Source organism: Kitasatospora sp. NPDC036993 (assembly GCF_055607525.1).
This window is the reverse complement of sequence record NZ_JBVJRP010000033.1, coordinates 1-42832: the sequence shown is the minus strand read 5'-3', so window position 1 is coordinate 42832 and position 42832 is coordinate 1. Positions and strand designations below refer to the sequence as shown.

The 42832-nt window shown below is 74.3% G+C and carries 33 protein-coding genes and 1 pseudogene; 25 read left to right on the top strand and 9 right to left on the bottom strand.

All coding sequences use genetic code 11. The annotated features are described in order from the left end of the window. Window positions 1–363: 363 nt before the first annotated feature. Window positions 364–1185: pseudogene (locus ACZ7C5_RS37270) on the top strand (tetratricopeptide repeat protein); the annotation flags it as partial. A 243-nt stretch (window positions 1186–1428) separates the two neighbouring features. Here ACZ7C5_RS37270 and ACZ7C5_RS37265 read toward each other — a convergent pair. Further along, a complete protein-coding gene (locus tag ACZ7C5_RS37265; protein ID WP_401087243.1) occupies window positions 1429–2799 on the bottom strand; it encodes a DUF1015 family protein in 1371 nt (456 codons plus the stop codon). A gap of 92 nt (window positions 2800–2891) precedes the next feature. Here ACZ7C5_RS37265 and ACZ7C5_RS37260 point away from each other — a divergent pair, with 92 nt between their 5' ends. Then, window positions 2892–3560 (top strand): tetratricopeptide repeat protein, encoded by a 669-nt coding sequence (locus tag ACZ7C5_RS37260; protein WP_470324395.1) that lies wholly within the window; start codon window positions 2892–2894, stop codon window positions 3558–3560. Between the two features lie 153 nt (window positions 3561–3713). After that, window positions 3714–4751 carry an HAD-IIA family hydrolase gene (locus tag ACZ7C5_RS37255; RefSeq protein ID WP_470324394.1) on the top strand — a complete coding sequence of 346 codons (1038 nt, stop codon included), beginning with the start codon at window positions 3714–3716 and terminating at the stop codon, window positions 4749–4751. Window positions 4752–4823: 72 nt separating this feature from the next. Here ACZ7C5_RS37255 and ACZ7C5_RS37250 read toward each other — a convergent pair whose 3' ends face one another. Then, window positions 4824–5171 (bottom strand): SCP2 sterol-binding domain-containing protein, encoded by a 348-nt coding sequence (locus ACZ7C5_RS37250; RefSeq protein WP_401087235.1) that lies wholly within the window; start codon window positions 5169–5171, stop codon window positions 4824–4826. A 177-nt stretch (window positions 5172–5348) separates the two neighbouring features. Between ACZ7C5_RS37250 and ACZ7C5_RS37245 the strand changes: the two genes are divergently transcribed. From ACZ7C5_RS37245 to ACZ7C5_RS37230, 4 genes are all read left to right on the top strand, one after another. After that, a complete protein-coding gene (locus tag ACZ7C5_RS37245) occupies window positions 5349–6209 on the top strand; it encodes a hypothetical protein (RefSeq protein ID WP_470324393.1) in 861 nt (286 codons plus the stop codon). After that, window positions 6193–6435, top strand: a complete 243-nt coding sequence (locus ACZ7C5_RS37240; protein ID WP_470324392.1) for a hypothetical protein — start codon at window positions 6193–6195, stop codon at window positions 6433–6435. The genes ACZ7C5_RS37245 and ACZ7C5_RS37240 overlap by 17 nt, the downstream gene beginning before the upstream one ends. Before the next feature lie 36 nt (window positions 6436–6471). Beyond that, window positions 6472–7278 (top strand): TlyA family RNA methyltransferase, encoded by an 807-nt coding sequence (locus ACZ7C5_RS37235; RefSeq protein ID WP_470324397.1) that lies wholly within the window; start codon window positions 6472–6474, stop codon window positions 7276–7278. Window positions 7279–7371: 93 nt separating this feature from the next. Further along, window positions 7372–8277: an NAD kinase gene (locus tag ACZ7C5_RS37230; RefSeq protein ID WP_401087230.1), complete on the top strand. Its 906-nt coding sequence runs from the start codon at window positions 7372–7374 to the stop codon at window positions 8275–8277. Window positions 8278–8372: 95 nt separating this feature from the next. Here ACZ7C5_RS37230 and yczR read toward each other — a convergent pair whose 3' ends face one another. Next, window positions 8373–9872 carry a MocR-like transcription factor YczR gene (gene yczR, locus ACZ7C5_RS37225; RefSeq protein WP_401087228.1) on the bottom strand — a complete coding sequence of 500 codons (1500 nt, stop codon included), beginning with the start codon at window positions 9870–9872 and terminating at the stop codon, window positions 8373–8375. A gap of 130 nt (window positions 9873–10002) precedes the next feature. Here yczR and yczE point away from each other — a divergent pair, with 130 nt between their 5' ends. From yczE to ACZ7C5_RS37210, 3 genes are all read left to right on the top strand, one after another. Then, window positions 10003–10746, top strand: coding sequence for a membrane protein YczE (yczE, locus tag ACZ7C5_RS37220; protein WP_401087226.1), 744 nt, complete (start codon window positions 10003–10005; stop codon window positions 10744–10746). Window positions 10747–10834: 88 nt separating this feature from the next. Then, window positions 10835–12568: a DNA repair protein RecN gene (recN, locus tag ACZ7C5_RS37215; RefSeq protein WP_470324396.1), complete on the top strand. Its 1734-nt coding sequence runs from the start codon at window positions 10835–10837 to the stop codon at window positions 12566–12568. 167 nt (window positions 12569–12735) lie between these two features. Then, window positions 12736–13914 carry a glycosyltransferase family 4 protein gene (locus tag ACZ7C5_RS37210; RefSeq protein ID WP_401087224.1) on the top strand — a complete coding sequence of 393 codons (1179 nt, stop codon included), beginning with the start codon at window positions 12736–12738 and terminating at the stop codon, window positions 13912–13914. A 96-nt stretch (window positions 13915–14010) separates the two neighbouring features. Here the strand turns inward: ACZ7C5_RS37210 and ACZ7C5_RS37205 are convergent, their stop codons facing one another. Further along, window positions 14011–16011 (bottom strand): glycoside hydrolase family 15 protein, encoded by a 2001-nt coding sequence (locus ACZ7C5_RS37205; protein WP_401087223.1) that lies wholly within the window; start codon window positions 16009–16011, stop codon window positions 14011–14013. Window positions 16012–16770: 759 nt separating this feature from the next. Between ACZ7C5_RS37205 and ACZ7C5_RS37200 the strand changes: the two genes are divergently transcribed. The 10 genes from ACZ7C5_RS37200 to ACZ7C5_RS37155 all read left to right on the top strand — a co-directional run bounded on the left by ACZ7C5_RS37200 (window position 16771) and on the right by ACZ7C5_RS37155 (window position 30124). Next, window positions 16771–18408 (top strand): CTP synthase, encoded by a 1638-nt coding sequence (locus tag ACZ7C5_RS37200; protein ID WP_401087221.1) that lies wholly within the window; start codon window positions 16771–16773, stop codon window positions 18406–18408. A 107-nt stretch (window positions 18409–18515) separates the two neighbouring features. Then, window positions 18516–19163 carry an NUDIX domain-containing protein gene (locus ACZ7C5_RS37195; protein WP_401087219.1) on the top strand — a complete coding sequence of 216 codons (648 nt, stop codon included), beginning with the start codon at window positions 18516–18518 and terminating at the stop codon, window positions 19161–19163. A gap of 310 nt (window positions 19164–19473) precedes the next feature. Further along, a complete protein-coding gene (locus ACZ7C5_RS37190; RefSeq protein WP_470324391.1) occupies window positions 19474–21672 on the top strand; it encodes an AAA family ATPase in 2199 nt (732 codons plus the stop codon). A 260-nt stretch (window positions 21673–21932) separates the two neighbouring features. Continuing rightward, window positions 21933–23048: an alanine dehydrogenase gene (gene ald / locus ACZ7C5_RS37185; RefSeq protein ID WP_401087215.1), complete on the top strand. Its 1116-nt coding sequence runs from the start codon at window positions 21933–21935 to the stop codon at window positions 23046–23048. A 425-nt stretch (window positions 23049–23473) separates the two neighbouring features. Further along, complete coding sequence (locus ACZ7C5_RS37180) at window positions 23474–24541, top strand: ParA family protein (protein ID WP_030245868.1); 1068 nt, start codon at window positions 23474–23476, stop codon at window positions 24539–24541. A gap of 41 nt (window positions 24542–24582) precedes the next feature. Continuing rightward, a complete protein-coding gene (locus ACZ7C5_RS37175; protein WP_470324390.1) occupies window positions 24583–25143 on the top strand; it encodes a hypothetical protein in 561 nt (186 codons plus the stop codon). 466 nt (window positions 25144–25609) lie between these two features. Next, window positions 25610–26503 (top strand): segregation and condensation protein A, encoded by an 894-nt coding sequence (locus ACZ7C5_RS37170; RefSeq protein ID WP_470324389.1) that lies wholly within the window; start codon window positions 25610–25612, stop codon window positions 26501–26503. A 295-nt stretch (window positions 26504–26798) separates the two neighbouring features. Continuing rightward, entirely contained in the window at window positions 26799–27392 is a 594-nt protein-coding gene (scpB, locus tag ACZ7C5_RS37165; RefSeq protein WP_401087261.1) for an SMC-Scp complex subunit ScpB, read from the top strand. 62 nt (window positions 27393–27454) lie between these two features. Continuing rightward, window positions 27455–28792: a pseudouridine synthase gene (locus ACZ7C5_RS37160; protein ID WP_401087209.1), complete on the top strand. Its 1338-nt coding sequence runs from the start codon at window positions 27455–27457 to the stop codon at window positions 28790–28792. 324 nt (window positions 28793–29116) lie between these two features. Next, entirely contained in the window at window positions 29117–30124 is a 1008-nt protein-coding gene (locus ACZ7C5_RS37155; RefSeq protein ID WP_401087208.1) for a helix-turn-helix domain-containing protein, read from the top strand. A gap of 187 nt (window positions 30125–30311) precedes the next feature. Here ACZ7C5_RS37155 and ACZ7C5_RS37150 read toward each other — a convergent pair whose 3' ends face one another. The 3 genes from ACZ7C5_RS37150 to ACZ7C5_RS37140 form a co-directional block, all read right to left on the bottom strand. Continuing rightward, the gene (locus tag ACZ7C5_RS37150; RefSeq protein WP_401087206.1) at window positions 30312–30674 is read right to left on the bottom strand and encodes a DUF952 domain-containing protein; all 363 of its coding nucleotides are present in this window, start codon (window positions 30672–30674) and stop codon (window positions 30312–30314) included. 86 nt (window positions 30675–30760) lie between these two features. Further along, on the bottom strand, window positions 30761–32308 hold the full coding sequence (locus ACZ7C5_RS37145) for a mucoidy inhibitor MuiA family protein (protein WP_401087205.1): 1548 nt from the start codon (window positions 32306–32308) through the stop codon (window positions 30761–30763). Between the two features lie 3 nt (window positions 32309–32311). Then, window positions 32312–34585 carry a DUF4139 domain-containing protein gene (locus ACZ7C5_RS37140; protein WP_470324388.1) on the bottom strand — a complete coding sequence of 758 codons (2274 nt, stop codon included), beginning with the start codon at window positions 34583–34585 and terminating at the stop codon, window positions 32312–32314. A 440-nt stretch (window positions 34586–35025) separates the two neighbouring features. On the opposite strand from ACZ7C5_RS37140, the gene ACZ7C5_RS37135 reads away from it, so the two are divergent. The 4 genes from ACZ7C5_RS37135 to der all read left to right on the top strand — a co-directional run bounded on the left by ACZ7C5_RS37135 (window position 35026) and on the right by der (window position 39999). Continuing rightward, a complete protein-coding gene (locus tag ACZ7C5_RS37135; protein WP_401087202.1) occupies window positions 35026–36111 on the top strand; it encodes a prephenate dehydrogenase in 1086 nt (361 codons plus the stop codon). A 69-nt stretch (window positions 36112–36180) separates the two neighbouring features. Continuing rightward, the gene (locus ACZ7C5_RS37130) at window positions 36181–37326 is read left to right on the top strand and encodes a DUF4419 domain-containing protein (protein ID WP_401087200.1); all 1146 of its coding nucleotides are present in this window, start codon (window positions 36181–36183) and stop codon (window positions 37324–37326) included. A 246-nt stretch (window positions 37327–37572) separates the two neighbouring features. Further along, complete coding sequence (cmk, locus tag ACZ7C5_RS37125; protein ID WP_188301881.1) at window positions 37573–38286, top strand: (d)CMP kinase; 714 nt, start codon at window positions 37573–37575, stop codon at window positions 38284–38286. 258 nt (window positions 38287–38544) lie between these two features. Beyond that, window positions 38545–39999, top strand: a complete 1455-nt coding sequence (gene der, locus ACZ7C5_RS37120) for a ribosome biogenesis GTPase Der (protein ID WP_188301880.1) — start codon at window positions 38545–38547, stop codon at window positions 39997–39999. A gap of 98 nt (window positions 40000–40097) precedes the next feature. On the opposite strand, the gene ACZ7C5_RS37115 is transcribed toward der, so the two are convergent. Continuing rightward, window positions 40098–40874, bottom strand: coding sequence for a hypothetical protein (locus ACZ7C5_RS37115; RefSeq protein ID WP_470324387.1), 777 nt, complete (start codon window positions 40872–40874; stop codon window positions 40098–40100). Window positions 40875–41159: 285 nt separating this feature from the next. Then, entirely contained in the window at window positions 41160–42014 is an 855-nt protein-coding gene (locus ACZ7C5_RS37110) for a hypothetical protein (RefSeq protein WP_470324386.1), read from the bottom strand. 591 nt (window positions 42015–42605) lie between these two features. Here ACZ7C5_RS37110 and ACZ7C5_RS37105 point away from each other — a divergent pair. Beyond that, a partial coding sequence (locus ACZ7C5_RS37105; protein ID WP_470324385.1) for a transglycosylase family protein occupies window positions 42606–42832 on the top strand: 227 nt, incomplete at its 3' end.

Below are 42832 nucleotides of genomic sequence, written 5' to 3'. Positions count from 1 at the left end.
CGTCCCTCCGGTGGTGGCTTCAATCGCGACCGTGGTGGCGACCGTCCCTCCGGCGGCGGTTTCAACCGCGACCGTGACGACCGCGGCGGCTTCCGCCGCGATGACCGCCCGAGCGGTTTCCGTCGTGACGATCGTGGCGACCGCCCCTCCGGCGGTGGCTTCCGTCGCGACGACCGCCCCTCCGGTGGCTACGGCCGTGACCGTGACGACCGCGGCGGCGACCGTGGCGGCTTCCGCCGCGACGACCGTCCCTCCGGTGGTGGCTTCAACCGCGACCGCGGCGACCGCCGGGATGACCGCCGCGACGACCGCGGCCAGCGGGACTACGACGACCGCCGGGGCAACTACGAGCCCGTCAAGCGCCTGCCGATCCCGGAGGACGTCACCGGCTTCGAGCTGGACGCGGACGTGCGCCAGGAGCTCAAGAGCCTGCCCAAGACCCTCGCGGACGATGTCGCCCGCAATCTGGTGATGGTGGCCCGCCTGCTCGACGGCGAGCCGGAGGAGGCCTACCAGTACTCGCGCGTCGCGCTCCGCTTGGCCTCCCGCGTCCCCGCCGTCCGTGAGGCGGCCGGTTTCGCCTCGTACATGACGCAGCGTTACTCCGAGGCGCTGACCGAGTTCCGCGCCGCCCGTCGGATGACCGGTCGGGCGGACTTGTGGCCGGTGATGGCCGACTGCGAGCGCGGTCTGGGCCGTCCGGAGCGGGCGCTGGCGATGGCCGGTGAGCCCGAGGTGAAGCAGCTGGACAAGGCCGGCCAGGTCGAGATGCGCCTGGTGGCGGCCGGTGCCCGCAGCGACATGGAGCAGTTCGAAGCCGCCGTGGTGACGCTGCAGAGCCCGGAGCTGGCCTCCAGCGCCGTGCACCCGTGGACCGCCCGTCTGCGGTACGCCTACGCCGAGGCCCTGATCGCGGCCGGCCGGGGCGACGAGGCCCGTGACTGGTTCGCCAAGGCGGCCGAGGCCGACACCGACGGCACCACCAACGCCTCGGAGCGGCTGGCCGAGATCGACGGCGTCGAGTTCACCGACGCGCTCGACCCGGAGCTGGCCGAGGACGAGACCGAGTCGGACGAGGCCCCGGCGAAGAAGCGTGGTGGCGACAACGCCGAGGACCGCGTGATCTTCGAGGACGACGAGGACGTCGAGGAGTACTACGACGAGGACGACCTCGAGATCGACGACGATTTCGACGGTGTGGTCCCCGAGCGTTCCCAGAAGGCCGTGGACAAGGCCCGGGACGCCGAGGCTGAGGGCACCGAGGCCGAGGACGCCGAGGAGACCAAGGCGGTCAAGGCGGTCGACGCCGACGCCGACAAGGGCTGAGCAGCCCGCTGGTAGAACCCCCTGCAACACCGTGAGGCCCTGCCGTTCCCCGGAAAATCGGGGAACGGCAGGGCCTCGCGGCGTCCGGGGCCTGGGGCGTTGTCAGCCCAGCGTGAGGTTGCGCAGCACCAGTCCGGTGGCCGGCTTCGGCCCGAACGAGGTGGACTTGCGCGGCATGGTGACGCCCTGCTCGGCCAGCCGCCGCACCACGGACTCCCGGACCGGGTGCAACAGGACGGCGGTGCCACCGGTGCGGGCGGCCTCCCGCTCGGCGGCCGCGGCGGTGTGCAGGTAGCCGATGTCGTCCGGGCCGTCGGGGACGTGCCAGGTGTGGTCGAGCAGGGTGGCATGCAGGACGGTGGCGTCCAGGTGGCGCCACTCCTCCGGCCGGTCGTGCGGCACGGTGGCGTCGAGCAGGGACTCCTCGGGTTCGCCGACCAGCCAGTAGACGCCGTCGCCGCCGGTCAGCACGTAGCCGTTGCCGCCGTGCCGCTTCTGTTCGGCGAGCGCCTGGAGTGCCGCGGCCAGTGGGCCGGGGACCTCCTTGACCTTCCACTGGTCGCCGAGCCGCTCCAGCGCCTCCCCGACCGGCAGCCGGTACAGCACCCGGTGGATGGCACGCACCCGCAGCGGGTAGCGGGCGGTGTCCACCAGGAGCACCAGGCCGCGGTCCCAGGGGCTGCGCGGCAGGTGGCGGTGTTCGCGCTGGAGGCGCAGGTACATCTCCCAGCGGTGGTGGCCGTCGGCGATCAGGGCCCGGCAGGTGGCGAGGTCGCGGCCGATCTCGGCGATCTCGGCCGGGTCGGTCACCGCCCACAGGCGGTGATGGGTGCCGTCGCTGGTCGCGGTGGAGAGCAGCGGTTCGGCCTCGACCGTCCGCTCGATCACGCCGGAGGCGCCGCCGTCGCCCCGGTAGGTGAGCAGCAGCGGTTCCAGGTTGGCCCGGGTGGTGCGCATCAGGCCGACCCGGTCGGCGACCGGCCGCGGCATCACGTCCTCGTGCGGGAGCACCACGCCGCCCTCGCGTCCGCTTACCGCGAGGGCGCCGATCAGGCCGCGCTGGAGCAGCTCGGGGGAGTCGTCGGTGGCCGGCACCCGCTGCTCGTAGACGTAGAGCGCGGGCTCCGGATCGGCGGCGAGGACGCCGTCGCGCTGCCAGGAGGCCAGCAGCCGGGCGGCGTGCCGGTAGCGGGTGTCGCGGTCGGGACGGTCGCCGGCGTCCTCGGGCTCGGGCCTGGGCAGGATCAGCCGGACCACGTTGTGCGGGTCCGCGGTCTCCAGGTCGAGCCGGCGGCCAGGGTCGACGACGTCGTACGGCGGGGACATCACCGCGGCCAGCGCGCCGACCCGGTCGGGGACGTAGCGCAGTCCGCGGAAAGGGGACAGGGACAGGCCGGCGGTGGCGACGTGCCCGGGATCGCCGGGGCCGCCCACGGGAGTCTCGACTCCGTCATCTGCACTGGGTGTGCTCATTCTGGGCATCGTAACCGGGTACGCGTTGTTGAGAGATCGGAACGCCCGTGCCGAGCGGTGGGACGGGTGTGTGACCGAGGGCGAGGTACGGCATGGACGACGGGCAGGAACGGGTGGGCGGCGTCCCGGTCGAGTCGGGCGGGCCGGTCGGTGCCACCGGCGGGGGCGCCCCGGCCGGCGACGTGCCGGGTGACGCACCCGGCGACGTACTGAGCGCCGCACCGGGCGGCGGCGCGGCGAACGGCGGGGTACCGCGGCAGAGCCGCGCCGGGGAGCCCGTCGGGGACGTGTACGACTGGTTCCGCCGGGGCGCGCGGCTGCTGGCGCAGGGGCATCCGGCGGCCGCCGAGCAGCTGCTGGCCCGGGCGGCGGCGGCCGAACCGCACTCGCGCAGCATCCGGGAGGCGCTGGCGCGCGCCCAGTTCGACGCGGGTTCGTACGCGGCGGCGCTGGAGAACTTCAGGGCCGTGGTGCTGGCCGACCCGGCGGACGACTACGCTCAGTTCGGGTGGGGGGTCGCGGCGGCCCGGCTGGGCGACTTCGAGACCTCCGCCGAGCACCTGGCGCTGGCCGTGGCGATGCGGCCGGAGGCCGACCACTACCGGAAGGCCCTGCGGCAGACCCGGGCGACCCTGGCGGCCCGTGCCGGGGCGTACGGCCCGCTGCTGCCGGGCGCACCCGGGTACCTGGCGCCCCCGGCGGGAGCCGGGGAGCAGGCTCGGGAAGCGGCGGACGGCGCGGGGGGCGACGGCGGCGCCTGACCGGACGGCGTGACGACCGGTCGGTCGCCGAGAAGGACGACGCGACGGCACCGGCGCAGTGAACGACGACGCAGCGAACGACGACGCAGCGAACGACGACGCAGCGAACGACGACGTAGTGAATGACGACGTAGTGAATGAGGTAGCGCGACCATGACCGAGACGGCCACCACCGGGCGACGGACCACCCCCGAGAGCAGCGAGCGGCCGCTGACCGAGGCGTACGACACCGCGCTGCTGGACCTGGACGGTGTGGTCTACGCGGGCGCGCACGCGATCGAACACGCGGTGGAAGCGCTGGACGCCGCCCGGACGGCCGGGATGCGGCTCGCCTACGTGACCAACAACGCCTCCCGTCCGCCGCGGGTGGTGGCCGAGCACCTCACCGAGCTGGGCGTCCCGGCCGAGCCGGCCGACGTGATCAACTCGGCCCAGGCCGCCGCCCGGCTGGTCGCGGAGAAGGTGCCGGCCGGATCGAAGGTGCTGGTCGTGGGCGGTCTCGGACTGGAGGAGGCGCTGGCCGAGCGGGGGCTGGTCGCGGTCCGTTCACTGGCCGACGGTCCGCTCGCCGTGGTCCAGGGCTTCGACCCCTCGGTGGGGTGGACGGACCTGGCGGAGGCCTCGTACGCGGTGCAGAGCGGCCTGCCGTGGGTGGCGTCCAACCTGGACCTGACGGTGCCGAGGGCACGCGGCATCGCGCCCGGCAACGGCACCCTGGTGGCGGCGGTGCGGGCGGCGACCGGGGTGGAGCCGGAGGTGGCGGGCAAGCCGCTGCCGCCGATGCACCGGGAGACCGTCCTGCGCACCGGCGCGGAGCGGCCGCTGGTGGTCGGGGACCGGCTGGACACCGACATCGAGGGCGCGTTCAACGGCGGGGTGGACAGCCTGCTGGTGTTCACCGGGGTGACCACCCCCGAGCTGCTGCTGGCGGCCCCGGTCGAGCACCGGCCGACCTACCTGGCGGCGGACCTGCGCGGACTGCTCGTCCCGCACCCGGCGGTTTCGGCCACCGGTGACGGCTTCGCGTGCGGCGGCTGGGTCGCGGGCGTCGAGGCCGGCGTGCTGCGGCTGTCCGGGTCGGGGGACCGCTGGGACGGCCTGCGGGCGCTGTGCGCGGCGGCGTGGACCGTGCTGGACGCGGGCGGCGCGCCGGTGGACGGCCGGAAGGCGCTCGCCGACCTGGGGTTCTGAGGACGGGCGGCGCACGGCCGGCGGCCCACCGTCGGCGGCCGGGCTCGGAGCATCAGGCCCGGAGCACCGGGATCAGAGCAGGGTGCGCAGCCGCAGCAGGTCGCGGAAGCCCGCCTCCAGCCTGACCCGGCCGCTCGCCCACGCGGAGGCGAAGTTGAGCCGGCCGCCGACCAGGGCGAGCAGGTCGTCGCTGCTCATGGTGAGCCGGATCTCCGCCTTCTCGGCCGGGGCGCCGGGGGCGGTCACCACGCCCTGGATCCGGCCGTCGCGCAGTTGCCCGGTGAAGGTCAGGTCGAGGTCGGTGATCCGGCAGCTGACCGAGCGGTCGAGGGTCGTGGCCTTGCGGACGTCGCCGGTGGACTTCGCCATGTTCCGGCTGAGCTGCTCCAGTGCCTCCCGGCACTCCTCGGTGTTCGCCACGGGGCGGCTCCCTCCCCCGGTCGCTGCGGTGCTGACTGCGGGCCACGGTACCTCAGGAGGGTTTTGGCGGTAGCGTCGTCGGTGGGGTGCTCGGCACGGCCAGGGCACCGAGGGCGACGGAGCGACGCGCGTAGGCGATTGGGAGGCACCCGGATGCTGCCGAGGACGGTTCGGGGAGTGGTGGAGACCGCGGCCGGGGTGGCCGAGGAGGTCGGCAGGCTCGTCGTCGGGACGGCGGCCTCGATCCTGGAGAAGGCCGGGGTCGACGTCGCCGAGGTCGAGCGCCGGCTGGGCGGTCGGTTCCCGCCGTCGGCGGAGACCTTGCAGACCCTGGCCGGGGAAGCGGTCACCGCCGGGCGGGCCGGGGTGGACCTGGCGGTCGGCGTGGCACGCGACGAGGCGGAGAAGGTCTTCGAGAGGGTCGGCGACCAGGTGACCAAGGTCGGTGTGGTGCTGGCGTACCTGGAGACCAAGCTGCGCGAGGTCGAGGAGGAGCCTGCGGCGGCGAAGGCCGGGCCGGGGGAGTCCGAGGACGAGGAGCCGGTCCCGGCGCCGCGGGCCGGGGACCTGTTCGGGCGTGGCTGGGAGTTCGAGGACGAGCGGTCGGCGGTACGGCCCTCGGGTGAGCCGATAGTCGCGGAGCGGGTGGAGGTGGACGAGCCGGTCGAGGTCGATCCGCCCGTTCCGCCGGTGTCCGTGGTCTCTCCGGCACCGCCGGAGGAGCCCGCCGTCGAGAGCGGGACGGTGCCGGCCGGGAAGCCGGCGGCGAAGAAGAGCGCCGCCAAGAAGGCGGCGGCGAAGAAGACCGCGGCGAAGAAGGCGGCGGCGGGGAAGACCGCGGCCGGGAAGGCCACCGCGAAGAAGACGACCGCCGTCAGGAAGACGACCGTCAAGAAGACCGCCACCGCCCGGCCGGCCGAGGGCCAGCCCAAGGCCGACGGGCGGAGCGGGACTCCCGCGAAGCGTGCGGCGGCGACCAGGAAGACCACCGTCCGCAAGGCCACCAGTACGAAGAAGCCCGATGCCCGAGACGAGTGAACCGACCGAGTCCCGCCCACCGGCCGAGCCCTGTCCACCGGCCGAACGCCCTTCGCCGGCCGGGCCGCCAGGCGTCGAACCGGTGCTCACCGGACACCTCGGGGTGGACGCCGGGCTGGCCCTGCTGGAGGCCCTGGACGGGGTCCCGGCCGAGGCCCACGTCGCCGTGTACGAAGATGTTCACCAGCGGCTCGTCGACACGCTGGCCGCGCTCGACCGGGAATGACCCGCAGGATCCGTAGGAGCTGAAACACCAGTGGCAGTGGCACGACGCCGACTCGACGCGGAGCTGGTCCGCCGCAAGCTGGCCCGGTCGCGTGAGCACGCGTCCGAGCTGATCGCAGCCGGTCGGGTGACCGTCGGCGGCGCCACCGCGACCAAGCCGGCCACCCAGGTGGAGACCTCGGCGGCGGTCGTGGTGGCCAGGGACGAGAACGACCCCGACTACGTCTCGCGCGGCGGCCACAAGCTCGCCGGCGCGTTCGCGGCGTTCGTGCCGCAGGGCCTGGTGGTCGAGGGCCGCCGGGCGCTGGACGCGGGTGCCTCCACCGGCGGGTTCACCGACGTGCTGTTGCGGTCCGGGGCCGCGCACGTGCTGGCGGTGGACGTCGGCTACGGGCAGCTCGCCTGGTCGTTGCAGAGCGACGAGCGGGTCACCGTGATGGACCGCACCAACGTGCGCGAGCTGACCCCGGACCTGATCGGCGACACCCCGGTCGACCTGGTGGTGGGCGACCTGTCGTTCATCTCACTGGGCCTGGTGCTCCCGGCCCTCGCCTCCTGCGCGGCCGAGGACGCGGACCTGGTGCTGATGGTCAAGCCGCAGTTCGAGATCGGCAAGGAGCGCCTGGGCAGCGGCGGGGTGGTGCGCAGCCCGGAACTGCGCGCCGAGATGGTGCGCCAGGTCGCCGGGCAGGCGTGGGAGCTCGGGTTGGGCGTGCGCGCGGTCACCGCGAGCCCCCTGCCGGGGCCGTCCGGCAACGTCGAGTACTTCCTCTGGTTGCGCCGGGACGCCGAGCGGCTGGACCCCGCGGAGGCGGACCGGGCCGTGGCGGAGGGGCCCCGGTAGGGTGCCTTGCGAGCGTCCGGCCCGTCGTGTTGTATGGCGCGGCCGCACCGGGGCCGAGGGCGACCCGGCAGGCGTTAGGGAGAGGGCAGCGGCATGAGCGATGAAGCACGTACGGTCTTCCTGATCGCGCACACCGGCCGGGAGGCGGCGCTGCGCAGCGTCGAGGGGCTGGTGCACGGGCTGCTGAAGGCGGGGCTCCGGATCAGACTGCTGGAGACCGAGGCGGTGGACCTGGACCTGCCGGAAGGCGTCGAGAAGGTGGCCGAGGGCCCCGGGGCGGCGGACGGCTGCGAGCTGATCCTGGTGGCCGGCGGGGACGGGACGCTGCTGCGCGGTGCGGAGCTGGCGCGCTCGCACGGGCTGCCGATGCTCGGGATCAACCTGGGCCGGGTGGGCTTCCTCGCCGAGGCCGAGCGGGACGACCTGGCCGTCGTGGTCGACCGGGTGGTGGACGCCGACTACGAGGTCGAGGAGCGGATGACGATCGACGTCATCGTCCGCACCAACGGCGATGTGGTGCACGAGGACTGGGCGTTGAACGAGGCCTCGATCGAGAAGGCGTCCCGGGAGCGGATGCTGGAGGTGGTGACCGAGGTGGACGGCCGTCCGGTCTCCAACTTCGGCTGTGACGGCGTGGTGTGCGCGACGCCGACCGGTTCCACCGCGTACGCGTTCTCCGGTGGCGGGCCGGTGGTGTGGCCGGAGGTGGAGGCGCTGCTGATGGTGCCGATCTCCGCGCACGCGCTGTTCGCCCGTCCGCTGGTGACCTCGCCGGAGTCGGTGCTGGCGGTCGAGGTGCAGCCCAAGACCCCGCACGGCGTGCTCTGGTGCGACGGGCGGCGTTCGGTCGAACTGCCCGCCGGGGCCCGGGTGGAGGTCCGCCGGGGCCGGACGCCGGTGCGGCTGGCCAGGTTGCACCGGGCGCCCTTCACCGATCGGCTGGTGGCCAAGTTCGCGCTGCCGGTGACGGGTTGGCGCGGCCGGGCCGACCACCACTAGGCGGCCGGCTGTCCGGCGGTCGCGCGCGGGTGCGAAAGCCCGTACGGGGCAAGGGCCTTCCGCGGCACAGGTGCGCACCTCTCGTTGACGCTCCGTCAGACTGCCAGCGGCTGGGCCTCCTCGGCCGGTTCGAGCCGTCCGCCGGCCGCCGCCTGGGCGGCCACGGCGGCGAGGCGTTCGACGGCGGCGGGGACGGCCGCGGCGGGCACGGTGAGCGGGATGCGGATGTGGTGCTCGAAGGCGCCGTCCGAGCCGAAGCGGTTGCCCGAGGCGATCCTGACCCCGCCGCGCTCCCCGGCCCGGGCCAGTGCCGCGCCGGACAGGCCGTCGGTGGAGACCCACAGCGCGAGCCCGCCGGGCGGCATCGTGAAGCTCCAGCCGGGCAGCCGTTCGGGCAGGGCGGCGGCGAAGGCCTGCGCGCCGGCCCGCAGCCTGGCCAGTTGGTGCTCCCGTACGGCGGGCAGCGGGTCGCCCAGCAGTTCGGCGGCGATCAGTTGCTCCAGCACCGGGGTGCCGACGTCGCTGTGGACCCGCTCGTTGGCCAGCCGGCGCACCAGCGCGGGCGCGGCCCTGACCCAGCCGATCCGCAGGCCGCCCCAGAGCAGCTTGCCGGCCGAGCCGACGGTGACCACCTGGGCGGAGCGGTCCAGGGCCGCCATCGGGCGCGGCAGCGGTGTGGACGCCGGTACGCCCCAGCCGAGTTCGGCGGTGGTCTCGTCGGTCAGCACGATGCTCCCGGCGGCCCGGGCGGCGGCCAGCAGCTCGCGGCGCTGTTCCTCGTCGACCAGCGCGCCGGTCGGGTTGTGGAAGTCCGGGATCACGTAGGCGACCCGGGGCCCGGCGCCGCGCAGCACCCGCCGCCACTCGTCGAGGTCCCAGGCGGGCCGCGGTGTCCAGGCGTACGGCACCGGCACCAGGCGCGCGCCGTTCAGCCGGAGTGCCGACAGGGTGTGGGCGTAGCTGGGCGCCTCCACGGCGACCCGGTCGCCGCGGCCGATCAGCGCTCGCTGGACGAGGTGCAGGCCGCCCATCGCGCCGGTGGTGATCAGGATCTGGTCGGGTGTGGTGGGCAGTCCGCGGTCGGTGAAGCGGCGGGCGACGGCCTCGCGCAGCACCGGGACGCCGGTGGGGTAGTGGCCGTGCCCGGCGGCGTAGTACGGCAGCTGCTCGACGGCCCGGGCGGCGGCCTGGCCGACCCAGGGCTGGGGGGCGGGCGGGGCGGCGACGCCGAGGTCCAGGGTGCGGCCCTGTTCGTCCGGCGGGACGGGGTGCAGGGCCTCGCCGGGCGGCGGGGCGCCCTCGGGCAGGGCGGTCCAGCTGCCCGCTCCGCGCCGGCTGTGCAGGTAGCCGTCGCCGCGCAGCGTCTCGTACGCGGTGGCGACGGTGGTGCGGCTCATCGCGAGGGCGGTGGCCAGTTCGCGTTCGGCGGGCAGCCGGGCGCCGACCGGCAGCCGGCCCTCGGTGACCAGCAGCCGGATCTGTCCGGCCAGGGTGCGGTAGGCGGGGCGGCGGGTGGCGGCCGGCTCGGGGAGCCGGGCGGTGGCGAGCAGCCGGGCCAGTGCGGGCGGGGTGACGGTGGTGTGCCAGTCGGCCAAGGCAATCAGTCCACTTGCTCGGAATTGGCCCTGGAGCGGGCCGTTTTGGCCTGGCCATCATGGCAGGGTGGCCATACCGGCCGCCACCGCTGGGCCTGCCCCGCGGTGCAGCACCACCGCAGGAGCACCATTGGCCACCACGGCCCCGTCCACCACGCCCTCGTCCACCCCCTCCATGCCGTCCGGTACGACCCCGGCACCGGCCGCCGCCGGGCCCGTCCCGGCCGCCGGGCGCGCCGGCCTCGCCGTCCGCGTCCTCGGCGACACCCACGCCCTGGGCCGTCGGATCCCGCAACTGTTCGTCGGCCTCGCCCTGTACGGCGCGAGCGCGGCGCTGATGCTCCGCTCCGGCCTCGGCCTCGATCCCTGGGACGTCCTGCACCAGGGCCTGCAACGCACCGTCGGACTCTCGGTCGGCGCCTGGTCGATCATCTGCGGTGCCCTCGTACTGCTGTTGTGGATACCGATGCGCCAGCGTCCGGGCCTGGGCACCGTCGCCAACGTGGTGGTGATCGGCGTGGCCATGGACCTCACCCTGCGGGTGACCGACGGCCCCGGCACCCTGCCGGCCCGGATCGCGCTGTCGGTCGCGGCGATCGTGCTCAACGGGCTGGCCGGCGGCCTCTACATCGGTGCCCGGCTCGGCCCCGGCCCGCGCGACGGCCTGATGACCGGCCTGCACCGGCGCACCGGCCGTTCGCTGCGGCTGATCAGAACCGGCATCGAGGTGACGGTACTCGCCACCGGTCTGCTGCTCGGCGGCACCGCAGGGGTCGGCACCGTCGTGTACGCGCTGGCCATCGGCCCGCTGGTGCAGTTCTTCCTGCCCCGCTGCACGGCGCCGGCACCGGCGCAGGACTCCCGGAAGGGATGAACTTCGGGGCACGGAGTTGCCGCGCGCCGTTGCCGCTCGTCGCGCGCCGGGGGCGGAACCTCGTAAGGTCGTCTCCGTGTTGGACGAGATGCGGATACGGGATCTTGGGGTCATCGACGACGCGGTGGTCGAACTCGCCCCCGGCTTCACCGCCGTGACCGGTGAGACCGGCGCCGGAAAGACCATGGTCGTGACCAGCCTGGGCCTGCTGCTCGGCGGCCGCGCCGACCCGGGCCTGGTGCGCAACGGCACCGGACGCGCCGTCGTGGAGGGCCGGCTGCAACTGCCCGCCGACTCCCCGGCGGCGGCCCGCGCGATCGAGGCCGGGGCCGAACTGGACGACGGAGCGCTGCTGATCAGCCGGACGGTCTCGGCCGAGGGCCGCTCCCGGGCGCACGTCGGCGGCCGGTCGGTGCCGGTCGGGCTGCTCGCCGAACTCGGCGAGGACCTGATCGCCGTGCACGGCCAGACCGACCAGCAGCGCCTGCTGCGCCCGGCCCGCCAGCGCGGCGCGCTGGACCGGTTCGCGGGCGCCTCGGTGGCCGAGCCGCTGGCCCGCTACCGGGAGACCTACCGCATCCTGCGCGAGGTCTCCGCGACCCTGGAGGAGCTGACCACCCGGGCCCGTGAGCGCGCCCAGGAGGCCGACCTGCTGCGCTTCGGCCTGGACGAGATCGCCGCCGCCGAGCCGGTGGCCGACGAGGACGTGGACCTGGCCGCCGAGGCCGAGCGCCTCGGCCACGCCGACGCGCTGTCCTCCGCCGCGACCCTCGCCCACGCCGCCCTGGCCGGCGACCCGGCCGACCCCGAGGCGCTGGACGCGGGCACCCTGCTCGCCCAGTCCCGCCGCGCCCTGGACGCGGTGCGCCAGCACGACGAGCGGCTGGCCGCCCTGGCCGACCGCCTCAACGAGGTCGGCTACCTGCTCGCCGACGTGGCCGGCGACCTGGCCGGCTACGCGGACGACCTGGACGCCGACCCGGTGCGCCTGGCCGCCGTCGAGGACCGCAGGGCCGTGCTGGCCCAGCTGCTGCGCAAGTACGGCGGCGAGGACAACTCGCTCGCCGAGGTGATCGCCTGGGCCGAGGCCGGGTCGGCGCGCCTGACCGAGCTGGACGGCGACGACGACCGGATCGACGAGCTCGGCGCCAGGGAGACCGAGCTGCGGGCCGAGCTGGCCGAGCTGGCCGCCGAGGTGTCGCGGGTCCGGCACGCCGCGGCCGGGCGGTTCGCCGAGGCGGTCTCCGCCGAACTCGCCGAACTGGCCATGCCGCACGCCCGGGTCACCTTCTCGCTGGCCCAGGTCGACGACCTGTCCGGGATCGAGGTCGGCGGGCGCACCGTCGCGTACGGTCCGCACGGCGTGGACGAGGTCGAGGTGCTGCTCGCCCCGCACCCGGGCGCCCAGCCCCGGCCGATCGCCAAGGGCGCCTCCGGCGGTGAGCTGTCCCGGGTGATGCTCGCCGTCGAGGTGGTCTTCGCGGGTGCCGATCCCGTCCCCACCTACCTGTTCGACGAGGTGGACGCGGGCGTCGGCGGCAAGGCCGCGGTGGAGATCGGCCGCCGGCTGGCGAAGCTGGCCGAGTCCGCCCAGGTCGTGGTGGTCACCCATCTCCCGCAGGTCGCCGCGTTCGCCGACCGGCACCTGGTGGTGGAGAAGACCAACGACGGCACCGTCACCCGCAGTGGTGTCAAGGTGCTGAACGACGAGGAGCGGGTGCGCGAACTCTCCCGGATGCTGGCCGGCCTGGAGGACTCCGAGCTGGGCCGTGCCCACGCCGAGGAACTGCTGGCCGCGGCCCGGGCCCCGCGCCACCGCTAGCCGGCGCCGGTGGCCCCCTCGGACCTCGGCGACGCGCCCCCGGTGGCGCCGACTGTCCAAGAGGGCCGCCGACCTGGCATGGTGGCGGCTGGACACTGGCTTCCCAGCCCCGAGCGCCGCCCGGCGGGCAATCCTCGCGAAGCGGCGCGCGAAACTGATCGAGTCGGATGCGAGACGACGTGGACCATTCCGCCGCCCGTGCCACCGCGGCCGCCCCGGAACCGGGGCAGCTGCACGCGGTACTCGTCCTGGCCGCCAGTACCGGCGGCATCGGTGCGCACGTGCGCTCCCTGGCCCAGGGCCTGGTCGCGCACGGGGTGATCGTCACGGTCTGCGCGCCGGCCGCCGCGGACGCGCTGTTCGGCTTCTCCCGTACGGGCGCCGGGTTCCACACCGTCGACATCACCCCCACCGCGGGAGCCCGCAGCGACGCCACCGCGATCGGCGAGCTGCGCCGGGCCTTCACCGGCGCCGACGTGGTGCACGCCCACGGTCTGCGCGCCGGGCTGCTGTCCGACCTCGCGCTGCGCACCGCGGGCCGTTTCCCCGGACTGCGCCCGGAGACCCCGTTGGTGGTCACCTCGCACCACGCACTGCTGGCCACCGGTATGGAGCGCCGGCTGCAACGGCTGATGGAACGCCGGGTGGCGCGGGCGGCCGACCTGGTCCTCGGGGCCTCCTCCGACCTGGTCGCCCGGGCCCGTGAGCTGGGCGCCACCGACGCCCGGCTGGGCCCGGTGGCCGCCCCGCCGATGCCCGAGGGCCGGCTCGGCCGGGCCGAGGCGCGCGCCTCGCTGCTCGGCGACGGCCCCGACCGCCCGCTGGTGCTGGCGGTCGGCCGGCTCGTCCCGCAGAAGGCCTTCGGGCTGCTGCTGGACGCCACCGGGGAGCTGTCCGAACTCGACCCCGAACCGCTGGTGCTGCTCGCCGGGGACGGCCCGGAGGCGGGCGCGCTGCGTGAGCGGGCGGCCGCCGAGAAGCTGCCGGTGCGGCTGCTCGGCTACCGCACCGACGTGCCCGACCTGCTGGCCGCCGCCGACCTCGTGGTGCTCTCCAGCCGCTGGGAGGCCCGCTCGCTGGTGGTGCAGGAGGCGATGCGGGCCGGTGTGCCGGTGGTCGCCACCGCCGTCGGCGGCATCCCCGAACTGGTCGGCGACGCCGCCGTGCTGGTGCCCCCGGGGGACCCGGTCGCGATCGGCCGCGCGGTGCGCGCCCTGCTGGCGGAACCGGCCCGCCGTGAGCAGCTGGCGGCGGCCGGCCGGCAGCAGGCCGAGACCTGGCCGGACGAGGCCGCCACCGTCGCCCAGGTGCTCAGCACCTACGACGAGCTGGTGCAGCGCGGCTGACGCGGGCCTTCGCCGGTCTCCGCGGATCTCTCAAGGTCTCTCCGGGCCGCCGCGGATCCCCGTCGGATCCGCGGCGACCCGCGGGACCGGCCCCGGTCAGACGGTGGCCTGCTCGACCCGGTCGGCGGCCAGGCCGTCCGGCTGGGCGGACAGGTACGCGGCGCCGCAGGCGGTGAGCCGCAGCGCGGTGTCGATCAGCGGGACGTGACTGAACGCCTGGGGGAAGTTGCCGACCTGGCGCTTGAGCCGCGGGTCCCACTCCTCGGCGAGCAGGCCGAGGTCGTTGCGCAGCGCGAGCAGCCGGTCGAACAGCTCGCGGGCCTCCTGCACCCGGCCGATCATGGCGAGGTCGTCGGCCAGCCAGAACGAGCAGGCCAGGAAGGCACCCTCGTGGCCGGAGAGGCCGTCGACGTTGTTGCCGGACTCGTCGTGGGTCGGGTAGCGCAGCACGAACCCGTCCTCGGTGGACAGTTCGCGCTGGATCGCCTCGATGGTGCCGATGACGCGCTTGTCGTCCGGCGGCAGGAAGCCGACCTGGGGGATCAGCAGCAGCGAGGCGTCCAGTTCCCTGCCGCCGTAGTACTGGGTGAAGGTGTTGCGCTCCGGGTCGTAGCCCCGCTCGCAGACGTCCCGGTGGATGGTGTCGCGCAGCTCGCGCCAGCGCTCCAGGTGGCCGCCGGTGGGCTCGTCCTCGGGGGTCTGCTCCAGCAGCTTGATGGTGCGGTCGACGGCGACCCAGGCCATCACCTTGGAGTGGACGAAGTGCCGGCGCGGGCCGCGCACCTCCCAGATGCCCTCGTCCGGCTCCTGCCAGTGGTCCTCCAGGTACTCGATCAGGCGCAGCTGGAGGTGGTGGGCGTGGTCGTTGCGGACCAGGCCGGTCATGTGGGCCAGGTGCAGGGCCTCGACGACCTCGCCGTAGACGTCGAGCTGGAGCTGCCCGGCGGCGCCGTTGCCGACCCGGACCGGCTGCGAGCCCTCGTAGCCGGGCAGCCAGTCCAGCGAGGACTCGGTGAGCTCGCGCTCGCCCGCGATGCCGTACATGATCTGGAGGTTCTCCGGGTCGCCGGCGACGGCCCGCAGCAGCCACTCGCGCCAGGCGCGGGCCTCGTCGCGGTAGCCGGTGCGCAGTAGCGAGGAGAGGGTGATCGCGGCGTCGCGCAGCCAGGTGTAGCGGTAGTCCCAGTTGCGCTCGCCGCCGATGTCCTCGGGCAGGGAGGTGGTGGGGGCGGCGACGATCCCGCCGGTGGGGGCGTAGGTGAGGCCCTTGAGGGTGATCAGGGAGCGGACCACGGCCTCGCGGTAGGGGCCCTGGTAGGTGCACTGGTCGGCCCACTCGTGCCAGAAGTCGGCGGTGGCGTCGAGCATCTCCTCGGCGTCCGGGGCCCTGGGCGGGTCGAGGTGGGAGGCCTGCCAGGTGAGGGCGAAGGCGATCCGCTCGCCGGCGCCGACGGTGAAGTCGGCGTAGGTGGTGAGGTCGCGCCCGTAGGTCTCGGCCTCGCCGTCCAGCCAGACCGAGTCGGGCCCGGCGACGGCGACGGTGCGGTGGCCGCCGTCGGGCTGCTCGACGCGGTGCACCCAGGGCACCACCCGGCCGTAGGAGAAGCGCATCCGGACCGCGGAGCGCATCCGTACGGTGCCGGAGACGCCCTCGACGATCCGGATCACCTGGGGGACGGCGTCCTTGCCGGCCAGCGGGCGCGGCGGCATGAAGTCGATCACCCGGACGGTGCCGCCCTGGGCGTCCCACTCCTGCTCCAGGATCAGCGAGTCGCCCCGGTAGCGGCGGCGGTCGGCGGGCACCGCGGGGGCGGCGGCGCTGGGCGGGGGCACCCGCTGGCCGGTGGTGTCGGCGATGCGGGCCCGGTCGGCCGTGGTGGGGGGCGTGGCGGCGGCCGATGCGGGGATTCCGGCCGGGACGGCCTCGGCCGGTCCGATCCGCCAGAAGCCGTGTTCATCGGTGCCGAGCAGGCCGGCGAACACGGCCGGCGAGTCGAAGCGGGGCAGACAGAGCCAGTCCACCGCCCCGTCCCTGCTGACCAGGGCGGCGGTCTGCATGTCTCCGATGAGTGCGTAGTCCTCGATACGGCCGGCCACGTGGATCTCCAGTTCGCAATGTGGTCAGGGCATCGGCGAGCGGAGGGAGCGAGCGGTCTGCGGGGCCGGAGGCCCACCCCGGGACGTCCGGCCTGCCGGGGGTGGTGGCAGGCCCTGCTGGAGTGTCCGCGGGGCTCGGTCGAGCCCCTGGAGTGGGTGGGGATGGGCTGGAATACGGGGAGGTCCGGTCGCGCATCGGGGACCGGGAGTGTCCTGACCCTCCCACGCCCTCCGCGTGCTCGTGCTGTCGGCGATGCGTCCGAGCAGCTTACGACGGACGAAAGGGGCGAAGCACGCGGGCGCAGCCCGGTGTGGCGCCGCAATTCGGCGGAAATGCCGTGCATCGCGAGGGCGCGGCGCAGGATGGTCCGGAAGGATCACCTCCGGCTGGTCCGGCCGGAGGATCCGGCATGGTCCGGCCGGACGGCCCGCTCTGGCCCGGTCCGGCCGGTGGTGCGACCGGTGTGACGAATGCGGCGCATGATGCGCCGGTTGTGCGCCCCGGCGTGCGCTCCCGGCGCGGCGCGCGCGGCCGGACCGGCGTCCGGGCCGGGTCACTGTTACCCTGGTATCCCGTGGACCGGCGGGATAAAACGCCCCGGACCAGCCGAACCGACGACCCTACGAGCGCCGCGCACCGAGCCGGCCTCCGTCGCCCGGCGAACCCCGAGCTCCCGCCCACGTCACCTTCGACACGCGACCCACGGGAGCCCCCTCTTGGCACAGCCCCATTCCGGCAAGGCAGCGAACAGCCGAGCCGTGACGACCAAGCACCTCTTCGTCACCGGGGGTGTCGCCTCCTCGCTCGGCAAGGGGCTCACCGCCTCCAGCCTGGGCGCGCTGCTCAAGGCCCGCGGCCTGCGCGTGACGATGCAGAAGCTCGACCCGTACCTCAACGTGGACCCGGGCACCATGAACCCGTTCCAGCACGGTGAGGTGTTCGTCACCGACGACGGCGCCGAGACCGACCTGGACATCGGCCACTACGAGCGGTTCCTGGACACCAACCTGCACGGCTCGGCGAACGTCACCACCGGCCAGGTGTACTCGACCGTCATCGCCAAGGAGCGCCGCGGCGAGTACCTGGGCGACACCGTCCAGGTCATCCCGCACATCACCAACGAGATCAAGTCCCGGATCCGCCGGATGGCGACCGAGGACGTCGACGTGGTGATCACCGAGGTCGGCGGGACCGTCGGCGACATCGAGTCGCTGCCGTTCCTGGAGGCCGTCCGCCAGGTCCGCCACGAGGTCGGCCGGGACAACGTGTTCTTCGTGCACGTCTCCCTGCTGCCCTACATCGGCCCCTCGGGCGAGCTGAAGACCAAGCCCACCCAGCACTCCGTCGCCGCCCTGCGCAACATCGGCATCCAGCCCGACGCGATCGTGCTGCGCGCCGACCGCGAGGTCCCGCAGGCGATCAAGCGCAAGATCTCCCTGATGTGCGACGTGGACGAGGAGGCCGTGGTCGCGGCCATCGACGCCAAGTCGATCTACGACATCCCCAAGGTGCTGCACGGCGAGGGCCTGGACGCCTACGTGGTGCGCCGCCTGGACCTGCCGTTCCGCGACGTCGACTGGACGACCTGGGACGACCTGCTGCGCCGCGTCCACGAGCCGCAGCACATCGTCAAGGTCGCCCTGGTCGGCAAGTACATCGACCTCCCGGACGCCTACCTGTCGGTGACCGAGGCGCTGCGCGCCGGCGGCTTCGCCAACAACGCCCGGGTCGAGATCAAGTGGGTCACCTCGGACGACTGCGAGACCCCCGAGGGCGCCCGGGAGCAGCTCGGCGACGTCGACGCGATCTGCATCCCCGGCGGCTTCGGCGACCGCGGCGTCAACGGCAAGGTGGGCGCCATCACCTACGCCCGCGAGAACAAGGTCCCGCTGCTGGGCCTGTGCCTGGGCCTCCAGTGCGTCGTCATCGAGGCGGCCCGCAACCTGGCCGGCCTGCCGGAGGCCAACTCCACCGAGTTCGACTCCGCCGCCAAGCACCCGGTCGTCTCCACCATGGCCGAGCAGCTGGCCATCGTCGACGGCAAGGGCGACCTGGGCGGCACCATGCGCCTGGGCCTGTACCCGGCCAAGCTCGCCGAGGGCTCGATCGTCCGTGAGGTCTACGGCGGCGAGCAGTACGTCGAGGAGCGCCACCGCCACCGCTACGAGGTCAACAACGCCTACCGCGCGGACCTGGAGAAGACCGGTCTGGAGTTCTCCGGCCTCTCGCCCAAGGGCGACCTGGTCGAGTACGTCGAGTACCCGCGCGAGGTGCACCCCTACCTGGTGGCCACCCAGGCCCACCCGGAGCTGAAGTCCCGCCCGACCCGCCCGCACCCGCTGTTCGCGGGCCTGGTCAAGGCGGCCATCGAGATCAAGACCGCGGCCTCGGAGTAGTCCCGGTCGTCGTAGTCAGCGGTCGTTCACCGGACGGCGGTCCCGCGATTCCCGCGGGGCCGCCGTCCGGCGTTAGATTGTGTCGTACTGACGAAAAGGGGAGAGCGATGGACGAGCAGAGCGGCCGGGGGATCTTCGACGTGGCCGAGGAGTGGGAGGTCAGGGAGAGCGGTACGCCGTTCCAGGGCAAGGTCACCGGGGTGCGCAGCGAGGAGGTCCGGATGCCCGACGGCAGCTGGGCCCGCCGCGACTACCAGACCCACCCGGGATCGGTCTCGGTGCTCGCCCTGGACGACGAGCAACGGGTGCTGGTCCTGCGCCAGTACCGCCACCCGGTGCGCCAGCGGCTGTGGGAGCTGCCGGCAGGCCTGCTCGACGTGCCCGGCGAGAACCCGTGGCGCGCCGCGCAGCGCGAGCTGTACGAAGAGGCCCACTGCAAGGCCGGTACCTGGCGGATCCTCGCCGACTACTACACCTCCCCGGGCGGCACCGACGAGGCGCTGCGGATGTTCCTGGCCACCGACCTGGCGCCGGCCGAGGGCGACCGCTACGCGGCCGAGGGCGAGGAGCAGGAGATCGAGGTGGCCTGGGTACCGGTGCCGGAGCTGATCGGGCTGATCCAGGCGGGGAAGCTGCACAACCCGACCCTGGTCACCGGCACGCTCGCCGTGCACGCCGCACTCACCGGCCCGGACGGGCTGGACGCGCTGCGCCCGGCGGACGCGCCCTGGCCCGCCCGGCCCTTCGAGGGCTGAGCCGGGCCCGCCGGGCGTGTGCGGTCCTCGTCGGCGTGTGCGCCCCTGCCGGGGTGTGTGATCCGCGCAGACGGTGCGTGGCGCCCCGTGCGTTGAGTCGTTGGGGTGATTTGCCGATTCGTACGACCGGATGTCACCTCGGCTGAGCCGGACGGTCGAACTACGCTTCGCAGACAGGGCGCCCGTCCCGGGCCGCCTCCGCTGAGCTCCGGAGGCCGAGTTCCGGAGGTCGGGCACCGGATGCCGAGCGCCGGATGCCGAGCGCGGGACGACGTCGGGAGTGGCACGGGTGGCGAGGAAGACGGCGACGATGGAACCCGGCCCCGGCGCGCCCGCCGGGGCCGTCCCCGGCCTGGAGCGGCTGCCGGCCGGGCCCACGCTCTTCGTCGGGCGGCGCGCCGAACTGGCGGCGCTGCGGGCGGCCGCCGCCCGTCCGGCGAGCGGGCGGTGCCCGGTGCTGGTGCTGGCCGGGCGCCCCGGCTCGGGACGGACCGTGCTGGCCGCCCGCTTCGCCCGTACCGTCGCCGCCGACTATCCGGACGGGGTGCTGTTCGTACGGCTGTCCGCCCCGGACGGCGGCCGGGTGCCGCCCGCCCGGGCCGCCCGGCTGCTGCTGGAGCAGCTCGACCCGCAGAGCGCGGTGCCGCTGCCGGGGGCGGGTGGGGACGGCCGGGACGAGCCGGGCTGCGTGGCGCTGCGCGAGGCGCTCGCGGGCCTGCGGGTGCTGCTCGTGCTGGACGACGTCAGGGATGCCGGGCAGGTGTGGCCGCTGCTCGCCGATGAGCCCGGCTGCCTGGTGCTCGCCACCACGGCCGGGCCGCTCACCGGGATCGAGGACATCGACCCGGTGATCCTCGGGGGGCTGGACCGGCAGGCCTCCGGTGAGCTGCTGGCCGATCTGGTCGGCGGCACCCGGATCTCCTGCGACCCGGTCGGCGGGGCCGACCTGGCCGAGGCCTGCGCCGCCCGGCCCGCCGCGCTGCGGCTGATGGCGGGATGGCTGCGCGCGAACCCGAAGATCGCGGTCACGGACGCGGCGCGGGAGCTCAACCGGGTGGTGGGGGAGGAGACGGGGGCCACGGGGGCTGCCGCGGAGACGGCCGCGGGGGCGGCCACGGGCGGCGTGGCTGCTGAGGGGAAGACGGCTCCGGGGAAGACGGCCGCGGGAAAGGCCGCTGCGGAGAAGGCCGCTGTCGGGAAGGCCGCTGTCGGGAAGGCCGCTGTCGGGAAGGAGAAGGAGCAGGACAGGGCGGCGAAGAAGAAAGGAGAGGAGCGCGGGGTGAAGTCCCCCGGCGTTCCCTCGGCGGGGGCTGCTGGGGCTGCTGGGGCTGCCGGGGCTGCCGGAGCCGCCGAGGCCGCCGGTGTCGGCGCGGCGAGCGGGTCGGCGGGCGATCCGGCGGCCTGGGTGAAGCCGGGACCGGAGCCGGCCGAGCCGGTGCCGGTACCCGACAACGACCCGCTGCTCGGCGCGTTCACCCTGCTGTACCGCGGGCTGCCGGCCGCCCAGGCTCGGATGCTGCGCACTCTCACCCTGGCCCCGGCGCAGACCGCGGACCCGCGCACCGCCTCCGCCCTGGTCGGCTGCCCGGTGCCGGACGCGGCCGTGACGCTGGCCGCGCTCGCCGAGCGGGAGCTGCTCGGCGAGGAGGCCCCGGCCGCCGACGGCAGCCCGCGCTACCGGGTGCCGGGGCGGCTCTACCCCCGGCTGGTCCGGCTGCGTGAGCACGATGACCGGCCCGCCGAGACCGAGCTCGCCCGGGCCCGGCTGCTGGAGCGGCTGGTCCGGCTCACCGAGTCGGCCCGCGCGCTGCTCGACCCGGCGGCCGCCCCCGGCCCCGATCCGCTGCCGGCCCCGCTGCGGCTGCGCTCGGCCGCGCACGCCCGCGAATGGCTGCTCGGCGAGCGGGAGCTGCTGCTCGGGGCGGTGGCCGACGCGATCGGCCAGGGCGACCTGGACGGGTCGGCCGGGCGGTTGGTCACCTCGCTGCTGCGGACGCTGCCGCTGACCGGCGTCGCCGCCCCCACCGACCTCTACCGGCTGCACGAGCTGGTGCTGACCGTCGCCGAGCGCAGCCGCCGGCCCCGCCGGGCCTCGGCCGCGCTGCTCAACCTGGGCGACCTCCAGGCCTCGGCGGGCCGCTGGGAGCCGGCCGCCGCCCACTACCGCTCGGCCCTGGAACACGCCCGCGCGGCCGACGACGAACCGCTCTGCGCCCGGGCCCTGGAGAGTGCGGCCAACTGCCACCGGGCGCTCGGCGACCCGGTGCGGGCCGCCGACTGGTACGGGCGGGCGCTCGGCCTGCGGCAGGCGCTCGGCGACCACGCGGCCGAGGCCCGGCTGCTGGCACGAGTGGCCGAGGCCCACACCGCCCAGCGCCGTTTCGACGAGGCCGACCGGGAGTACCGGGCCTCGCTCGCCGTGCTGCGCCGGCTGGGCGACGAACGCGGCAGGGAGGCCGTCGGAGCCGCCCTCACGGACCTGCGGGAACGGGCCGACGCCGAGTGGTGACGGACGGTTCGGGAGTATTGTCGAAGATGCCTGGTTGCGACGTCTTTGGTAGGTAAGTCGCTGGGGAAGCCTACGAACCTGCCAATGCGCGCGGGAAATTTATTCACTTTGGAAGGCTGACACGCCGACTGGGCTTCATTACACTCGGACTAAGTCGCGCAGCGATCCCCGCCCCGGGCTGCCCGGAGGCTTCCCCACGTGCGCGTCGCCCACCGGTCTTCTCCGGTCGGGACCCCCATGGCAAGAGGACGTGTTCACCCGTGAAGGTCGGCATCCCCCGCGAGGTCAAGAACCACGAGTACCGCGTGGCCATCACGCCCGCCGGCGTGCATGAGCTGGTCCGCAACGGACACGAGGTCTACATCGAGGACAACGCCGGTGCCGGCTCCTCGATCCCCAACGAGGAGTACGTGGCCGCCGGCGCCGCGATCCTCCCCACCGCCGACGAGGTGTGGGCCACCGCCGACCTGCTGCTGAAGGTCAAGGAGCCCATCGCTTCCGAGTACCACCGGCTGCGCAAGGGGCAGACCCTCTTCACGTACCTGCACCTGGCGGCCGACCGGCCCGGTACCGACGCGCTGATCGCCTCGGGCACCACCGCCATCGCGTACGAGACCGTGCAGCAGTCGAACGGCGCGCTGCCGCTGCTCGCCCCGATGTCCGAGGTCGCGGGCCGGCTGGCCCCGCAGGTCGGCTCGTACCACCTGATGCGTCCGGCCGGCGGCCGTGGCACCCTGCCCGGCGGCGTGCCCGGCACCCACCCGGCCAAGGCCGTCGTCATCGGTGGCGGCGTCTCCGGCTGGCACGCGGCCACCATCGCCGTCGGCATGGGTTACGAGGTGACCCTGCTGGACCGCGACATCAACAAGCTGCGCGAGGCCGACCGCATCTTCGGCACCAAGGTCAAGACCATCGTGTCGAACTCCTTCGAGCTGGAGAAGGCCGTCCTGGAGGCCGACCTGGTCGTCGGTGCCGTGCTGATCCCGGGCGCCAAGGCCCCGAAGCTGGTCACCAACGAGCTGGTCTCCCGGATGAAGCCGGGCTCCGTGCTGGTCGACATCGCCATCGACCAGGGCGGCTGCTTCGAGGACTCGCACGCCACCACGCACGACGACCCGACCTTCAAGGTCCACAACTCGGTCTTCTACTGCGTGGCCAACATGCCGGGCGCCGTCCCGAACACCTCCACCTACGCGCTGACCAACGCCACCCTGCCGTACGTGCTGGAGCTGGCCAACCGTGGGTGGAAGGAGGCGCTGCGCCGCGACGCCGCGCTCGCCAAGGGCCTGAACGTGCACGAGGGCCAGATCACCTTCCCGGCCGTGGCCGAGGCCTTCGGCCTGGAGTCGGTCTCCCTGGAGAGCGTGCTCGCCTGAACCCCCTGACCGCACGGCGGTCGTTCGCCCCCGACCCGATCCCTTCGGGCCGGGGGCTTCGCCGTGCCCGTGAACGGTGGGTGGACCGGGCGGGTCGCTCTGTCGTCAATATCCGTCGGTCACGTCACCCGCCCGCAGAAACGTCGGGGCCGGTGACCCTCTCATCCCTTGACAGCAGCCCGCTCGATAGTCGACACATCCTGCCCACTACCGTGGATTGTGTTGCTGCGAACGCCTTGAACGGCCTAGAGTCGCAAACCGTCGGCATGCTGCCACGCTGACGAATCGACATAGAGTCCTGGATGCCCAAGGAGGTAAGACGACTTGTGAATGAGTCGACAATTGCTCCCGGGGGTGGTCAGCCAGGACTGGCGGAACTCACCGCCGGCCAGCCGAGTGAGGAGCCCGGGGCCCGGCAGCCCTCCGTGGGCTCGGCCGAGGTCGGCTCGGTCGCACTCCGCACTTTCGAAGCACGCCAGAACACAGCACAGGTGACCACGGTGACCGATCACGACGCCGACTTGGCGGCCTACGGCCTGGCCTACGGCGAGTTCGCCTACGGCGCCTACGACGACCCGGACGCCGAGTACGAGCCGGACCCGGAGTACGCCGCCACGCTGGCCCCCGACGCCGCGCGCCAGCGGCGCGAGCGGGTCGGCCCGACCGGCCGTCCGCTGCCGTACTTCCCGATCCCCGCGCCGGTCGCCGAGCACGGCCCCGCCCAGATCATCGCCATGTGCAACCAGAAGGGCGGCGTCGGCAAGACCACGTCGACCATCAACCTGGGCGCGGCGCTGGCCGAGTACGGCCGCCGGGTGCTGCTCGTCGACTTCGACCCGCAGGGAGCCCTCTCGGTCGGCCTCGGCGTCAACCCGATGGAGCTCGACGTCACCGTCTACAACCTGCTCATGGAGCGGGGACTGACGGCCGATGAGGTGCTGCTGAAGACGGCGGTCCCGGGGATGGACCTGCTGCCGTCCAACATCGACCTCTCCGCGGCCGAGGTGCAGCTGGTCAGCGAGGTGGCCCGGGAGTCCGCGCTGGCACGCGCCCTGAAGCCGCTGCTGCCCGACTACGACTACGTCATCATCGACTGCCAGCCCTCGCTGGGCCTGCTGACGGTCAATGCGCTGACCGCGGCTCACAGCGTGATCGTCCCGCTGGAGTGCGAGTTCTTCGCGCTGCGCGGCGTCGCACTGCTGACCGAGACCATCGAGAAGGTGTGCGAGCGGCTCAACCCCGAGCTGCGCCTGGACGGCATCCTGGCCACCATGTACGACTCGCGCACGGTGCACAGCCGTGAGGTGCTGGCCCGCGTCGTCGAGGCGTTCGGCGAGCACGTCTTCCACACCGTCATCGGGCGGACCGTGCGCTTCCCGGAGACCACCGTCGCCGGCGAGCCCATCACGACGTACGCGACCAACTCGGTCGGCGCCGCCGCCTACCGCCAGCTCGCCAGGGAGGTGCTCGACCGGTGCCGCCCCGCCGAGTGAGTCTCCCGGGTGCCGACGAGCTGTTCCGGACCACCGGAGGGATGGCGCTGTCGCCCTCCCTCGCGCCGCGTCCGGCCGCCGAGGCATCCAGACCGGAGACCGCGCGGACCGTCAACGGCCAACCGGACGGCGCCGAGGGCGGCGAGTCCGCCCAGGGCGCCCAGGACGACCGGCAGGTGACGCCGGAGCACCAGGCGGGCGCCACGGTGCCGGCGCCCGCCCAGCGGCCCGGCACGGCCGTCGGGCCCGCCGCCGCGGCAGGGAAGGCCGTCCAGGGCGGCCGCGGAGCCGGTTCCGCCCCGGCACCCCGGACCCACCAGAGCGTCGCTGAGGAACAGCCCGGCGCCGCCGGGCGCGCCCGGCCGCGCGGCCGGGCGCCGCGCCGGCCCAGCGGGCGCGAGCGGCACGACGAGAAGATCACGGTGTACGTGTCCGCCGAGGAGCTCATGGACCTGGAGCACGCCCGGCTGGTGCTGCGCGGTGAGCACGGCCTCGCCGTGGACCGCGGGCGGATCGTCCGGGAGGCCATCGCGGTCGTCCTGGCGGACCTGGAGCAGCGTGGCGAGGCCTCGATCCTGGTCCGGCGGCTGCGCGGCCGGTAGACGGCGCGGCAGGGCGGCCGGCTGTTCGAGCCGGGCGTCGTGGGGGGCCGTGGGCCCGGAGCGGGGCCGGCGTGGGGAGACCGCCGGCCGGTGACAGGCCTCGAAGGGGCTCGGAGGGGCTAACACAGGGCGTCGAGGGGCTCTGGCCGGGGTCGGGCGGCGTCCCGGGGTTCCTGGTCGTGGCGGGCGTCGGAGGGCCGTTCCCTGGGTGTTGTGGGCTCTGTCGGCATGGCCGTGGCCGGTTCGGCAGGACGGGCCGGGGCCGTCGGGCGGGCGCGCGGGTCTCGTGCGGGTCCGGGGCTCTGGTGGGACGCGGAGGGCGCGCGGAGGGCGCCGTACGGGCTCACGGGGCGCTCCTGGGGACGCCGGGAGGGCGTCCAGGGCGTCGGTCGAGGGCAACGGTGGGCGGCGTGTCGGGTGGCCCGGGGGCCGGGCCGAGGGCGGGGACGGGTGAAGATGGACCGTCATGCCCAGTACCGCCGAACCAGCCGCCACCGCCGAGAGCGCGACCGAGAACGAGTCGCGGGGCGGCTTCCGGGTACGGCTGGACAACTTCGAAGGCCCCTTCGACCTGCTGCTCAGCCTGATCGCCAAGCACAAGCTGGACGTCACCGAGGTGGCGCTGGCCACCGTCACGGACGAGTTCATGGCACACATCCGGGCGATGGGCCCGGACTGGGACCTGGACGCGGCGACGGAGTTCCTGGTGGTCGCCGCCACCCTGCTCGATCTCAAGGCCGCCAGGCTGCTGCCCGCGGCGGAGGTCGAGGACGAGGCGGACCTGGCCCTGCTGGAGGCCCGTGACCTGCTGTTCGCACGACTGCTCCAGTACCGGGCGTACAAGCGGGCGGCGGCGCTGTTCGGCGAACGCTGGGCGGCCGAGCTGCTGCGCCGGCCCCGGACCGCCGCCCTGGAGCCCCGGCACGCGGAACTGCTGCCGGAGGTGGTCCTCGGCGTCGGAACGGAGCGGTTCGCCGAGCTGGCGGCCAGGGCGATGGAACCCAGGCCTGCGCCGGTCGTGTACGTGGACCACATCCACACCCCACCGGTGAGCGTGCGCGAGCAGGCCGGACTGGTGGTCGGGCTGCTCACCGAACTCGGCGAGGCCTCGTTCCGGCGGCTGGTCGAGGACGCACCCGACGACCTGGTGGTGGTCGCCCGCTTCCTGGCGCTGCTGGAGCTGTACCGGGAGCGGGTGCTCGCCTTCGAGCAGCCGGAGGCGCTCGGCGAGCTGCTGGTGCGCTGGGTGGCCGAGGAGGGCCGGGACGCGGTCGAGGTGACGGACGAGTTCGACCGGCCGGCGGGCGAGGCCGGGAAAGAACCGGCGGGCGAGCTCAGGGAAGAAGGCGAGCGGCGATGAGTGGCGGGAACGAGGGCGGGCGGCGGTGAACGACGGGAACGAGGCGGCACCGCCGGTGCGGCGCCCGCTGGGGCTGCCGGGGCGGACGCGGGCCGAGGAGTGGCTGGAACCGGTCTTCGAGCTGCTCCCGGACCCGGTGGAGCCCGCCGGAGGGGGCGAGCCGGCCGGGGGCGGGGAGGCGGTGGAGGCGCGTGTCGCGCACCGGAAGCTCGTGCACCAGAAGTCGGCCCCGTCGACTTCCGGTGCCGAGGAGGCCGCCGACGCCGGGCTGCGGGCCGAGCTGGAGGCCGTCCTGATGGTCGTCGACGAGCCGGTGGCGGAGGAACGGCTGGCGGGGGTGCTGGAGCGGCCCCGGGCCGAGGTCGCGGCGGCGCTGCGCGAGCTGTCCGCCGAGTACACGGCCCAGGGCCGGGGTTTCGACCTGCGGCCGGTCGCGGGCGGCTGGCGGTTCTACAGCCGGGAGACCTGCTCCGAGGCCGTCGACCGCTTCCTCCTGGACGGCCGCCAGGCCCGGCTCACCCAGGCCGCGCTGGAGACCCTGGCGGTGGTCGCCTACCGGCAACCGGTGTCCAGATCGCGGGTTTCCGCCGTCCGCGGTGTGAACTGTGACGGCGTGATGCGTACCCTGGTACAGCGAGGACTGGTGGAAGAGGCCGGATCCGAGCCCGAAACAGGTGCGATCCTGTATCGGACGACGAACTACTTCCTGGAACGGATGGGGCTCCGCGGCCTGGACGAGCTGCCGGAGCTTGCTCCCTTCCTGCCCGAGGTCGACGACGTGGAAGCGGAGTCCCTGGAGGGCACGATGATCGCGGAGGCGGTCGCCGCCGCTGCCGCGCAGGCCGCGGACGGCAGTGGCGAGGCCGGTCGGGCCGGGCCCGATCGGTAGGGGGCGGTGAGGTCGGCCGAAACGACCGCACATCCCAGACGGAACGACGTACGGACACTTTGATGCGTAGCAGTGGCAACGGCAGGAACAGCAGCGGCGGCGGGAGCAGTCGCGGCGGACAGGGCGGGGGCCGGGGCGGCGGCTCCTACGGCGGCGGCAGCGGCCGCGGCGGCTCGGGTGCGGGCTCGGGTTCGGGCTCGCGCGGGGGTTCGTACGGCGGTGGCAGTGGCCGTGGCGGACAGGGCGGCGGCTCCTACGGTGGCGGCAGCGGCCGTGGCGGCTCGGGTTCGGGCGGGGGTTCGTACGGCGGTGGGAGTGGCCGCGGCGGCTCGGGTTCGGGCTCGCGCGGCGGTTCCTACGGCCGTGACGACCGACGCGACGACCGCCGGGACGACCGGCGCGATGACCGCCGCTACCCGGACCGCCCGCTGCGGCCCGAGGAGCGCCGGTACGACCGCCCCGAGTACGGCGGCGGCCCCAACGCCACCCCGGCCCGCGGTGGCTACAGCGGCCGGCGCCCCGGCCCGGCCCCGCGCCCGCGCCGTGAGGGCCAGGGTGCCCCGGGCGATCCGCGCCGCCAGCCGCAGCGCTCCCGCGAGCTCCAGGCCAAGATCGAGGACGCCGTCCTCGCCCGGCACGACAAGCCGGCCGTGAAGCTGCCCAAGACCTTCGGCGAGCCCGAGGGCGAGCGCCTCCAGAAGGTGCTGGCCCGGGCCGGCATCGGCAGCCGCCGCGCCTGCGAGGAGCTGATCGAGCAGGGCCGGGTCGAGGTCAACGGGAAGCGCGTCACCGAGCAGGGCAAGCGGGTCGACCCGCAGAAGGACGAGATCAAGGTGGACGGCCTGACCGTCGCCACCCAGTCCTACCTGTTCTTCGCGCTGAACAAGCCGGCCGGCGTGGTCTCCACGATGGAGGACCCGGACGGCCGCCAGTGCCTGGGCGACTACGTGACCAACCGGGAGACCCGGCTGTTCCACGTCGGCCGCCTGGACACCGAGACCGAGGGCATCATCCTGCTCACCAACCACGGCGAGCTGGCCCACCGCCTCACCCACCCGCGGTACGGCGTCACCAAGACCTACCTGGCCGCGATCCAGGGCCCGATCCCGCGGGACCTGGGCAAGCAGCTGGCCCAGGGCGTGGAGCTGGAGGACGGCTACGCCCGCGCCGACAGCTTCAAGGTGATCTCCAACGTCGGCAAGAACTACCTGGTCGAGGTGACCCTGCACGAGGGTCGCAAGCACATCGTCCGCCGGATGCTGTCCGAGGCCGGCTTCCCGGTCGAGAAGCTGGTGCGCACCCACTTCGGCCCGATCGCCCTGGGTGACCAGAAGTCGGGCTGGCTGCGTCGCCTGACCAACCCCGAGGTCGGTCAGCTGATGCGCGAGGTCGGCCTGTAGGCCCGCCCGCTTCCGATCCACCGGAGCCCCCTGCCGCAGCACGTGCCGCGGCAGGGGGCTCCGGCGTTCCGGTGCCCGGCGTACTGGTGTCCGGTGTTTCGGCGTCCGGCGATTCCGGGGGACGGGGAGGGGGTGTGGTGGAGCGGATGTCCACGTTTCGGACGGGTCGTGTGAGCCGGGACGCAACCGCTGGTCACGGCCTTGTCAGCGTCATGAGCCGTGGCCGAGGATGGCCACCGGACGGCCACCCGGCCGGGTGGCGGGACTGCGCCGGCACGGGCGCGCGGGTCGGGCGGAATCGGGCGAACAGGGGGAGTGGGCGTCGTGTCCGATGCAGCACTGGGGCGGGCCGGCGGACAGGCCCTCGGCGCGCTGGGACTGGCGGAGCCGGACGGGCAGGTCTACGCGGCGCTGGTGGCCAACCCGCAGTCCACGGCGGAGGAGCTGGCGGAGAGCTGCGGACTGACGTTCCAGCAGAGCGTGCGCGCGCTGGACCGGTTGGCGCAGCAGGGCATGGCGACCCGGGCGCCGGTGGACCGGCACCGCTACCTGCCGGTGCCGCCGGACGTCGCCATCGGCACCCTGATCGGCCACCGGGAGTCGGAGCTGCGCTACGCCAGGGCCGAGATGCACCGGCTGATGGACGCCTTCCGGGAGGCATCGCGGTACACCGATCCGGCGCACTCGGTGGAGGTGCTGACCGGCGGCGAGGCGATCGCCCAGCGGCTGGAGCACATCACCGAGACCAGCCAGTACCAGGTGCGCGGCTTCGACCGCCCGCCGTACATCCAGGACCCGGTGGCGCCGATGCCCCTGCAACGGCGACGGCTGCGCGAGGGCGTGAAGTTCCGGACGGTCTACGACCGGGAGGCGGTGGCCTGGCCGGGGCGGCTGGAGAAGAACATCCTGGTCGGCGTCGCGGACGGTGAGGAGGCGCGGGTCCGGCCAACGCTGCCGATGAAGATGATCATCTCGGACGACCGGATGGCGATCATTCCGATCAGCGTCGGCGACAGCGTGCTGGACGCCGCGTACGTGATCCACCCCTCGGCGCTGCTCCAGGCCCTGGACATGCTGTTCGAGGCGGAGTGGGAGCGGGCCGTCCGGTTGCAGGCGGCGGTCGACAGCGGGGACGCGGGGCCGGGGCCGGACGCGGACCACCGCAAGCTGCTGGGGTTGCTGGCGGCGGGGCTGACCGACGAGTCGATCGCCCGTTCGCTGGGCTGGAGCGCCCGGACCACTCAGCGCAGGCTCCAGAGCCTGATGCGTTCGCTGGGCGCCACCACCCGCTTCCAGGCCGGCATGGCGGCCCGGGAGCGGGGGTGGCTGTAGGGAATGTTGTGACAATTCACGGGGGTGTGACGAGTCGCGTACCCGGTGGGGGCGGCGGCTTCGGGGACTTCTGGGACTTCGGGGACTTCGGGAGCAGCGGGTGCCACGGAGGTTGCGGGAACTGCGAGAGCTACGAGAGCCATGAGAACCACGGGAATTGTCATAAAACTCCGCGGTCGCGCCCTCGTCAGCTCCAGGGGCTGAGTGAGGCCCAGCGGCCGTCCGGGCCGCGCTCGACCTTCTGTAGACCGACCACGGCGGTACGGTTCAGCCGTCCGTAGATGTGCGGGAACAGCACGCCGGGAGTGGCCCCGGGCGGCGGGGCGCCGTGCGGGTCCTCCCACTTGACCATCGGCTCCACCAGGGACTCCTCGATCAGCAGCACCATCAGTGGGTCGGGGGTGTCGGAGAAGAAGGCGTTGGCCACCGCGAGCGCCGTCTGCTCGTCCGCCGAGCAGTGGATGAACCCGTCGGTGAGCAGCGACGTGGTGGCGTACGGGCGGCCGGGGTCGGCCAGCCAGTCGTCCAGGGGGGCGAGGTGGAGGATCATGGTTCCTTTTCTACCCGTTGTCTCCGGTTTGGGCCTGAGCGGTCGTCATCGGCACGGTGGTGTCCGCGCCGGCCGCCGGCAGGCGGTCAGAGCCCGGCCACCTTCGCGGAGGCGGACACCTCGTACACCAGCGTGAGGGTGCGGCGGGCGCCCGGGGCGAGCGGGACGTCCCAGCGGACGATGCCCTCGGCGTCGAAGGAGTCCGGCGCCGGGTCGCACTCCTCCTTGCGCAGCCGCACCTCGACCGCGGACACCTCGGAGACCGGCACCCGCTCGCGCACCGTGACGATCCGCTCGTCGCGCTCCTGCGGGCCGGAGAAGCGGGACAGGTGCAGCCGGACCGTCCGGGTGGTGGTCTGGCGGCCGGTGAGGCCCGCGGTGGCCTGGCGTTCCTCGGTTTCGCGGACCACCCGGTACCCGTCCGAGCTGCCGAAGGACAGCTCGGCCTCGGCGCCGGCAGCGGTGAAGCGCAGCTCGCCGCGGCCCGTGAAGCCGCTGCCGCGGACCAGCTCGACCGGGCCGGACAGCAGTGGGTGCCCGGCCGTGTTGCGGAACCGGACCACCTCGGTGACCAGCGGCGACAGCTCCGGTGCGCTGGCGTACTCGCTGCTCGCCGGGCCGCTGAAGAAACCCAGCGGCACCCGGTGCGCGCGGCCGTCGGAGGGCACGTTCGCGGGGGCGGGTGCCGGCAGCACCCGGACCTCGCCGCCGTCGTCCACCCCCGGTACCAGGGAGGCCGGCCCGAGGGCGGCGACCGCCTCCTCACGCAGTTCGACCTCGACCGTGCGACGCTCCTCGTCGGTGCGCTCGCGCAGCACCAGGACGTCCTCGGCGACCGCGGGCGGGGCGGTGGCGAGTGTGGAGCGGGCGGTGGAGAAGGTGAGCCGGGCGTCCGTCCAGTCCTCACCGGTGCGCTGCCACACCACCGCCTCCGATTCCAGGCGCAGGCCGGCACCGTCCAGGGTCGCCCGGTAGGAGGGGCGCCACAGCGCGCAGGGCACCAGGTGGGAGACGGTCAGTTCGGCCGGGCCCGGCCGCGCGGCCTCGACGGTCAGCTCCAGGTGGGCGGTCAGTTCGGCCGGGTCCTCCTCGGCCTCGTCCAGGGCGGTCAGCGCCTGCGAGCGCTCCTGCTCCAGGCGGCGCAGCCTGGAGTGGGTGGTGCGCAGCTCCTCGCCGTGGCGTTCGCGCTCGGCGTCCACCCGGCCGAGTTCCCGGGCCCAGCGGGTGGGTTCGAGCTCGCCGATACCGGCGCCCTCGCCGATCTCGCGCAGCAGGTCGGCGGCGAGCTGGGCGAGCAGGGCCAGCCGGGCCTCCAGCCGGGCCCGGGTCTGCTCGGCCAGCCGGGTCTCGGCGTCCAGCCGGTGCAGCCGGTGGCGCAGCTCGGAGTCCTCAGGGCCGGGGGGCAGCGGGGCGCGCGGCGCCCAGCCGCGTACCAGCCGGGCGTCCAGCACACGGACGCCGCCGGTGGCCGACTCGGCGCGCAGGGTGCGGTCGACGGCGAGGGCGGTGAGCGGGCCGAGGCGCAGTCGTTGCACGCCCGCGGCGAGTGGGACGGTGGTGGTGCGCTCGACCTGGCTGCGGTCCTCCAGACAGGTCACGGCGGTGACGGGGAGGGGAAGGGTTTCGACGGTCATCGCTCAGTTCCTCCGGTTTCCGCCGACGATGGCCTTTCCGGCCGGGATCTTGATCAGGTAGCCGCCGTCCAGCTCGGTGCGTCCGCCCAGCGGCAGGTCGACCCGCCAGAGCCGGGTACTGGGCGGGCAGTCCGGGGTGGGGACGGTCGGGGCCTGCCAGCCGGCCCGCTCCTCGATCCGGATCTCGGCGTCGGAGGCGACCGGCACCCGTTCGCGGACCTCCACCGTGACGGCGCGTCCGAGCCGGTTCACCAACTGGACGTGCACCCGGTGGTCGAGGACGGTGCTGTTGCCCTTCAGCTTGCCGGTGGTGGACTCGTGCAGCTCGGTGCGGCGCGCCACCTCGATGCTCTCGGCGACGCCGATGCCCAGCCGCCGGGTGCCGCCGGGCGCGAGGGTGGGCAGGGCGGCGGTGAGCAGGAACTCGTCGTCCACGGTGACCTCGACCGGGCCGGCCAGGACGGCCTGGTCGGTGCGGTTGGCGAGCACCAGCGTCGCGTACACCTTCTCCTCGACGGCGGGGACGGTGACGTACTCGGGGCGGACGGCGAGCGGGATCTCGCCGACGGTGACGGTGTGCCAGGTGCCGTCGGACGGGATGTCGGCGGGGGCGGCGGCGTCGAACCGGTGGTCGAAGGAGCCGGCCGATTCGCGGGGCGGTACGGCGTGGCGGGGCAGGGCGAGGGCGCCCACCCGGGGGTCGCCGCTGCCGCCGGGCAGCGTCCAGGCCCGTTCCTCGCGCTCGATCCGTTCGGGGCGCGGGTGCAGGGTGCCGCGCCGGGCGGCGGGTTCGTCGGGACCGGCCAGGACGAGGTCGGGGTAGTCGAGGAGGGTGGCGTCCGGAGTGAAACCGGCAGGCGGGGGCGGTGCGGCGAGGCCGACGCGGCGGCGGGCTTCCGTGGGTGGGAGGCCGCCCGGGTCCGGTGGCAGCGACGCCGCGGCGACGACGGGGGCCGGGACCGGGGTGGGAGCCGGCGGTGGGGCGCCGTAGCCGGCGAAGGCGGCCGGGGCGACCGGGCCTCCCGGGGACGTGGGCATCGGGTAGTCGGCGTTGAGCAGGCCGCCGCCGTACGGGCCGGGGGCGGCGAGGGCGATCGGCTCCTCGGCGGCGAAGGCCTCGGCCCGGGGGCCGCCCGGACGGACGCCGCCGAGGTGTGCGGCATAGGGCGGGGCGGGGGCGGTGGCTCGGTGACGTGCGTCGAGGTGGGGGCCGCGGTGTGCGGCGGGGCGGTCGGCGCCGGCCGCGTCGTAGCCGGTGAAGAGGTCGGTCAGGCCGGCCGGGGGCTCGCGCCAGCCGGACGGGGCCGGGGCGGGCTGGCTGCGGCCGATCCGCAGCGAGGCGAGCCGGGGCAGGTCGGTGTGGCGGTCGAGGTCCGCGGTGGACAGGGCGAGGCGCACGCCCGTCCAGTCCTCGCCGGTGCGCTGGGCGACGGCGGCGCGCAGGACCAGGTGGGCGGTGTCGGCGCCGGTCCGGTAGGACAGGCGGTAGGCGGGCACCCAGCGGGCGGTGGGGACGCCGTACTCCAGTTCCAGTTCCAGGTCGGGGTGGGTGCCGCCGGAGGCGTTCTCGGGGCTGTCCCCGGCGTTGTCCCCGGCGTTGTCCTCGATGTTGTCTTCGAGGCTGCGTTCCGGGGTGCTTCCGGTGGTGAGGGTGAGCAGGACGGTGGTGCTGGTCCCGATCGGCTCGGCCAGGTCGGCGGTGGACGCCCGCTCCAGTCGGTCGGCGGCCAAGTCTCGTTCGTGGTCTGCCAGTTCGAGCTGCTGGGTGAGCTCTTCGGCGCGCTCCTGGAGCCGGGTCAGCCGCTCGTCGACGAAGTCGGCGAGCTCCAGCCAGGCGTCGGCGGGCGTGCGGCGCAGCGGCTCCTCGCGGCGGCGCTGCGGCGGGACGGCGCGCAGCGCGGTGGTCTCGGCGATCGCGGCCAGGACCAGCCGGTGGCGCTCGGCGAGCGTGCTGCGGTGCTCGGTGGTCTCGTCCAGCGCCCGCTTCAGGTCGTGGAGTTCCTCCGGCTCACGGAGTTCGGCGAGCAGCTCCAGCCGGGCCTCGGTGACCGCGGTTCCGGCCGGTCCGGTGAGCACTCGGGCACGCAGCGAGTGGCCGTCCACGGCGGCGGGCAGACCGGTCAGCCGGAGTCGTCCCCCGGGCGGGACCGGGACGGTGGCCCGTCGTCGGCACACCGCGCCTTCGGCGTACACCACGACGGACTCCAGGACCGACGGGTGGGCCGGTACGGCCGGTGGTTTCGACTGCCCGTTCCGGCCGCTGTGCTGTTCGTCCATGCGCAACCCCTTCGTTCGTGTGGCGCCCGCTGTGCGGTGCGTGCCGCGTCCCACCCGCTGTACGGCGCTGGTGGTGCCGGTACTTCGTGGGCTTCCGGTGCGCCCGCGCGTCTCTGCTCCGTTGGCCCGACTGTCGGGTCCGCTCGCCTGCCGTGTGCCGCTTGTCGTGTGTCGCGCTGCCGCGCCTTCCCCGTTCCCGGGCGGCCAGTCTGCCCGGATTCGGGGCGGGCGTCCCCGGATTCGCGGGTGCGGCGTGTGCACTGTGTGGGACGGGGGCGGGCCCGGCGCGGTTGCCGGCGCCGGAATCTGCCGGAGGTGTCGTTCCGGTTGCCGGGTGAGAGGTGGGGACTTGGGCCGGGCGGATGAGGGAGGATGGGGCGCGGGTGCTCCCGGACGGTCCCGGCACCTGTCGAGAATCGTGATGAGGAGAGCGACCCGCCATGCGCACTGCCGTCGTCGTCGGCACCGGACTGATCGGCACCTCCGCCGCGCTCGCGTTGACCGCCCGCGGGCTGACCGTCCACCTGGAGGACGCGGACCCGGACGCCGCCCGCACCGCCGAGTCGCTCGGCGCGGGTATCACCGACCCGGTCGACGGCCAGGTGGATCTGGCGATCATCGCCGTCCCGCCCGCTCTGGTCGGCAAGGTGCTGGCCGACTGCCAGCGCCGCAACCTGGCGCACTGGTACACCGACGTCGCCAGCGTGAAGGCCGGCCCCGGCAGCGAGATCGCCGAACTCGGCTGCGACACCGTCCACTACATCGGTAGTCACCCGATGGCCGGCCGCGAGCGCTCCGGCCCGCTGGCCGCCCGAGCCGACATCTTCGAGGGCCGACCCTGGGTGCTCACCCCGACCGCGGACACCGACACCGAGACGCTCAACGCGGCGCTGGAGCTGGTCGCGCTCTGCGGCGCGGTCCCGATCGTGATGAACGCCGCCGAACACGACCGGGCCGTCGCCCTGGTCTCGCACGCCCCCCAGCTGGTGTCCTCGCTGGTCGCGGCCCGACTGGAGAACGCCGACGAGACCGCCATAAGGCTCTCCGGCCAGGGCGTGCGCGACGTCACCAGGATCGCCGCCTCCAATCCCGGCATGTGGGTCGACATCCTCTCCGCCAACGCCGGTGCGGTCGCCGACGTCCTGGAGGCGGTCGCCCGCGACCTCGGCGAGACCGTCACCGCGCTGCGCGCCATGGAGGCCGTGGAGGAGGACGAGCGCCGGGTGGGCGCGGCCGGGATCGAGGCGGTCATGCGGCGCGGCAACACCGGCCAGTCCCGCATCCCCGGCAAGCACGGCGCGCCGCCCACCCGGTACGAGACCGTGGCGGTCGTGCTGGGCGACCAGCCGGGCGAGCTGGGCCGGCTGTTCGGGGAGGTCGGCGAGGCCGGGGTCAACATCGAGGACGTCGTCATCGAGCACTCGACCGGGCAGCAGGTCGGCTTCGTCCAGCTGTCGGTGGCGCCGACGGCGGTGAAGCGACTGACCAAGGCGCTGCGGGCGAGCGGCTGGAGCGTCCGGGACTGAGGTCCGAGGGGGGCCTGGGCCGAGGCCCCGGGCGGCGGTCCGGGCGGGCGGCCAGGGGAGGGGGCGGGTGTGATCATCGACTTGCCGCTGGGGGAGACCCGGCACGGGTTCGCTGGTGATCCGGTGGACTTCGGGAACGAGCGGTTCCTGCGGGCGGTGCTGGGCGAGCGCTTCCTGCTCCGCCACCGCAGCGTCGAGGCGATGTACGAGCGGCCCAGGCCCGTACCGCTGTACCCGGAGTTCGCCGAGCCCGAGCCGACCGTCAGCCTGCTGCTGCGGGCGGCCCGTGCCGCCTTCGCCGAGCACCTGCCGTTGAGCCTGTCCCCGGACGTGCTCTGGTACGCGGTGGTGCACGAGGTCGCGGTGCACGTCCGGATGTACCCGCCGCGGTACCGGGCGCTGTTCCGCGCGGTCGGCGGGCGCCGGGCGCCGATCGTGGTGCGGGACGACGGCCTGGCGGGGCCGGCGGCGGTCTGGTCGGGACCGGTCGGGGCGGGGCCGGACTGGTCGGGGCCGGCGGCCGGGGCGGGGCCGGACTGGTCGCGCTCGGTCCGGCTGGTGCGGGAGCCGCTCGTGGCGGCCGTCGGCGCGGAACTGGTCGACCTCTTCCGGCCGGACTTCTCCACCACGACGCCGGACGACGTCTCCTCGGCGCTGGTGGCGCTGATGGACGTGGTCAGCCCGTACTACGACTTCCGCTGGGAGACCCGCTGCGGCATCCCGAGAGTCCGGCTGGAGGGCACGGCCGGGGACTGGGCGCGGCTGGCGGCCGGGGTGGGTGCACTGGCACAGCGGTTCGGCTGGTTGGCGCCGTGGTTCGCGCAGCTGCGGCCGGTGGTGGACGAGATCGCCGCGACGGCGGCCGGCGGGCCGGTGGACGAGGACTTCTGGCGCTCGCTGTTCAAGTGGCGCTCGATGTCCGGCGGGCCCCGGGTGACCGGCTGGCTCACCGCCTTCCTCGCCCACACCCAGACGCCGGACGGTCCCAGGCTGCGGCGCTCCTTCGACTGGCGGGAGGCGGCGGGCCGCGAGTACCACCAGGAGGCGTTCGAGGTGAACGACTTCCCCTCGCACGTGTCCAAGGTGCCGTTCGTGTGGGAGGTACTCGGACGGGAGGTGCCGATGGTGCTGGTCGGCGGGGTGCTCGGGATCGAGCGGGACGGGGAGTATCTGAGGCCGCGGCTGGGGACCGCGGTGCTGGAGATGGTGGAGTAGCGGCGGGGCGGGGCGGGGCGGAAGAGGCGCCGCGCCGGGCGGATGGTCAGTGGCAATTGGTCGATGTCGACTAGTCGGAATCAACCAGTCGAGACTGACTGTTCGGGACCGACTGATCAGGATCGACTGGTCGGGCCGGACGGCGCGGAATGTGTCACGTCGGCGGTCCATTAACCTTGAGGGAGACACTCCCCGGCCGCTCGCCTGCCCAGGCTCCGGCTTCCATGCTCAGAGAGAGGTTCGCCCGTGGACACTGCCGACCGAGCGCACGCCCCGGTCGTCGTCGCCATCGACGGACCCTCCGGCTCCGGCAAGTCGACCGTCTCGCGGGCGGTCGCCGCCCGGCTGGGCCTGAGCTTCCTGGACACCGGCGCCATGTACCGGGCGATGACCTGGTGGATGCTGGCCAACGAGGTCGACATCGACGACGCGGAGGCGGTGGCCGTCGCGTGCGGCAAGCCGGTGATCGTCTCGGGCACCGACGCCGACGGCCCCACCATCACGGTGGACGGCCAGGACGTGTCCGGCCCGATCCGCGGCCCCGAGGTGACCTCGCAGGTCAGCGCCGTGGCCGCGGTGCCGGCCGTACGGTCCCGGCTGGTGGAGCTGCAGCGCGGCTGCGCCGAGGTCGCCGAGCGCGGCATCGTCGCCGAGGGCCGGGACATGGGGACCGTGGTGTTCCCGGACGCCACCGTCAAGGTCTTCCTGACCGCCTCCGAGGAAGCCAGGGCCGCGCGCCGGGCGACCGAGTTGCGCGCCAAGGGCGTGGACGAGGCGACCATCACCGCGATGGCCGCCGACCTCGCCCGCCGCGACGCCGCCGACTCCTCCCGGAAGACGGCCCCGCTGACCCAGGCCGCGGACGCGGTCCTGGTGGACACCAGTGCCCTTACCCTGGAGCAGGTGATCGACCGGATCGCCGGCCTGGTGGAGGAGCGGGCCGGGCTGTCCTCGGTCTGACCGCCGTGGATCAGGCCGGAGCCGGTGCGACCGGCGTCGGGCCGTCCGGGCGGGTTCGACCGCAGCCGGACGGGCCACAGCCGGGCCGGCCGTAGCCGAATCGGCAGAACACAGGTCCGACCGCCGGTCGGGCCGACCATCGAGTGAACCGCGGGCCGTCGAGGTGCCGCGGAGACAACCATCGCGCTGCCCCGAGCGGGGCAGGTACGCACGGCACGCCCCTGGGAAGGGCCGGGCCGGGAAACGGAACAGACGAACATGACCGCAGAGCACTCCGCCGCCGACCACGGTGAGCTGGACGCCGCCGACTACGCCGAGTTCATGGCGCTCGCCGCCGAAGAGGGCTTCGACCTCGACGGCATCGACGGCGCGGACGGCGCCGAGCACGTCCGGCTGCCGGTGCTGGCCGTCGTCGGCCGCCCGAACGTCGGCAAGTCGACCCTGGTGAACCGCATCATCGGCCGTCGCGAGGCCGTCGTCGAGGACAAGCCGGGCGTCACCCGCGACCGGGTCACCTACGAGGCCACCTGGAACGGCCGCCGCTTCAAGGTGGTCGACACCGGCGGCTGGGAGATCGACGTCCTCGGCATCGACGCCATGGTCGCCGCCCAGGCCGAGCTGGGCATCGAGCAGGCCGACGCGGTGATGTTCGTGGTGGACGCCACGGTCGGCGCCACCGACACCGACGAAGCCCTGATCAAGATCATCCGCCGGGCGGGCAAGCCGACCGTCCTGTGCGCCAACAAGGTCGACGGCCCGTCCACCGAGGCCGAGGCCGCCTACCTGTGGTCGCTCGGCCTCGGCGAGCCGTTCCCGGTCTCCGCCCTGCACGGCCGCGGCTCGGGTGACCTGCTGGACGCCGTCATGGACGCGCTGCCCGAGGCCCCGCCGCAGACCTTCGGCGACGCCGCCCCCGGCGGCCCGCGCCGCGTCGCGCTGATCGGCCGGCCGAACGTCGGCAAGTCCAGCCTGCTGAACAAGGTCGCCGGCGAGGAGCGCGTCGTCGTCAACGAGCTGGCCGGCACCACCCGCGACCCGGTCGACGAGATGATCGAACTCGGCGGCAAGACCTGGAAGTTCGTGGACACCGCCGGTATCCGCCGCCGGGTCCACCTGACCGCCGGCGCGGACTACTACGCCTCGCTGCGCACCTCGGCCGCGCTGGACAAGGCGGAGATCGCGGTCGTCCTGATCGACGCCAGCGAGACCCTCGCCGAGCAGGACACCCGGATCATCTCGATGGCCGTCGAGGCCGGGCGCGCCGTCGTCATCGCCTACAACAAGTGGGACCAGATGGACGAGGAGCGCCGCTACTACCTGGAGCGCGAGATCGAGCGCGACCTCGTCCAGGTGCAGTGGGCCCCGCGGGTCAACGTCTCGGCCATGACCGGCCGGCACATGGAGAAGCTCGTCCCGGCGATCGAGACCGCGCTGGAGGGCTGGGAGACCCGTATCCCGACCGCGCGCCTGAACGCCTTCCTCGGCGAGCTGGTCGCCGCCCACCCGCACCCGATCCGGGGCGGCAAGCAGCCGCGCATCCTGTTCGGCACCCAGGCGGGCATCCGTCCGCCGCGCTTCGTGCTGTTCGCCTCGGGCTTCCTGGAGGCCGGCTACCGGCGCTTCGTCGAGCGCCGGCTGCGTGAGGAGTTCGGCTTCGTGGGGACGCCGATCTCGATCTCGGTGCGGGTCCGGGAGAAGCGCAAGAAGAAGTAGACAGGAGCGGCCGGTTCTCTGACCGGCGACCGGAGGGCCTCGCCACCATGGCGGGGCCCTCCCTGCGTTCGGCGGGGCGCCGGTGGTCGCCCGAGGGGTCAGCGGTGGTCGCCGGTCGGGCCCGGAGGCAGGGAGAGCATCTGGCGGTGGCGGCCGCCGGTGGACCGGGTGGTGGTGAGACCGGTGACCGTACCCATCACCGGGGAGGGCGCGGGTGGCGCGGGCGGTGCGGGCGCGGGTACCGGCATCGGGTGCGGGGCGGCGCCGAGGTAGCCGGCCGCCACCCAGCCGTGGCCGTTGGTGAACTGGGCGGCTGGGACCGCGGGCTGGGCCGGGGAAGGGGCCGCGGTGCCGTGGCCGAGGGCGTCGCCGGTGGAGGCGACGGGCTCGGCGTGGCCGGCGGTGTGACCGCGGTGGTGACCGGCTCCGTGCGAACCGGCGCTGTGCGTTCCTCCGCCGTGCGGCCCTCCGGTGTGCGCCCCTCCGCCGTGGGCCCCGGCGGCGTGACTGCCGGTGTGGGCGCCGGCATGGGCCCCGAGGTGGCTGCCGGCATGGGCCCCGAGGTGGCTGCCGGAATGGCCGTGCTGTTGGACGCCGGTGGGGCCGGTGCCATGGTGCTGGGAGCCAGGCATGAACTGGGGGAGCCCCGGCACCTGGCCCGCGAGGGTGTGGAACGCCTGCTGCTGGGGCGGGTACGGGCGCTGCTCGCCGGGCAGCGGGTAGCCGTCGCGGACCGCGAAGCCCGTGAACTTCAGGTCCTCCTCACCCGAGCGGTCGCCGGGCAGGGCGCGGAAGAGGCGCCGGTACTCCGAGTACAGCTCGTCGTAGATCGGCGTGGCCGAGTGCGGGTGTTCGGCGTCGTACGACGGACGCATGCCCGGGATCGAGCGGGAAGCGGTGGCGGACCGGCCGGGGGACGCGGAGACGTCGTAGCTGTACACGTAGGGGCCAACGAGCGAGAGGGGCGGGGGATGCGGGGCGTGGGGGCGCGGGCGCGTCGACGCGCCGGAGCGCGAGGCGGGCGGGCGCGCCTGGCGGAGGCGCCGGCACGCCGGGGTGTGGTCGATGTGTGACGCCGGGGCAGGGGCCGACGCGGGACGCCGGAAGGCGGCCGTGGGGTGGGCGGCCGCCTTCCGGCGCGTCGTGGGCACGGAGGCGGATCAGGTGCCGGCGAGCGGCAGGGACGCGGCGACCACCTGGCCCAGTGCCACCGCCCGCTCCAGGGCCTGGCGCAGCAGGTCCTCGCGCGGTTGGCGTCCGACCAGCCCGGCCGGCACGGCGTACATCGTCACCTCGGAGAGCTGGCTCGCCGCCATTCGCCAGGCGTCCGTGACCTGGAGCGGCTGGTGTGCCTGCCACCAGCCGGTGCTGCCGCCGGTCGCGGAGGGCTGGAGGACCGCGTGCAGCTTGCCCATCGCGACCAGGACCGACCAGCCGGGCAGCTGCTCCGGGGTCTCGTCCAGGTCGGTGACGGGCTGGAAGCCGGCGTCCTGGAGCAGGTCGAGGAACTCGTCCTCACCCGAGGTGCTGCCGGGACGGCCGACCGGTCCGGTGGGCTCGACCACCAGCGAGGCGTGCCCGGCCTTGCCGTGCAGGACCAGCCCGCAGGTGATGCCGAGGATGGCGGCCTGGCCGGGGGCGGTCGGCTGGGTGGGGGCGGGGCCGGCGGGGGTGGCGGGCGATGGAGCCGGGGCCGCCGGCGAGGCGGCGGGGACGGCGAGGTCCGGGGCGCCGGACTGGGACTGGCTGATGCTTCGGACGGCGCCGACCAGTTGCTCCTCGGAGACCGGTACGACCTGGGAGGGGATGCAGCGGGCGTGGGCGAAGGCGAGGACGGCGGTCTCCTCGCCGACGAACAGCACGGTGCTGGTGGGCTCCACGTGCGTGTCGCCGGGAGTCCGGCAGGAGGTGCACTCGTAGCTGTCGGGGGCGCGGTCACCGCCGAGCAGGCGGTCGGCCTCGTCGTCGCCGATCTCGGACCGGACCTCGTCGCTGACGTCGAGCATGCGCGGCACAGGGGTCTCCTCGGATGGGTGCGGATGGGGTTCGGGGGCGGACGCGGGAGGTCGCCATGCCCAACGGGCACCTGTGTCAGGCGTCACGGGTGCCCGTCGATGCTGACGGTAATTGCCCCGGATCCGACCGCGAGGCGTGTTCTCGTGGTCGCAATCTGTCGATGTTCGTGCCGGGACTGCCGGATTGGAACGGTGAGGTGAGTCACGTGAACTGGATGTTTGATCTAGGAATCGATGTCTAAGTCCGACATTTCGGACATGATTATGTGGGTCTTACCGCCGGTAACCCTTGGCTGAGCTGGGCGGACCGCCGGAGTTTTGGCTTCGCCGCCGAACGGCTCGTAGCTTCTTGGTCGGCGCAACGAGCGCCACCCGGGCTCACCCCCGACGCACCACCCCCCGGCCCGCCGGGTGTGGCAGGTGCCCGCCGACGCGATCGCTCGAACAGGTCGTCGGCGAGCGGCTGGGTGGCCAGGGGCGGCAGCGGCACGTCCGACACGTGCACGGCCGCCCGACGGACGCGGCAAGCGATCGCGGTCCTTTCCAGGGCCTGGTTCCGCATGTCCGCCCGGGGCTGTCGAGAGGAACCTCATGACCTTCCGTAACGAGAACGCCGCTGCCACCACCTCCACCGCCACCAAGCGCAACCGCGTCCGGATGGCTGTCGTGGCGGGCGCCGCTGTCGCGGCCCTGCCGGTGGCCGGCCTCGTCACGGCCACCTCGGCCTCCGCCGCGTCCGTCTCCACCTGGGACGCCGTCGCCCAGTGCGAGAGCGGCGGCAACTGGGCCATCAACACCGGCAACGGTTTCTACGGCGG

Bases quoted from the DNA above. Each gene is read 5' to 3' on its own strand.
- ACZ7C5_RS37265 (WP_401087243.1), bottom strand. From the start codon at position 2,799: ATGAGCACACCCAGTGCAGATGACGGAGTCGAGACTCCCGTGGGCGGC.
- ACZ7C5_RS37260 (WP_470324395.1), top strand. From the start codon at position 2,892: ATGGACGACGGGCAGGAACGGGTGGGCGGCGTCCCGGTCGAGTCGGGC.
- ACZ7C5_RS37255 (WP_470324394.1), top strand. From the start codon at position 3,714: ATGACCGAGACGGCCACCACCGGGCGACGGACCACCCCCGAGAGCAGC.
- ACZ7C5_RS37240 (WP_470324392.1), top strand. From the start codon at position 6,193: ATGCCCGAGACGAGTGAACCGACCGAGTCCCGCCCACCGGCCGAGCCC.
- ACZ7C5_RS37230 (WP_401087230.1), top strand. From the start codon at position 7,372: ATGAGCGATGAAGCACGTACGGTCTTCCTGATCGCGCACACCGGCCGG.
- recN (WP_470324396.1), top strand. From the start codon at position 10,835: ATGCGGATACGGGATCTTGGGGTCATCGACGACGCGGTGGTCGAACTC.
- ACZ7C5_RS37210 (WP_401087224.1), top strand. From the start codon at position 12,736: ATGCGAGACGACGTGGACCATTCCGCCGCCCGTGCCACCGCGGCCGCC.
- ACZ7C5_RS37195 (WP_401087219.1), top strand. From the start codon at position 18,516: ATGGACGAGCAGAGCGGCCGGGGGATCTTCGACGTGGCCGAGGAGTGG.
- ACZ7C5_RS37190 (WP_470324391.1), top strand. From the start codon at position 19,474: ATGGAACCCGGCCCCGGCGCGCCCGCCGGGGCCGTCCCCGGCCTGGAG.
- ACZ7C5_RS37175 (WP_470324390.1), top strand. From the start codon at position 24,583: ATGGCGCTGTCGCCCTCCCTCGCGCCGCGTCCGGCCGCCGAGGCATCC.
- ACZ7C5_RS37170 (WP_470324389.1), top strand. From the start codon at position 25,610: ATGCCCAGTACCGCCGAACCAGCCGCCACCGCCGAGAGCGCGACCGAG.
- scpB (WP_401087261.1), top strand. From the start codon at position 26,799: ATGGTCGTCGACGAGCCGGTGGCGGAGGAACGGCTGGCGGGGGTGCTG.
- ACZ7C5_RS37160 (WP_401087209.1), top strand. From the start codon at position 27,455: ATGCGTAGCAGTGGCAACGGCAGGAACAGCAGCGGCGGCGGGAGCAGT.
- ACZ7C5_RS37150 (WP_401087206.1), bottom strand. From the start codon at position 30,674: ATGATCCTCCACCTCGCCCCCCTGGACGACTGGCTGGCCGACCCCGGC.
- ACZ7C5_RS37145 (WP_401087205.1), bottom strand. From the start codon at position 32,308: ATGACCGTCGAAACCCTTCCCCTCCCCGTCACCGCCGTGACCTGTCTG.
- ACZ7C5_RS37140 (WP_470324388.1), bottom strand. From the start codon at position 34,585: ATGGACGAACAGCACAGCGGCCGGAACGGGCAGTCGAAACCACCGGCC.
- ACZ7C5_RS37135 (WP_401087202.1), top strand. From the start codon at position 35,026: ATGCGCACTGCCGTCGTCGTCGGCACCGGACTGATCGGCACCTCCGCC.
- der (WP_188301880.1), top strand. From the start codon at position 38,545: ATGACCGCAGAGCACTCCGCCGCCGACCACGGTGAGCTGGACGCCGCC.
- ACZ7C5_RS37115 (WP_470324387.1), bottom strand. From the start codon at position 40,874: ATGCGTCCGTCGTACGACGCCGAACACCCGCACTCGGCCACGCCGATC.